The sequence below is a fragment of the Pseudomonas sp. FG98 genome (assembly GCF_057808595.1).
The window spans coordinates 1-55,941 of sequence record NZ_JBMDIJ010000034.1 but is presented as its reverse complement, the minus strand read 5'-3'; the positions used below and the strand labels follow the sequence as shown (position 1 = coordinate 55,941).

The window sequence follows — 55,941 nt, the reverse complement described above, 5'->3', positions numbered from 1 at the left end:
GCGTTCGTTTACTGATCAGCGGACGCGGAATGCGCAGCTGATTTCGCCTTGCGCCGGCGCCACTGCCTGCCGACCCACCAGCGCCAATAAAGCATGGTCAGGCAGTAGGCGAGGGCGCCGAGCAGCAGCCCGCACACCACCGAACCGAGCAGGAACGGCTGCCACAGGGTCGACAGCTGCTCGGTGATCCAGTCGAAGGTGATTTCCTCGGGCAAAGTGCGCGGCGGAATCTGCATCAGCCAGGCACCCACCTGGTAGGTGCAGTAGAACACCGGCGGCATGGTGATGGGGTTGGTCAGCCAGACCAGGCTGACGGCGATCGGCATGTTGCCACGGACCAGCACTGCCAGGCTGGCGGCCAGCAGCATCTGCAGCGGGATGGGAATGAACGCGGCGAATAGCCCCACGGCCATGGCCCTGGCCACCGAATGCCGGTTCAGGTGCCACAGGTTGGCGTCATGCAGCAGCCGACCGAGAAATCGTAAGGACTTGTGTTCCCGGATGCTCGTCGGATCGGGCATGTAGCGTTTGAAAAGTCGACGCGGCATGTGGGGTCTCGGCGTTCGGAAGGGGGCAAGTATGCACGTATTACAAACTGTGCCCATTCAGACTTTGTGACAATTAATAAGCGGGCCCTGCTTCGTCATGGTCTAAGCCTGCGGAGTCGTTTGGTTTTTCGGGGTTTCACCGATGCGCACAGGGATGTTGGCGCTCTCGTTCGGGCTTTTGTGTCCGATCTTCCTGGCCGCGTTGCCGTCTGTCGGCGCGCAGGTTCTTTTGGCGTTGTCGGGGCTGGCTTGTCTCTGGCGGCGCCTCTTTCCTCTGGCTTTTTTCCTGCTCGGACTGTGCTGGGCCAGCCTGTCGGCGCAAAACGCGCTGGACGACCGGCTCAATCCCGCTCTCGACGGTCGTACCTTGTGGATCGAAGGGCGGGTAGTCGGTTTGCCGGAGCAGACTGAGCAGCGGGTGCGCTTCGAGCTGGACGATGTGCAATCGCGGCGTGCGGCATTGCCGCAGCGCCTGCGTCTGACCTGGCAGGGCGGGCCGGCGGTCAATAGTGGCGAGCGTTGGCGCCTGGCGGTGAACCTGAAACGTCCTCGAGGCCTGCTCAATCCTCATGCTCTGGATAGTGAGGCAGCGTTGTTGGCCCGGGGTATCGGGGCGCTGGGCTCGGTCAAGGATGGCCAGCGCCTGGCTGCCGCCACGGGGGCCTGGCGCGACAGTGTGCGGCAGCGCTTGCTGGCGACCGATGGCAATGGCCGCGAGGCGGCGCTCGCTGCCTTGGTTCTCGGCGATGGCGCCGGCTTGGCCAGGGCAGACTGGGAGGTGCTGCAGGCCACCGGCACCGTGCATCTGCTGGTGATTTCCGGGCAGCACATCGGGCTGCTGGCCGGGCTGGTCTACGGTCTGGTAGTCATGCTGTTTCGCCTTGGCTGGTGGCCCCGGCATCAGCCCTGGCTGCCCTGGGCCTGTGGCCTGGCCTTCGCGTCGGCGCTTGGCTACGGTTTGCTCGCCGGTTTCCAGGTGCCGGTGCAGCGCGCGTGCATCATGCTGGCGGTGGTTCTGCTCTGGCGCTTGCGCTTTCGCCACCTCGGCGTCTCCGTGCCGCTACTGATCGCCCTCAACGGCGTGTTGCTGTGGCAGCCGCTGGCGGCGTTGTTGCCGGGGTTCTGGCTTTCGTTCGCTGCGGTGGCGGTGCTGGTGCTGGTCCTCGGCGGGCGGCTTGGGGCCTGGCCGGTGTGGCTGGCATGGGGGCGGGTGCAGTGGTTCATCGCCATCGGCTTGCTGCCGGTGCTGCTGGCGCTGGGGTTGCCGGTCAGTCTCAGTGCACCGTTGGCCAATCTGTTCGCCGTGCCCTGGCTGAGCATGCTGGTGTTGCCGCTGGCGCTGGCCGGCACCTTGCTGTTGCCGCTGCCGTTTCTCGGTGAGGGCCTGCTCTGGCTGGCGGGAGGTCTGCTCGGGCTATGGTTCGATCTGCTGGGCTGGCTGGCACTGTGGCGACCGGCCTGGATACCTGCGGCGCTGCCGCTCTGGAGTTGGCTGCTGGTGTGCATCGGGGCCTTTCTGCTGTTGCTGCCGGCAGGCTTGCCAATGCGCGTGCTGGGCTGGCCCTTGCTGCTGTTGGCCGGGTTCACCCCTCGCGAGGCGCTGCCGCCGGGACAGGTGGATGTCTGGCAACTGGATGTAGGGCAGGGCCAGGCCTTCGTCCTGCGTACCCGGCACCATGCGTTGCTCTACGATGCAGGCCCGGTGCGGGCCGAGGTGGATCTGGGCGAGCGGGTGGTGCTGCCGAGCCTGCTGAAACTGGGGATCCGCGAACTGGACCTGATGCTGATCAGCCATGCCCACGCCGACCATGCCGGCGGTGCTCTGGCGGTACAGCGCGGCGTGCCGGTGGGGCGTGTGATTGCGGGCGAGGTCAGCGAGTCCCTGCCAGCGGATCGCTGCAATAGCGGCGAGACCTGGGAGTGGGACGATGTGCGGTTTTCCCTGTGGCAATGGGCCGAGGCCGATGACAGCAACCAGCATTCCTGTGTCTTGCGCGTGGAAGCCTCGGGAGAAACCTTGCTCCTCGCCGGGGATATCGACCGTTTCGCCGAGGCCGCCTGGCTGCAAGGTCCGCAAGCGGGAGCGGTGGACTGGCTGCAGGCTCCGCACCATGGCAGCCGCACTTCTTCAAGCGCCCGTTTCCTGGATGCCCTGGCGCCTCGCGGCGTGTTTGTTTCCCGTGGTCGGCATAACGGTTTCGGGCATCCTTCACCGCAGGTCATGGCCCGCTACGCAGCGCGGCAAATCGCCACCTACGACAGTGCACTGCTGGGCGCCGTGCATCTGCGCCTGGGCAGTTCCGGCGTGCCGCGCGGCTTGCGCGAGCAGCGCAGATTCTGGCGCGAACCGACATGACAGCCTTCGGCAGTCACGGCCCCTATGGTAGAGTGCAGAACTTTTTCCGAGGGGGTCGTTACTGTGTGGGAATTGGTCAAGTCCGGTGGTTGGATGATGCTGCCGATCATTCTGAGTTCCATCGCTGCCATGGCTATCGTCGCCGAGCGCCTGTGGACCCTGCGCGCCGCCCGCGTGACGCCGCCACACCTGCTGGGCCAGGTCTGGCGCTGGATCAAGGACAAGCAGCTCACCACCGACAAGCTCAAGGCGTTGCGCGCCGACTCTCCGCTGGGCGAGATCCTCGCCGCGGGCCTGGCCAACTCCCGTCATGGTCGCGAGATCATGAAGGAGTGCATCGAGGAAGCCGCAGCCCGGGTCATCCATGAGCTGGAGCGCTATATCAACGCCCTCGGCACCATCGCTGCAATGGCGCCGCTGCTGGGCCTGCTCGGCACCGTGCTGGGCATGATCGATATCTTCAGTTCGTTCATGGGCTCGGGCATGACCGCCAACGCTGCCGTGCTCGCCGGTGGTATCTCCAAGGCGTTGATCACCACGGCCGCAGGTCTGATGGTGGGTATACCGGCGGTGTTCTTCCACCGTTTCCTGCAGCGCCGCATCGATGAGCTGGTAGTGGGCATGGAGCAGGAGGCGATCAAGCTGGTCGAAGTGGTCCAGGGTGACCGTGATGTCGATCTGTCCGAGGGCAAGGCGTGAAATTCCGGCGCAAGCAACGCGAGAATGTTGATATCAACCTCGCGTCGTTGATCGATGTGGTGTTCATCCTGTTGCTGTTCTTCGTGGTCACCACCACCTTCACCCGCGAGACCCAGTTGCGCGTCGAGCTGCCGGAAGCGTCCAGCGGCGCGCCGATGCCGGAGTCCGAGCAGAAGCTGGTGGAAATCACCATCAGCGCCGAAGGCGTCTATTCGGTGAACAACCACCTGTTGCCCAAGAGCGACCTGGCGACCCTGACCGAGGCCCTGCAGAAGGAATCCGGTGGTGACACCAAGCTGCCGCTGGCGATCAGCGCTGACGGCAAGACCCCACACCAGGCCGTGGTGACGGCGATGGATGCGGCCGGCAAGCTCGGCTTCAGCCATCTGCGCATGACCACGGTCGAGGCGGCGCCGGGGACGCCCTGATGGCCTTCTCCGATCGTTTGCTGGAGGCCTGGTACCAGGGCCATCCGCTGCTGGCCTTGCTGTCTCCCCTCGAAGCCCTGTACCGCAAGGTCGTGCGTGGCAAGCGCCAGCGCTTCCTGGCAGGCGAGGGGACTATCTACCGTGCTCCGGTGCCGGTGCTGGTGGTGGGCAACATCACCATCGGTGGCACCGGCAAGACCCCGCTGATCCTCTTTCTTATCGAGCATTGTCGGCAGCGCGGTCTGCGCGTCGGTGTGGTCAGTCGTGGGTATGGCGCGAAGCCGCCGCAACTGCCCTGGCGGGTGCGGGCCGACCAGCCAGCTTCCCATGCCGGCGACGAACCGCTGCTGATCGTGCAGCGCAGCGGCGTCCCGCTGATGATCGATCCCGACCGCTCGCAAGCGGTGCGTGCCCTGCTCGACGCCGAGCCACTGGACCTCATTCTCTGCGATGACGGCCTGCAACATTACGGCCTGGCCCGTGATCTGGAACTGGTGCTGATCGATGCCGCCCGCGGCCTCGGCAATCGCCGCTGCCTGCCGGCCGGGCCACTGCGCGAGCCGGTGGAGCGCCTGGCCGAGGTCGATGCCCTGCTGTACAACGGCGCTGTCGCCGATCGTGATGACGGTTTCGCCTTTACCTTGCAACCCACTGCACTGGTCAACCTGCGCAGTGGCGAGCGCCTCCCGCTGGATCATTTCCCCGCTGGCCAGGCTGTGCATGCGGTGGCCGGTATCGGCAACCCGCAGCGCTTCTTCAATACCCTGCGCGGACTAGACTGGAACCCGATAGAGCATCCCTTCGCCGATCATGCCGAATTCAGCGCCGAAGCCTTGGGTTTCAGCCCGTCGCTGCCGTTGGTGATGACCGAGAAGGATGCCGTGAAGTGCCGCGCCTTTGCTGCGGATGACTGGTGGTACCTTGCCGTCGATGCGCAACCGTCGCCGGCTTTCGTGCGCTGGCTCGACGAGCAACTCGCACGCCTGCTGCCGAATGCCCGGCAGCCCTGACTCTTTTCTGTTTTCGGCCATAGGCCTGAGGAACACCCCATGGACACCAAACTGCTCGATATCCTCGCTTGCCCGATCACCAAGGGCCCGCTCAAGCTCAGCGCCGACAAGACCGAGCTGATCAGCAAGGGCGCCGGCCTGGCCTACCCGATCCGCGACGGTATCCCGGTGATGCTGGAAAGCGAAGCCCGTACCCTGAACGACGACGAGCGCCTGGACAAATGAGCCTGGCCTTTACCGTGGTGATCCCGGCGCGCCTGCGTTCGACGCGCCTGCCTAACAAGCCGCTGTTGGCAATCGCTGGCAAGCCGATGATCCAGCATGTCTGGGAACAGGCGCTCAAGAGCAGCGCCGAGCGTGTGGTCATTGCCACCGATGACGCCAGCATTGTCGAAGCCTGCAAGGCGTTCGGCGCCGAGGTGCTGCTGACCCGGGCCGATCATGAGTCCGGCACCGACCGCCTGGCTGAAGTGGCGGCGGCGCTGGCGCTGCCCGCCGATGCCATCGTGGTCAATGTGCAGGGTGACGAGCCGTTGATTCCGCCTTCGATCATCGACCAGGTGGCGGCCAACCTTGCCGCCCACCCTGAAGCCGGTATCGCCACCCTCGGCGAGCCGCTGGAGTCGGTCGAGGCGCTGTTCAATCCCAACGTGGTCAAGGTGGTGGCCGACTGCAACGGCCTGGCCCTGACCTTCAGCCGCGCGCCCTTGCCCTGGGCCCGCGATGCGCTGGCGCAGAACCGCGAGCAGTTGCCGGAAGGCGTGCCGTATCGTCGGCACATCGGCATGTACGCCTACCGTGCCGGTTTCCTCCAGGACTTCGTCGGCTGGGGCCCGTGCTGGCTGGAAAAGACCGAGGCGCTGGAGCAGTTGCGCGCCCTTTGGCATGGCGTACGCATTCATGTCGCCGATGCCCTGGAAGCGCCGCCCGTCGGCGTCGATACCCCGGAAGATCTCGAGCGCGTACGGCGCTTGCTGGAGGCCTGATGCGCGTCCTGTTCGTTTGCCTGGGCAATATCTGCCGGTCGCCGACTGCGGAAGGCGTGCTGCGTCATCAACTGGTCGAGGCCGGCCTGGCCGACGTGATCGATGTGGCGTCGGCGGGTACTGGCGACTGGCATGTCGGCGAGCCGCCGGATAGCCGGACCCTGAGTGCTGCGCAAAAGCGTGGCTATGACTTCTCGGCGCAGCGGGCGCAGCATGTCAGCGTTGAGGACTTCGGTCGCTACGATCTGATCCTGGCCATGGACAAGAGCAATCTGTCCCATTTGCAGGCCATGCGTCCGGGCCATGCCCGCGCCGAGCTGGACCTGTTCCTGCGCCGCTACGAGGGCGAGCGGGATGAGGTGCCGGATCCGTATTACGGCGGCGAGCAGGGCTTCGAGCAGGTGCTCGACCTGATCGAGACAGCCTGTCGTGGCCTGGTCATCGAACTGAAGGGGCGGCTATGAGCGCCAAGGTCGAGTCGCAGGTTTCCCTCAAGCCCTACAACAGCTTCGGTATCGAGGCTGAAGCGCGTTATTTCGCCCAGGCCCGCAGCGACGCCGATGTACGCCAGTTGCTGGCCTATGCCGGCAGCGAAGACTTGCCGGTGCTGGTGATCGGCGGCGGCAGCAACCTGCTGCTGACTCGTGATGTCGAGGCGTTGGTGGTGCGCATGAGCAGCAGCGGGATCCGCGTGCTGTCCGATGATGGTCAGCGCGTGGTGGTCGAGGCCGAAGCCGGGGAAACCTGGCATCCGTTCGTGCAGTGGACCCTGGAGCATGGCCTGGGTGGCCTGGAAAACCTCAGTCTGATCCCCGGTACCGTGGGGGCTGCGCCGATGCAGAACATCGGTGCCTATGGTGTCGAGATCAAGGACGTATTCGCCGGCCTGACCGCGCTGGATCGCCAGACCGGCGACCTGCGCGATTTCACTCTGGAAGAGTGCGATTTCGCCTATCGCGACAGCTATTTCAAGCGCAATCCGGGGCGCTGGATCATCCTGCGGGTGCGTTTTGCCCTCAGTCGGATTGCGCCGTTGCACCTGGATTATGGTCCGGTACGCCAGCGTCTGGCCGAACAGGGCATTGCCCAGCCAACGGCCAGGGATGTCAGCGAGGCGATCTGCAGCATTCGTCGGGAAAAACTGCCTGACCCCGCTGAACTGGGCAATGCCGGCAGCTTCTTCAAGAACCCGGTGGTGAGTGCTGAATTGGCCGGTCGCATTCGTGGCGAGCATCCGGCAGTGGTGGCTTATCCACAGGCCGATGGCGAGGTGAAGCTGGCGGCGGGGTGGCTGATCGAGCAGGCGGGCTGGAAGGGTCATCGTGATGGCGATGCCGGCGTTCACCGGATGCAGGCGTTGGTGCTGGTGAATTATGGCCAGGCCACCGGCGAGCAGTTGCACGAGCTGGCGCAGAAGATCCAGGACGATGTTCTTGACAAGTTCGGGGTCGAGCTGGAGATGGAGCCGAATCTCTATTGAAGGTGGCGGCAAGATGAAGTGGCTATGACCACGGCTTGAATCTTGCGGCTCAAGAAGCAAAAAGCCCCGCCAGTTTTCACTGGCGGGGCTTTTTTCAGCCTATTGATCAGGCGTTGGGTTTGCGCTCGTCGACACCCAGGTCAGCAGGTGTCGGGACGTCTGCCAGACCCGCGTCGGCGGCTTGCATGGCTGCCTCGGCGGCCTGCTGGGAGGCCTCGATTGCAGCGGCCTGTGCTTGCTCCGCTTGGCGAATTGCAGCTTCTGTTGCCTGCAGATCGGCATTGGCCGATGGGTCCTGGGGGGGCTCTACCGCTGTTACTGCCGGTTGGCCTTCAGCCTTTGCTGCGGCTGCAGCAGCTTCAGCTTCACGCTTGCGACGGCGCACTTCACGCGGGTCGTTTGGCGCACGGCCGTTCGACAGCGTTACGGCAGGTGCTTCAACAGGCGCTGGCTCGGCGGCAGGCGCTTCGACTACGGGTGCTGGTGCCTCCACAGCGACTGGTGCAGGTGCTTCAACCACTGGCTGGGCTTCTGGCTGTGCTTCCGGCTGGGCGGCGGCTTCGACCACTGGTGCGACGACTTCAGCAGGCTGTTCGACAGGTTGCGGAGCGACTTCGACCACCGGCTCGATGCTCGGCTCGACGGCCTCGACGACGCTGGCCGGTTGCTCGACCACTGGCGCGATGTTCACTTCAGCCACTTCCTCGGCCGGTTTCACGGCTTCGGCGACTTCAGCGATCTCGGCAGCCTGGGACTGCACTGGTGCAGCTTCGACCTGCGGGGCGCTTTCCTCGACCACGGCGGTAGCGCGTTCGGCCTGGGCGTGGGCTTCGGCTTCGGCGTTTGCACTGATTGCGCTGGTGGCGACTGCGGCGGTTACTGCCAGGCCGGCAGCCAGTTCGGCACCGCTTGCTTCCTGACCTTCTTCGCCGGCTTCTTCGCCGCCTTCGATCAGCTCGCCGTTGGCATCACGTTGACGCTCACGACGGTTGCTGCGACGACGCTGGCCGCGGGAGCGACGACGTGGACGTTCGCCTTCGGCGCCTTCCTGGTTGTCATCCTGCAGCAGTTCTTCGTTCGGCAGTTGTTCCTCGGCCGCTTCGGCTGCCTGCTCGGCAGGGCGTGGCTGGCGCTCTTCGCGCGGTGGACGCGGTTGGCGGTCTTCGCGAGGGGCGCGCTCTTCACGAGGCTGGCGCTCTTCGCGTGGTGCACGTTCTTCACGAGGCTGGCGTTCTTCACGTGGAGCACGCTCAGGACGCTCTTCGCGAACAGCCGGAGCTGCCGGGGCAGCATCCAGTGGCTCGCGCAGTTCGCGGACCGGACGCTCTTCACGAGGGCGACGTTCTTCGCGCGGAGCACGTGGCTGGCGCTCTTCACGCGGCGCACGCTCTTCGCGAGGTTGACGCTCTTCACGCGGGGCACGTTCTTCACGAGACTGGCGCTCTTCACGCGGAGCGCGTTCTTCGCGAGGCTGACGCTCTTCGCGTGGGGCGCGCTCGGCACGTTCTTCGCGCGGCTTGCGGTCTTCTTCGCGGCGGCCGTTGCGGTTGCGGCTCTGCTGGCGACCGTTGCGGCGCTCTTCGTTGCGCTGCGGACGTTCAGTGGCGGCAGGCTTCTCGGCGGCGGCCGGAGCGACAGGCTCTTCCTTGCTACCGGCGAACAGGCTGACCAGCGATTTGACCAGGCCCTTGAACAGGCTTGGCTCTGGCGCGACGTGCACCGGGGCAGCAGGGGCGGGTTGTTCGGCTTGCTCGGAAACCGGAGCGTTGGCGCGGGCCGGAGCAGTCTTCACCGCAGCTTCCTGGCGAACCAGGGTGCGGGTGGCAGCGGCTTGTGGCGCTTCCTCGACTTCGGCTGCGGCGATTTCGTAGCTGGACTGGCCGCTCAGCGCTTCCGGATTGTCGTCGCGCAAGCGCTGGACTTCGAAGTGCGGGGTTTCCAGGTGGTCGTTCGGCAGGATGACGATGCGTGCACGGGTACGCAGTTCGATCTTGGTGATCGAGTTGCGCTTCTCGTTGAGCAGGAAGGCGGCGACCGGGATCGGCACCTGGGCGCGGACTTCGGCGGTGCGGTCCTTCAGGGCTTCTTCTTCGATCAGGCGCAGGATCGCCAGGGACAGCGACTCGACGTCACGGATGATGCCGGTGCCGCTGCAGCGCGGGCAGACGATGCCGCTGCTTTCGCCGAGCGATGGACGCAGGCGCTGGCGGGACATTTCCAGCAGGCCGAAGCGCGAGATACGGCCAACCTGAACACGGGCACGGTCGGCTTCCAGGCATTCGCGGACTTTCTCTTCCACGGCGCGCTGGTTCTTGGCTGGGGTCATGTCGATGAAGTCGATGACGATCAGGCCGCCGATGTCGCGCAGACGCAGTTGGCGGGCGATTTCCTCGGCCGCTTCCAGGTTGGTCTGCAGGGCGGTTTCCTCGATGTCGCTGCCCTTGGTGGCGCGCGCCGAGTTGATGTCGATGGAGACCAGGGCCTCGGTCGGGTCGATCACGATCGAGCCACCGGATGGCAGGTCGACCACGCGCTGGAAGGCGGTTTCGATCTGGCTTTCGATCTGGAAGCGGTTGAACAGCGGAACGCTGTCTTCGTACAGCTTGATCTTGCTGGCGTACTGCGGCATCACCTGGCGGATGAAGGTCAGGGCTTCTTCCTGGGCATCGATGCTGTCGATCAGCACTTCGCCGATGTCCTGGCGCAGGTAGTCGCGGATGGCGCGGATGATGACGTTGCTTTCCTGGTAGATCAGGAATGGTGCGGCGCGGTCCTGGGAGGCTTCCTTGATCGCGGTCCAGAGTTGCAGGAGGTAATCCAGGTCCCACTGCATTTCTTCGCTGCTGCGGCCAAGGCCGGCAGTGCGCACGATCAGGCCCATGTCGGCAGGGGCGACCAGGCCGTTCAGGGCCTCGCGCAGTTCGTTGCGCTCTTCGCCTTCGATGCGGCGGGAGATGCCACCGGCACGCGGGTTGTTCGGCATCAGCACCAGGTAGCGACCGGCCAGGCTGATGAAGGTGGTCAGGGCGGCGCCCTTGTTACCGCGCTCTTCCTTCTCGACCTGGACGATGACTTCCTGGCCTTCGCTCAGTACTTCCTTGATGTTGACCCGACCTTCCGGGTTCTTCTTGAAGTATTCGCGGGAGATTTCCTTGAGTGGCAGGAAGCCATGACGTTCGGAGCCGAAGTCGACGAAGGCGGCTTCGAGGCTGGGTTCGATACGGGTGATCCGGCCTTTGTAGATATTGGCCTTCTTCTGCTCGCGCGCACCGGACTCGATGTCCAGGTCGTAGAGGCGCTGGCCGTCTACCAGAGCAACACGCAACTCTTCGGGTTGAGTCGCGTTAATCAGCATTCTTTTCATGTAATACCGTCGGTTTCCGGGCTGCCGGAAACGGCGTTCGGCACACACGACTTCTCACGGTCGGTGTCAGGGTGCGTCAGGGGTGGCGGGCCATCCCGTGTCCAGCGACATCCGGTTGACTGGTGACCAGTGCTGCCGAAGCCGCGACGACGCGTCCTGCTTGCTGTTGTGTCTTATGCACGTCAGTCAGGAGGAGGAATCAGCCTTCGTCCGTGGACGCCCTGGGGCATCCTGTTTCGAGACCAGGTCCGGCGTTGAAGCCTGGACGCGGTACTACACGGTCCGATGGTTGTGCATCTCCACCCTACACGTATCCCTGATAATCGGGTGCTGCCGCGCGCTGAATCCGCAACGGGTTGCATTTATCGCCGGCTCCATACGGGAGCCCGCGCAGTTTATGGCTAAGGCAGGTATTTCCGAAGCATCCGCCATGACTGCGTGAAAGCGTTGGCACTGAGAAGAGTGGCATCGAAAAAAACGGGAAGGGAGGGTCAAAAAGCCGCTCTTGTTGTTTTTTATCGGTCTTCTCTCATCGGCGCTGGTGGCGATTCCAGGCATTTCTGTAAACTGGCGAAAGCCCCGTCGGACGGCCTCGCGTCCTCGAGAATTGCGTAGGTCAGGGCCGGCTTGAAGCCATTGGTCCGCTGGCCAGCCGCTTTTGGCGGCGTTCGCGACTATAGCAGCAATGATTAAGTGCTTCAATTCCATAAAAAATTGTTATGATCCGCCAATGACGACCAATACCCCTCCGACTTCCAGTGTCCAACTGCTCGAAGTCCCGCCGGAACTTGCCGGCCAGCGTATCGACAACTTCCTTGTCAATGTCCTCAAGGGCGTTCCCAAGACCTTGATTTACCGCATTTTGCGTAAAGGCGAAGTGCGGGTTAACAAGGGTCGTATCAAACCCGAATACAAGATTCAGGCAGGTGATGTCGTGCGTGTCCCGCCCGTTCGTCTGCCCGAGCGCGACGAGCCGGTTCCGGTGGCCCAGGGCCTGTTGCAGCGTCTGGAGGCAGCCATTGTCTACGAGGACAAGGCGCTGATCGTGCTGAACAAGCCGGCCGGCATCGCCGTGCATGGCGGCAGTGGCCTGAGCTTCGGCGTGATCGAGGCGTTTCGCCAGTTGCGCCCGGACGCCAAGGAGCTGGAGCTGGTGCACCGGCTCGATCGGGATACCTCTGGTCTGCTGATGATCGCGAAGAAGCGCAGCATGCTGCGCCACCTGCATACTGCCTTGCGCGGTGATGGTGTCGACAAGCGCTACATGGCGCTGGTCCGCGGCCATTGGGCAGCCAGCAAGAAACAGGTCAATGCCCCGCTGCTGAAAAGCAACCTGCGCTCCGGCGAGCGCATGGTCGAGGTCAACGACGAGGGCAAGGAGGCGCTCACCGTGTTCCGCGTGCTGCGGCGCTTCGGTGACTTCGCCACCATGGTCGAAGCGCGCCCGATCACCGGTCGTACCCATCAGATTCGCGTGCATGCCCTGCATGCCGGGCATTCGATCGCTGGCGACAGCAAATACGGTGACGAAGACTTCACTCGGGAAATTCGCGAGCTGGGCGGCAAGCGCCTGTTCCTGCACGCCTATGCGCTGACCGTGCCGCTGCCGGATGGCGGTGAACTGAAGCTCGAGGCCCCGGTCGACGAGATGTGGGCCCAGACCGTGGAGCGCCTGAGTGCAACGTGACTATGACCTGCTGATCTTCGACTGGGACGGCACTCTTGCCGACTCCATCGGTCGCATCATCGAGGCGATGCATGCTTCGGCCGAGCGTGCCGGTTATCCGCTGTGCAGTGACGAGGCGGTCAAGGGCATCATCGGTCTCGCCCTGCCCGAGGCGATCAGTACCTTGTACCCGGAGCTGACGGATGCCGAAGTCATGGCCTTCCGTCAGCACTATGCCGATATCTACATGGCCCTGGACGAGCGGCCTTCGCTGCTGTTCCCGGGGGTGGTCGAGGCGCTGGAGCAGTTTCGTGCCGAGGGCTATCGTCTCGCAGTGGCAACCGGCAAGGCCCGGCGCGGGCTGGATCGGGTGCTCAGGGCCAACGGCTGGGAAGGCTTCTTCGATATCACCCGTGCCGCCGACGAAACCCGTGGCAAGCCGCACCCGTTGATGCTTGAAGAAATCCTTGCCCATTGCCAGGTGCCGGCTTCGCGGGCGCTGATGATCGGTGATTCGTCCTTTGACCTGGTCATGGCGAACAATGCCGGGATGCATTCTGTGGCGGTGGGGTATGGTGCGATGTCGCTGGAGGCGTTGAGCGTTCACCGGCCGCAGTTGTCTATCGAGCACTTCTCACAGTTGCCGGTCTGGCTTGCCCGGGCGGCGACACCAGTATTTCCAGGGTAGGTAGATCATGGTCGACGAGTGGAAAGCGCCTCGCGAAGAAGATGGCGAGGAGCGCAAGAGCTGGCAGTTGCTGGAAAAGACCCTTCTGGCCAGTGTTCAGGAGCAGCGTAGGGCGCGGCGCTGGGGAATTTTCTTCAAGCTGCTGACCTTCCTGTATCTGTTCGGCATCCTGTTCCTGTTCTCGCCCCTGGCGAAAATGGAGAAGAATGCCGTGGGTGGTAACGGGCATACCGCGTTGATCGAAGTGCGTGGAGTGATTGCCGACAAGGAAGAGGCCAGTGCCGACAACATCATCGGCAGCCTGCGTGCGGCGTTCAAGGATCCCAAGACCAAGGCAGTGGTGCTGCGCATCAACAGCCCGGGTGGCAGTCCGGTGCAGGCAGGTTATGTGTATGACGAAATCCGTCGCCTGCGTGGCGAGTATCCGGATATCAAGCTGTACGCGGTGATCACCGATCTCGGTGCGTCCGGTGCCTATTACATCGCCAGCGCGGCGGACAAGATCTATGCCGACAAGGCCAGTCTGGTCGGCTCGATCGGCGTGACAGCGGCGGGCTATGGCTTCGTCGGTGCCATGGAGAAGCTTGGCGTCGAGCGGCGTACCTATACCTCGGGCGAGCACAAGGCCTTCCTTGATCCGTTCCAGCCGCAAAAGCCTGAGGAAACCGCGTTCTGGCAGGGTGTGCTGGATACCACTCACAAGCAGTTCATCGCCAGCGTCAAGCAGGGGCGGGGCGAGCGCTTGAAGGACAAGGAGCATCCCGAGCTGTTCAGTGGCCTGATCTGGTCCGGCGAGCAGGCTGTGGATCTCGGGCTGGTGGATGCCCTGGGCAGTGCTGGCTATGTTGCGCGGGAAGTGGTGGGCGAGAAGGATCTGGTGGATTTCACCATCGAGGAGTCGCCATTCGATCGCTTCTCCAAGCGTCTGGGTGCGAGTGTCGCCGAGCACCTGGCGATGTGGATGGGCTTCCAGGGGCCTAGCCTGCGCTGATCCCGTGCTTGTGATGCAGAAAGCCGACCCGGTGGGGTCGGCTTTTTTATTGCTCAGGGAACGCTGATGCCTTCCTTTATTAGCATGTCTACCAGGCGGATCAGTGGCAGGCCGATCAGGCTGGTGGCGTCGCAGCCGTGGGTTCCTTGGAACAGGCTGACGCCGAGGCCTTCGCATTTGAAGCTGCCGGCGCAGTCGTAGGGTTGCTCGATGCGCAGGTAGCGTTCGATGCGCGCCAGGTCGAGCTCGCGCATGTGCACGCTGAAGGGGACGCAGTCCACCTGGCATTCGCCGCTGGCGCTGTTGAACAGGGCCAATCCGGTGAGGAAGGTGACGTGATTGCCGCTGGCGGCCAGCAGTTGTTCGCAGGCCTTGTCGAAGGTGTGCGGCTTGCCGAGGATCTGCTCGCCGAGCACGGCAACCTGATCCGAGCCGATGATCAGGTGGGCGGGGTGGCGCTCGGCCAGGGCCAGGGCTTTTTCCCTGGCCAGGCGCTTGACCAGATCGACTGCGGGCTCGTCATCGAGGCGCCGTTCGTCGATATCTGGCGCGGACCAATCGAATGGCAAGTGCAGGCGCGCCAGCAATTCGCGCCGGTAGGGTGAGCTGGAAGCCAGTATCAGCGGTAGCATGAAGTACTCCAGTGCAGGTTCGCCGATTCTAACATGTTGGGCCGGGACGGAATTTCCTTTGACAGGGGCGGGGGGCATCCCTAGAATGCTGCGCCTATGTTGAATGACCCGATTCCACCTCACGTTGACCCGCGCAAATTGGCCGATCGTGGCGTTTCCATCGAAGGAAGCGTACCGCTCGCCGATTTGGAGAGACTCTGCGACCCGCTTTCCGACAATGTCGGTACGGTGCAGGCCAAATTCGATTTTGAGCGAGACGAGCAGGGTACGGTGGTTTTCCACACCGACCTGAACGTTGCGGTCAAGATGGTTTGCCAGCGTTGTCTTGAGCTGGTCACCCTGCCGATCCACAGCGAATGTACTTACGCCGTGGTGAAGGAGGGTGCGAATACCCAGTCGTTGCCGAAAGGTTATGACGTGCTGGAACTGGGCGAGGATCCTTTGGATCTGCGGGCATTGGTCGAGGAAGAGCTGTTGCTCGCCTTGCCCATCGTGCCTGCTCATCATCCGGAAGAATGCCAGCAGCCGGCGGGCGCCGATGAGCCCGAACCGAGCGAGGACGAGGTAAAGCGGTCCAACCCGTTCAGTGTATTGGCGCAGTTAAAGCGTGACCCAAACGTTTAGGAGTTAATCAATTATGGCTGTTCAGCAGAACAAAAAATCCCGCTCTGCCCGTGACATGCGCCGTTCGCACGATGCCCTCGAAGCCAACGCCCTGTCCGTAGAGAAAACCACCGGTGAAGTTCACCTGCGTCACCACGTTTCGCCAGAAGGCGTATACCGTGGCCGTAAAGTGATCGACAAGGGCGCTGACGAGTAATCCTTGTCCGCTCAGATCATTGCGATCGACGCAATGGGCGGGGACTTCGGTCCCCGCAGCATTGTCCAGGCAAGCCTTGCTTGTCTCTCGGCTACTCCCTCGCTTCACCTGACCCTCGTCGGTCAACCCTCCCTTCTTGAAGACCTGATCGCTGGCCAGTCGGCAGCGGATCGCGCGCGCCTGCAAATCGTTGCGGCGAGTGAAGTGATCGGCATGGACGAGCGGCCATCCCAGGCGTTGCGTGGCAAGCCCGACTCGTCGATGCGCGTCGCTCTCGAATTATTGCGTGATGGCAAGGTCCAGGCCTGCGTCAGCGCCGGGAATACCGGTGCCTTGATGGCGTTGTCCCGCTATGTCCTGAAGACCTTGCCCGGCATCGATCGCCCGGCGATGGTGGCGGCGATCCCGACTCGTACCGGTTACTGCCAGTTGCTTGATCTGGGTGCCAATGTCGACTGCAGTGCCGAGCACCTGTATCAGTTCGCCGTGATGGGTTCGGTGGCGGCGCAGGCCCTGGGGATTTCCCGGCCGAGGGTGGCGCTGCTGAACGTCGGTACCGAGGAGATCAAGGGCAACCAGCAGGTCAAGCTGGCGGCGAGTCTGCTACAGCAGGCCCGTGGTCTCAACTACATCGGTTTCATCGAGGGCGACGGCCTGTACCGCGGCGAGGCCGACGTGGTGGTGTGCGATGGCTTCGTCGGCAATATCCTGCTCAAGTCCAGCGAAGGCCTGGCCACCATGATCGGTGCACGGATCGAGGCGCTGTTCCGCAGCAGCATGGCCTCGCGCCTGGTCGGAGCGATGGCGATGCCGCTACTCAAGCGCCTGCAGGCCGATCTGGCCCCGGCGCGACATAATGGCGCAAGCTTCCTCGGGCTTCAGGGCATTGTCATCAAAAGCCATGGTTCTGCCGGTGTGCAGGGCTTCCAGAGCGCTATCCAGCGGGCCCTGATCGAGATCCAGGAAAACCTGCCCGAGCGCCTGCATGGCCGACTTGAGGATCTGTTGCTTTAGGCATATTCGCCAGGAAGTGGTTAAATGTGACCGCTTGGTTCTCGTTACCATCCAACTTTCGGTTTTCTTGTGTCCAGCTTCGGCTGGACACTCATTTTCGACGACAAGATCACTAGGGGCTTGTTCAATGTCTGCATCCCTCGCATTCGTCTTTCCCGGTCAAGGTTCGCAGTCCCTCGGCATGCTCGCCGAGCTTGGCGCCCAGCATCCGCTGGTCATCGATACCTTCCGCGAGGCCTCCGAGGCTCTGGGCTACGATCTCTGGGCGCTGGTCCAGAACGGTCCGGAAGAGCAACTCAACCAAACCGACAAAACCCAGCCGGCCATCCTGACCGCCTCGATCGCCCTGTGGCGCCTGTGGCTGGCCGAGGGTGGCGCGCGTCCGGCATTCGTCGCCGGTCATAGCCTGGGTGAATACAGTGCACTGGTCGCTGCCGGCAGCCTGAGCCTGGCCGATGCGGTCAAGCTGGTCGAGCGCCGCGGCCAACTGATGCAGGAAGCCGTGCCTGCCGGGCAGGGCGCCATGGCTGCCATCCTGGGTCTGGATGACGCCGATGTCGTGGCCATCTGTGCCGAGGCGGCCCAGGGTGAAGTGGTCAGCGCGGTCAACTTCAACTCGCCCGGCCAGGTGGTCATTGCCGGTGCCAAGGCTGCGGTCGATCGTGCCATCGAAGGCTGCAAGGCCCGTGGCGCCAAGCGCGCCTTGCCACTGCCGGTCAGCGTGCCATCGCACTGCGAGCTGATGCGTCCGGCTGCCGAGCGTTTCGCCGAGTCGGTCAATGCCGTCGAGTGGAGCGCCCCGCAAACCCCGCTGGTGCAGAATGTCAGCGCGGCAGTTCCGGCTGACCTGGAAATCCTCAAGCGCGATCTGCTGGAGCAGTTGTACAAGCCGGTTCGCTGGGTCGAGTGCGTCCAGACCCTGGCTGCCCAGGGTGCGCTGCAACTGGTCGAGTGCGGCCCGGGTAAAGTGCTGGCCGGTCTCAACAAGCGTTGCGCCGACGGCGTGACCACCTACAACCTCAATACCCCGGATGCCTTCGCCGCCGCCCGCGCGGCGCTGGCCTGATTAGGAGAGCTTGCATGAGTCTGCAAGGTAAAGTTGCACTGGTCACTGGCGCGAGCCGTGGCATCGGTCAGGCCATTGCCCTGGAGCTGGGTCGCCTGGGCGCTACCGTGATCGGTACCGCCACCTCCGCTTCCGGTGCCGAGCGCATCGCTGCGACCCTCAAGGAGCATGGCATCACCGGTACCGGTCTGGAACTGAACGTCACCAGCGAGGAGTCGGTCACTGCGGTCCTGGCCAGCATTCAGGAGCAGTTCGGTGCGCCGGCGATCCTGGTCAACAACGCCGGCATCACCCGTGACAACCTGATGATGCGGATGAAGGATGACGAGTGGTTCGACGTCATCGATACCAACCTGAACAGTCTCTACCGTCTGTCCAAGGGCGTCCTGCGTGGCATGACCAAGGCGCGCTGGGGTCGTATCATCAGCATCGGTTCGGTGGTGGGGGCCATGGGTAACGCCGGTCAGGCCAACTACGCGGCCGCCAAGGCCGGTCTGGAAGGCTTCAGCCGTGCACTGGCGCGTGAAGTCGGTTCCCGCTCCATTACCGTGAACTCGGTCACTCCGGGCTTTATCGACACCGATATGACCCGCGAGCTGCCGGAAGCGCAGCGCGAAGCGCTGCAGACGCAAATTCCGCTGGGCCGTCTGGGTCAGGCCGATGAGATCGCCAAGGTGGTCGCATTCCTGGCTTCCGACGGTGCGGCTTACGTGACCGGTGCAACCATTCCGGTCAACGGCGGGATGTACATGTAGTCAAATGTGACGGATTGTTTTAAAAAAATGTCATACGAGCTGACTAAAATCCGTTATAAAGCTGCAATCAAATTCCAGGGGAGTCGGCAGGTGTGAGGCGTGAGGTGCGTTGAGCTTGAAAAGCAGGCGCCTTTCTATAAACTTACACACCGGCCAGCTGCCTGACATATGTCCATTAGGAGTGAAAACAAGGTATGAGCACCATCGAAGAACGCGTCAAGAAAATCGTTGCCGAGCAACTGGGCGTCAAGGAAGAAGAAGTGAAGAACGAGTCTTCCTTCGTTGACGATCTGGGTGCCGATTCCCTTGACACCGTTGAGCTGGTGATGGCTCTGGAAGAGGAATTCGAAACCGAGATTCCTGACGAAGAAGCCGAGAAGATCACTACTGTTCAAGCTGCTATCGACTACGTCAACAGCCACCAAGGCTAAGACTGTTGTAGTCGTTACTTCTTGTCAGGGAAAAACCGCACTGCCTTTGCCGGCGTGCGGTTTTTTCTTTGCAAGAGATGTAGACATATAGAAAAAGGAGAGCGCTGTGTCGCGTAGACGCGTCGTGGTCACCGGTATGGGTATGCTGTCGCCACTGGGTACCGATGTGCCGAGCAGTTGGCAGGGCATTCTGGCTGGCCGCAGTGGCATCGGTCTGATCGAGCATACGGACCTTTCTGCCTACTCCACCCGTTTTGGCGGCTCGGTGAAGGGCTTTGATGTCGAGCAGTACCTGTCGCTCAAGGAAGCTCGCAAGCTCGACCTGTTCATCCAGTACGGCCTGGCGGCCGGTTTCCAGGCGGTGCGCAATGCCGGTCTGGAGGTCACCGATGCCAACCGTGAGCGCATTGGCGTGGCCATGGGCTCGGGCATTGGCGGCCTGACCAATATCGAAGACACCAGTCGTACCCTGCACGAGCAAGGTCCGCGGCGCATTTCGCCGTTCTTCGTACCTGGCTCGATCATCAACATGATTTCCGGTTTCCTGTCCATCCACCTGGGTGTGCAGGGGCCAAACTATGCCATTGCCACTGCGTGTACCACGGGTACCCACTGCATTGGCATGGCTGCCCGCAACATCGCCTTCGGCGAGGCTGACGTGATGATTGCCGGCGGTGCCGAAATGGCCGCCTGTGGCCTGGGCATGGGCGGCTTCGGCGCCTCGCGCGCGCTGTCCACCCGCAATGACGATCCCACCCGTGCCAGCCGTCCGTGGGACAAGGGCCGTGACGGTTTTGTCCTGTCCGATGGTTCCGGTGCGCTGGTTCTGGAAGAGCTGGAGCACGCCAAGGCCCGCGGCGCGACCATTCATGCCGAGCTGGTCGGCTTTGGCATGAGTGGCGATGCCTATCACATGACCTCGCCACCGGAAGACGGTGCCGGCGCTGCACGCTGCATGGCCAACGCCCTGCGTGATGCGCAGATCGATCCGTCCCAGGTCAACTACATCAACGCCCACGGTACCTCGACCCCGGCAGGCGACCTGGCGGAAGTCGCGGCGGTCAAGTCGGTATTCGGCGAGCATGCGTACAACCTGGCGGTCAGCTCCACCAAGTCCATGACTGGCCACCTGCTGGGTGCGGCGGGCGCGGTGGAGGCAATCTTCAGTGTCCTGGCGATCAACAGCCAGGTGGCGCCGCCGACCATCAACCTCGACGAGCCGGATGTCGGTTGCGATCTCAACTTCGTGCCTCACGAAGCGCGCAATATGGCCATCGACGTCGTACTGTCCAACTCGTTCGGTTTTGGCGGTACCAACGGTTCGCTGGTGTTCCGTCGGTTCGCCGGTTGATGCAGGCCTGGGTCGATGGGCAGAGCGCCGATACCCTGGCGCTGCAAAGCCGCGGCCTGGCCTATGGTGATGGTCTGTTCGAGACCATCGCCGTCAAGGCGGGGATACCCTCGCTGTTTGACTATCACCTCGATCGCCTGGCGTCCGGTTGCCGGCGTCTCGCGATCGAGGCCGATTTCCAGCTGATTCGCGATGAGTCCTGCCGCTACGCCGCCCTGCTCGGCGATGGCGTGCTCAAGCTGATCCTCACCCGTGGCGACAGCCAGCGTGGCTATGCCGCCGCAGCCGACGCCATGCCACGACGCATCCTCCAGGGCAATCCCGCGCCGCGTTATCCCGCTGAAAACGCCGAGCAGGGTGTGGTGCTGTTCCCCTGTCGTACCCGTTTGGCCGAGCAACCGCTGCTGGCTGGCCTGAAGCATCTCAATCGTCTCGAACAGGTCCTGGCGCGCGCCGAGTGGCAGGGGACCGAGTACGCCGAAGGTTTGATGCTGGATATGTCAGGCAGGGTCATCGAAGGGGTGTACAGCAATCTGTTCCTCGTCCGTGATGGCCAGTTGCTCACCGCCGATCTGGCTCGCTGTGGCGTGGCCGGGGTCATGCGCGCCGCACTGCTGGATGCGGCGGTCGGCGAGGGTATCCCGGTTCAGGTGCGTGATCTGTCCATGGTCGACCTCGAGCAGGCTGATGAATTGTTTCTCTGCAACAGTGTCTATGGTGTCTGGCCGGTGCGCTCATTTGCCTCGCTGAACTGGTCGCCGGGGCCTCTCACCCGTAAACTGCAGGCCATTGCCCGTACGCTACTGGATGCCTGATTTTGAGACGTAAATTGTTGCTGCTGCTGGAGATCGCGCTGATCCTGGGCGGCCTGGTACTTGGGTATTCCGCCTGGAAAGTCTCCTCGTCGGTGGAGCAGTCGCTGCATCTGAGCGGCGAAGAACTGCTGGACGTTCCCACCGGTACCAACCCCAACCGCATGTTCTATCGCATGGAAGGCGAGGGCCTGATCAAGGATGCCTTCTGGCTGCGTCTCTACTGGCGTTTCAACATGGCCGGCACCGCGCTGCATACCGGCGAATACCGCATGACTCCCGGTATGACCGTGCGCGATCTGTTCGACGCCTGGCGCCGTGGCGATGTGGTGCAGTACAACCTGACCCTGGTCGAAGGCTGGACCTTCCGCCAGGTGCGTGCGGCGCTCGCCAAGCATGAAAAGATCAAGCACACCCTGGAAGGCATGAGCGATGCCGAGGTCATGGATGAGCTGGGTCACCCGACCGTCTTCCCCGAAGGTCGTTTCTTCCCCGATACCTACAAGTTCGTGCGCGGCATGAGCGACGTCGAGTTGCTGCAGCAGGCCTATGCCCGGCTGGAGGAAGTGCTGGCGAAGGAGTGGGCCGATCGTCCTGCCAACCTGCCGTATCGTGACCCCTACCAGGCGTTGATCATGGCGTCCCTGGTGGAGAAGGAAACCGGGGTTCCCCAGGAGCGCGGGCAGATTGCCGGGGTCTTTGTCCGCCGCATGCAGACCGGCATGCTCCTGCAAACCGACCCGACAGTGATCTACGGCATGGGTGAGCGCTACAACGGCAAGATCACCCGCGCCGACCTGCGCGAGCCTACGCCCTATAACACCTATGTGATCAGTGGCCTGCCGCCGACGCCGATTGCCATGGTCGGTCGCGAGGCGATTCATGCCGCCCTCAATCCCGTGCCGGGCAGCAGCCTGTATTTTGTGGCTCGCGGCGATGGCAGCCACGTCTTCTCCGATGACCTGGATGCGCACAACTCGGCGGTGCGCGAGTATCAGTTGAAGCGTCGAGCCGATTACCGCTCCAGCCCTGCACCGTCCAATGGCAATGGCAATGGCAATGGCAATGGCAATGGCCCAGCCGCATCCGAGGTGCCGCCACAACAGGACGCCCCCGTGGTGCCACCGGCCATCGGCCCGAGCGAAGCCCCTGCCGAGTCCGTCGAGGCGCCGGCTCAGGGCGATTCCACCCAGCAATGATTATTTTCGAGGACGCCGAGTGAGCGGTTTGTTTATTACCCTGGAAGGCCCGGAAGGCGCCGGCAAGAGCACCAACCGCGACTACCTGGCTGAGCACTTGCGCAGCCACGGTCTGGATGTACTGCTGACCCGCGAGCCCGGCGGCACGCCCCTGGCCGAGCGCATTCGTGAACTCCTGCTGGCTCCCAGCGATGAAAAGATGGATGCCGATACCGAGTTGCTGCTGGTGTTCGCCGCCCGCGCCCAGCACTTGGCCGAGGTGATTCGTCCGGCCCTGGCTCGTGGCGCCGTGGTGCTGTGCGACCGTTTTACCAGAGCTCTGTTTTTCCTCGGCTTCCAACGTAAACAGCCAAGACTTTCTTCCGGATTCAGCCTGAGCTTCTGATCATTTGATGAAATCCCCATACTACGGGGCTTTCTGAGGGTGTGATCATGTGCTTTGGATTTCAGTATAGCACCTGCCCCGATCAAAATGTAAACCCCCAATCCTCGTCCCTCCCTCGATTCAAAAACGTAAACCCCTTTCCCTCGGAAATTTCGTTTTCCCCGCTAATCTTCGCCTGAGAATGGGCTGAGCGCCTCTCAAACCCCATGAATACTGGGCTGTAAGGGTTTACGTTTTTTATCCCAGCTTCCAGCCTAAGCTCGCTTTCAGGACACCCACTCCCCGCGCAACCCCTTACCAACCTCCAACCTTGAACGTCATCCGCAAGGCGCCGTTGACCCAATCCCACCCGAGCGCCCAAGACCAAGCTCAAGTTCGGTTCAGCGACTTCAAATGCCAGTGCCAGCTCCAAATCCGAGAACCCAGGCACACCTACCCACGCACGAGACCCGGAGAACGACATTTCCGGCAGAAGATTCCGAGCACAAGTCCTGCCGTTTTGGGTAGCATATGGCCATCAAAAAGACCTGTAGCTACGGACGCAGTTCATGGACGATCAAGCGGTGAATCCAGCGGTAGACCAAGCTCCTCTCTATTGCCTGGCACTCCTGGGAAACCTCCCTGAGGAGTTTGCAGCAGCACTCAGAGAGCAAATCTCTGTCCGCCTGGCAGACCTGGGCCTGAGGCTTGGCAAGGACGTGAGCTTGTTCGAAGGACGGCTCAGCGATTTCCGCCCGTCTATCGACCGTTGCTGTGCCGCGCTCTGTTTCGAGATTGGCGCAGACCAGGAAGCCTCGGTAGAGCAGCTCATCAAGCGCCGCATCCCCCTGATCCCCGTAGCGACCTGCAAGACTCGGCTGCCCCAGGAGTTTCCGGGCAAGCTTGGCGGCCTTAACGGCCTCGACATGAAGGCGGGCCCTGCAAGCCTCGCAGTGGCTCTGCTGGAGGCGGCTTCGCTTGTTCCGAAGCAGCGCCGAGTCTTCCTCAGCTACCGCCGCGTCGAGTCCACAAATGCCGCCCTGCAACTGTACGCGGCCTTGTCTGCCCGTCAGTACGACGTCTTCCTCGATACCCACGACATCCTCCCGGGCGAGCACTTCCAAGAGGTGCTCTGGCAGCGCCTGTGCGATTCGGACGTGATCGTCTATTTGGATACGGAGAACTACTTCGATAGCCGTTGGACAGTCCAGGAGTTCGCGAGGGCCACGTTGCGCGGTCTGTGTGTGCTGCGGGTAGGTTGGCCAGGTGTGGAGTCCAAGGCGAAGCAAACCGCCTGCGGTGAGATCCAGCTAACCCCGGAATCCTTGAATGCTCTGGAGCAGCTCCAGGAAACCGAGCTGAAAAGCGTCATTGATATGGTCGAGATACTGCGTACCAAGAGCGTCGCGCAGCGTTACTCGCGGCTTGTGGGTAAGCTGCGCAATTCGATTGCGGAATGCGGCGGAATCATCGAGGGATATTCTGTGCGTCGGAGCCTAATCGTATCAATTAACGACAAGCGGATCGTCGTATACCCCGAGATGGCGGTGCCAACGAGCTATTCGTTGCATGAGGCGACCCTTGATTTGCACCATCCGCCCGTGGCGGTCGTTTACAACCAAGTGGGCATTAAAGAGCGCAAATGGCGTGCTCACATGGACTGGCTTCAGGACTGTGTGACCCAGCAGGTTCGTTTGATATCGACGGATGATGCGGGCTGGGAGTTTATTGATTGGCCTGAATCACGTGCGGTGTCTTGACTAGCTGTTCTCCGGCTGTTGAGCCAGGGTGTTCTCCACAGCTCACGATGATTCATTGTCTATCACTACTTTCGGTACAAAAAATGAGCAGCATTTTCCTATCCGCCAGCGTTCCCAACATCGAGAGTCCATTTTATAAAAAGTGCGATCCGGTGTTGATCCAGGCCGCGCTGCGCTCATTCCTGTTTACCGTATTGGGCCGTAAACATTTGGTTTTTGGTGGGCATCCATCTATCTCGCCCTTGATCCTGGCAGCGTGTGAGGACTTGGGCATTGAGAACCAAAATGCCGTAACAATCTTCCAGAGCGAGCATTTCTCAGCGAGCTTTCCTGAAGACAGCCTGCAGTTTGCTAATTTCATAACAACTCCGGTTGGGGAAAGCTTGCAAGGCAGCCTTGATATCATGAGGAACCAGATGTTCAGCACCTATCACTATGATGGTGCAGTCTTCATTGGAGGCAAGGAGGGTATCGTGGCGGAATACGAACTCTTCAAGCAGCTGTGCCCAGAGGCAGCCGTTCTCGCTTTGAAGAGTCCAGGGGGAGCGGCGGCGGGGATTCAGGGTTTGATTGCAAATGAAGACGACGAATTGCTTGATTATGTAGGTTTGTTTTCGTCGGGGCTTGGCATTCATCACAAGCTTGATCGAAATCCTACCGCCCCTAAATTTCGTGGATCTGAGTGATCCGAAAAATGGAATTTTAAACATGCATTATGGTTTCAATCTGAGTTTGGATCGAACCCACTTACCGGTTTCCAAGGCAGTGGTTGATGCGCACAAAAATAATGTAAAAAAGAAGGTTGTAAATCTTAAGTCATACCTTATGGCGGATGGCAATAGCATCGATGCTGAGTTAATTGCGGAGCACCTCTTTCCGGAGGTGAACTGTGATGTTTTTATCTCTCATTCATTCAATGATCAGGACTTGGCTATTCAGCTGGCTCATGAGTTGCAAAAGAAAGGCGTTCAAGCTTTCGTGGACTCTGTTGTTTGGGGGTCATCTTATGACCTGCTAAGAGTGATCAATGATAAGTACTCTAAGGCATCCTCAGGGTCGGGCTATGATTACGAGTGCGCTAATCGATCCGCTGCTCATGTTCATATGGTGCTGGCCGGCGCACTGCAGAGAATGATCATGCAGTCGTCTACCCTTATCTTTTTAAATACAGATAGATCTATTTCTACAAGGAAATCTGTTCAAGGGCAGAATATGACCCATTCGCCTTGGATTCATATGGAGCTGATGTTTAGTCATATGCTGTGGAAGTTGAGTCGTGGTGACGGCATGTATGATTCGGCGATGGAGTCTATAGCTTCGTCAGTCCCAGTTTTCCACTCGGCGCCTGTCGAGCATTTGCAGTCTGTCTCGTCTTCAAGATTTGTGAATTGGTTGAAGTCTCGTCCAAACTCTCTGGATGCTACAGATTTTAACTCGGCAGTTGGCCGGTTCCATGCTAACCCAAATCGAGCTTATTATATTGGATAGAAAGTTAAAGCACTTGGAGTTCGTCCAAGGTGTTGTGAATCGGTTGTCCACGAACTCCTTCCTGCTTAAAGGTTGGTCGGTGTTGCTGATCTCTGGTCTGTTTGCGCTGGCAGCTGCTTCAGACAGTAAGGGCTTCGCCCAGTATGCTCTCGTGCCAGCGATCGCGTTGTGGGGGTTAGATGGTTATTTCCTGGCCTTAGAACGCAACTACCGACGTCTCTACGACAAGATCAGGATACTGGAACCGGATAACGTCGACTTTGCCATGGCGCTGGACGTCAAAAATGGAAATATGGACTTTTTCAAGGCTGTCTTCTCCAAGACGCTGATCATTTTCCATGGCTCTGTGTTTGCTTCGATCATAGCTGCGATGCGCATCCTAGGAGCACCGGCAGCTTAACAATCGGGATGGCTAAGCAATAAGACAGCCTAGCCATCCGGATAGCTTAGCAATGCCACAATTTTAAAAAGCGAGTAGATACCGCTGGCCCGTTTCGGCAACATTACAGGATAGATAGCAATGCCCCTTGATCTTGGTACTTTACGATCTGCAGGTTCGCGCAGTCGTTACTATACAACTGCCTCGAACTCTCAGAATGCCCGTGCGCTTGGCTACAGGACAGCGTTCCTTTGCCACAGCCATAAGGATCGCATAGCAGTTGAAGGGTTGCTTAAATTCTTCAAAGATCAAGGCCTTCATCTCTACGTTGATTGGATGGACAGTGAGATGCCAGAGCGCACCAACGGCAACACTGCCAGGATGATCAAAAGCAGGATTCTGGAGGCTGACCTGTTTCTGTTTCTGGCTACACCAAATGCGTTGGCCTCACGCTGGTGCCCATGGGAGATTGGTTACGCTGATGGTATAAAAAGTTATGACAGCATATTCGTGATCCCTACCAAGGAACACGGGATAACGTATGGGAATGAGTACGTCGATATCTACCGGCACATCGATGAATCTCAACAGGGTAGCCTGGCTGCCTGGTATCCGGGAAGGACAAGCGGTGGTGTCGTCGCGCGGTCACTCTAAAGCCGTGGCATAACACTAACTAAGATAGGGACTATCCATGACGCCTAACATCTCCGAGTTTTCCTATGGCTATGCAGTGACCAACGAGGTAGTGAAGCTACTGGGAACCACGATCGCCGCTGCTCCGCAATTCCCGACGCTATACGCTGAAGGTCAGGCAGGGGGAGGGTATGATGTTAAGATTGTCGGTGGTATTCCGATTTTCTTGCAGTTTAAGCTGAGCCACTACATGGCGCGGACGAACTGTAAGGAACATGATTTGATGAGTGGGCCGTACTATCGCTGGCATCTGCATTCTCTCCAGCGGTCAGATCAACATAATTTGCTCCTTGAGCTTGAAAGCAAAGGGAAATTTGTTGCTTATGCGGCCCCTCTTTTTCATGAGTGTGCTGAGCTAAATGCCCACTATCTCAGTGACGCGATCCTCGATAATTCCATGGCATTTAGTCCTTCGGATATCGGAGAGCTTCCAGATGAAGAAAGTCATTATGTCGTATTTAACCGACGTGGCTTGGCTTATCGCTGCTCAGACGATCCAGTCCCAGTAAAATTCGGGAAGTTGAGCCGCTTCCTCACTAGCAAGATCAATATGCCTGCACCGGAGCCATTGGATAACGAGGGCGTGGTCAGGCTGGGTGAAGAAATTGTTGAGGCGGTGGAGGGCGCGAAGTTACGTCGGCTCAAGACCCTGTCAAGGCTGAAGGAGATCGATACCCAGGAGCTCAGCAGGGTGATCCGGGCACGCCCTTCGCTCGAAACCCTGTCGTTGATTTCTCGGACAGTCCTAGATTCTGAACTGTTGATTGCCAATCCCCAGTGGGGAAAATCCCGCTAAGCAGTGAATTAAATGATGCTCATGCTTGAGGGGATCCGCTTAGCAGCTCACGGCGGGGCTCATCGAAACGCTTGATATAGAGCGTTTCGTACCTTGATGCATCCATTTTTAGATCGCCAGAACGGCCTATTGCCGTTTGGCCATTGAATAGGAGTAAGCCATTGTCATCGTCAAACGAAGTTCCGCCGCTGTCTGCGCTTGATGAAACGGATGTATTGCTCGCTTCTTTGTACCCAGATCCAGCCAGAGTTCCGCCCTATGTATCTGCTGTGGAAGCCTACTCATCCTCTGGCAAACCGCTGGGTCACGTCGAAGTAGCGCTTGTCCCGATGACTGCTGATCACGCTTCTTGGTGGCATGGCCACGTTCAACCCATCATCAAGGAGAATTATCGTACTGCGTCTCAAGCCGGAAGCCAGCATATCCGCGCTGATCGGAATTGGAACTGGAATAGGAGTTTCCGGTTGCTGGACGTGCACAATTTTGGACATTTCAGTACCAGGAGTGCGCATCCGGCGTATGGCCTGACGATGATTACGCGTAACGAGCTGGGTGAGCAGGTAGTGATCGGCATGATGACTGTGGTGCCGCGTTACCTATGCAAGTCTGACAGATTCGGTTCCAAGACCTACGCCTGGTATATCTCTACGGCTCCAAGTGAGTTTTACAGGGAATATTTCTCCAGCATAAAGCTAGCTGGAGTTGGCAAAGCGCTTTTTGATGCAGCCATTATCGCCTCGTATAGGGCTGGGCTGAATGGGGCGGTGCTCCTGCATGCAGCACCTGAGGGTGGGGAGGAGTTGAAGGCTCTTTACGAGGGTATGGGCTTCAGGGGGATCGGAAAGAAAATCCTGCCCATTACTTTTTATCGTTGGGTAGACCGGAAAGGGTACATGCTCCTTCAGCCTTCAGCAGCGGCGAGCATCATCAAGCGTAATGACCCGTATCGACGGAAGGGCTACGTTGCTGACGAGATGTGTGCTGATGGATTCGATTCTGACCTCTTTACGACGGTCTGATCGCACATGCTAGGCTGAAAGCAACACTGGAGAAGAATTAATGAATATCGCTGACGAAACCATGCTCTCCCTCGCCAAGGCTGCGATGAGCGTGTTTGGGCGGGACTTTGACATTGGGAGTGACTCGGGGCGGGAGGAGCTGCGTGAGTTTGCGCGTGAGCTCGCAGCCTCTCCGGATGATCCTAAAACTCAACGCATTTTGAGGTCTATGGAGGCTGTACAGCCGCCTTATAGGTCTCGGCTGCATGTTACGAAAGGCGTACCTCCAACGATCATCCAGCTTGATATTCCCGAAGCGGATCGGGTGCTACAGAAAGGCAGGGGCTATTTCCGGGCACCCAATCGCGATTCTGATTTCACACCTGGGTTGTAGTGGTATCCACCCTCGGGGGCTTGTGTCGTAATGATCACGGCATTACTGGCAACAAATAGCAGTGTAACGCGCGCGAGGGCATGCTCTGTTCATCCTGGAATCAGTGGATGAGGCCTTTGCCGTGCCCTTGCAGTCAGGCTGTCGTGAACCAAGCTTGGCCCTTCGGGCGTCCATCCTTCACGGCTGCGCGCTCCGCTTGCTGATAGTTACTGCTCATCAGTGGCGGGGTGGTGTGGGGAGGTGGTGGATTTGGCACCGTGAGGCGCTGTCTTTGGCACCCCAGTAAACATGCGGGCTACTTTGCATGCCAAATAGCCCGCAAAAATGTGATCGCCACTCGACTTTTCATGTGAATCCTTAAGACCTGCCGGAAGCGGCGGTCTTCGACTCAACATGGCCAGCTTCTCAACCAATCAACCTGGCATCTCAGGACGCTGGTCGTCTGGCCTGGAAATCAATGGTGCCATACGCTGTGGGTAGTGTTGCCAGGTGATCAGCGCCTGAGGTTGTTTGATTAGTGGAGGCCATGACAGGCCTCCGTGAAAATCATTTGCCGCGATTGAACGGAACCACTATCCCCGGCTCCAGTGCTTTATGCGGAACGGTCAGGGGAGTCATGGAGCTGCTGTTGCTCTTGAGCTTGGCCAAGTGAACAACTTCAGCATTACCGCTCAGGTAGCGGTTGGGCAGGCCCGTCAGCATCTCGATATCCGTTGCGGCAAGGCCGATGTAAGCAGCGACCCCGTTCACAGGCAGGACGCCGGAAGAGGCCAGCAACTCAATGGTGCGTTTGAGAAGGCGAGGTTGCTCGGGTGCACGTCCTTCATCGCCCGGTTCTGCTTTGACGCCCCAGCGAGCTGAGCGACGCTTAAACAGCAGGCCCTTTGCGTCATCATCGATCACCTTCAATGCCCAAAGGCGCATGACCATTGCAGCCACAGAAACGCCCCAACGCTGCTTGAGCAGCAAAAGACTGTCCAGGGTGACTGGACTTCTGACTTCTGCAGCGAACGTTTCTGCTGGGAGCAAGAAGGCCCCTGCGAAACGGTGGGCCTGGTCTTCCATCATTTTGTGGCGAACGGGGTCAGTCGACCGCTCAATGCCTTTGTGTAGGATCAGGTGGCCGAGTTCGTGAGCAAGGTCGAAGCGGCTGCGGAACCCATTTTGCTTGTCAGCGGAAAGCAGCACGAGCGGACGATTCAACACCTGACTCCAGGCAGACAGTCCCTCAATGGTCGCTACGCCTGTTTCTTCGCGCACCAAAATCACACCAGCGCCTTCAACCGCCATGGCTAGGTCAGGTATCGCGCGTCGACCGAGCCCCCAGAGTTCGCGGCATTCGTCAGCGGCGTCCTCGATATCGGAGCTGGTGATCTGTTCTGGATCCGTGAACGAGCGTTTCGGCAGGTTTACCTCGGGGAAATCGACAAACTCACCCAGGGCTAATGCGATGTCTTGAGCCCATTCGAGACGTGCTTCGAGCATCGTACGGGCGCTGGCATGCGCCGAGGCATTGCTTCGGAACAGAGGGAGAGAGCACTTTTCGGGTATTGGCCGGGTGAACCACTCTGGGGCCACATTGATGACTTGAGAGAGGTTGGCCAATGCTTCTGCTTCAGGGGATTGCTGGCCGCTTTTCCACTTACTGATTGTGGCAGGGGATACCCCCACCATGCTTGCCAGTGCGACTTGAGAAAGGCCGCGAGCCGCGAGCGCCTGTACTAGCCGCCCCGGCTCAAACCCTGTAATTCCGCGACTCATGATTCTGTATCTTGTCCTGTTTCGAGTAGGCCCGTTTCGAGCACACCTGTTTTGAGCTTCGGCATCGCCAAGTCGACTTGCTGAGGTGCTTCGTCGTAGCGAGCGAGGAACTTACTCAAGGGCTCTCGGAAAAGCCAACCTTTCATTTCAGCATCCGGTACCGCGATGTGGATCTCCACCGGGCGTTCTGGCTGATTGGTGAGTGATCCGGTGAAGCACGCAACGAAAAAGAACGTACCGGAGGTGATAGGTTCCGGAGCAAACAGCGATGGTTGAACCAGCTGAGTCATGGCCTGGTTCGCCTCCGCCAGCTGGCGACGGGTGGCGCCTCGCTTGACGTTGTTCCACAGGGTGGAGGACATATTGACCCGACCGAACTTGAAGATGCCGGCATGGCCCAGTACGACCCCATTGCCTTTGAGGGGGGTATGGACAGCGTCGGCGGCACGCAGCATCTCCTCGAAAGACTCGTTCATCCGGAAAGCCCGCATCTGCCCAAGCGCATTCTTCCGATGATTTTTGTCCATGTCCTTTGTGTCCAAATAGGCACGGAGCGCACCTGCTTCAAAGGCATCCTCCGCACCCATCACAATGTTTCGAGGGACGTGGCGGATCAACAATTCGGGAATGGAAGGCTGACGGGTTTTGCTCATGTAGAGGATTCTCGGATTTCGGATGGCGGGATTATACCTTGAAAAAATTTCGTGTGAATAGGGAGGCTGCGCCATCTATGACTTTCTGACGCCGCAAAGTCAGGTGAGCGAGTGAAGCAATGGCTTGAAGTGTTGGGCCACGGGTCACTCCCAAGCTGGAGACTCGACTGAGGTCAGGGTTATCTGCTTTTGGAGGGGAGGGCGGCTTCGAGACCTACTTGGCTCTGACTCTGAGATCTGCAAAGGTCTTAGGTATCGCAAGCTTTCAGTCAACACTCGGCTTGCGGTTTCGATGCTAGGTGCAGATGTAGTACACGTTGCGACGTTGACTCACAACATGTGGTGGGCTTAACATTGTCGTACGGCTTCCTGATCATCATGATTTTCAGGAAGGGCTACTACGAGATCGATAGCTCCATTTTTGGAACGACGGAATCGCTTCTCAAGGGCTGTAGCAACGCCCAAGCGCTGATTGGTATGGAGTTCTACCCTTCAGACGACGTTGCCAACAGTTTGGAACCCAGAGCATATGATAGACACCAAGATACCCGCCACACTCTGTGGCGGGTTATCGTTTTCAGCCTGGGATTTTTATGGACGAATTGCAACTCATCACTCGAATCATCATCGAGCTGATCTCGAATTCTTCTGGCGAGCTCGGTGCTCGTCTCAAGCAACACCTCAATGCCTCGCTCATATCTCAAGGCCACCCGGCTCTTGATGAGAAGAAGTACGGCTGCCGTAAATTCGCTGATTTCCTGAAGGGCCCGCTTGGCGACTACGTAAAGCTCGAATGGCCTGAAGGCTCTGGCGACGTACGCGTTACGCTAAAGCGCGAGATGGCACCAGTTCGGCAGAAGCCTGCCAGTCGGGAAAGCCGCACGAAGGTTGACCGCCCCACTGCCTTGCGCAGTGATGTCTGGCAAGCCTTTACGAACCCGGACATCAACCGCAAGCGGTTCTACAACCTGATTACCAATCGGGTCATTCACTTCGTGGAAGGCGTCGACCACGACTATCATCGGCTCGTGGACAACAAACCCGCAGACTTCGTTGAAATTGTGCAGATTCCGGTCGATGCACATCGAGCGTGGATGCGCGAGTTTCTGGAGCTAGCAGCAGTTACTCCGGGTGAACTGGTGCCCCTGCAGGCACTGGTGGAGTCGACGTATAGCAGCGACGTGAACGCGGCCTTCACCAAGGCTCTCGGTGACCGGGAACTGCAATGGCGCCAGATGCGCACGCTCAAAATCAGCGAAAAGATTCAAGCGTGGGCCGTTGAACACAACATCAATCCTGACAACCTGAGCATTCAGTCGGCAGCCACCAATGTGCCTGCTCCTGAGCGCCCAGCGACCCCTTCAGGCAACATCCTCAGTCCTCGTCAACAGGCCATTCGCCTACTGGAGCTGATGAGCGACGAAGACATCCTGAAATCAGCCATTCCCGTACTGCTTAACAGCGTGCTGAGCAAATCCAAGTTCTGACGCATGTGAGCAGTCATGAGACAGGTCTTCCTAATCGGCGTGCCGAAGCAGTTGCGAAGAAGGGTCGAAAGCGCCCTGGAAGGTCGTGGTGTCTCACCAAGCACGATCATCACTGACCTGGATCGAACGGGTCGGCTCCAGTTAATGCCGAAGCCTGAGGTAGCTGTCACGTTGCTGAGGCAGTATTACGAACCCCTGGACGGTGGATTCGAGAACGCTGAAGTCTACGTTCTGCCATACGCGCCCGTGCCTGGTGATGTGGAGGCTGAGCTAGAAACAATGTATGAGATGGGCGCGCAGGTGTACGACCTCGAAATGGAAGTCGACGGTTGGCCATACCTCCACATTCCTCGGCCCAAGGTAACCGAGCAGTTCCTGGATGCAGTGTTTGACGCGCTCATGCACGCGGTCGTAGACGAAGTTGCTCCAGACCCACCGCTCTCGCAGCACATCGCCAGGGCGGTAGCATCCAGCCCGCGACTTGTCCTGATTGGTGACGCGATTGAGCTTTGCGATGGATTGCCCGACTACCGCCAAGGGTTTGTCACTTCGGCGATGGAGGCTTTCGTCGAGCTGGTGGCGGGCAACGGATGCGGCGTCGGGCTTGACGAGTTTTTCAGAACCCGAAACCTCCACTTCGCCAAAACCGGCGGGATCCAGACTAAGCTCAAAATTAGCGTGAACGGCAGGGTCATCCGGGATGAGGTGCATAATCTTCACCTGAAAAGTGGTGACCGGACATCGCCGCAGGGGGCGGCCAGGATCTATTTTCAGATGCTCAATCATGAGCAATTACTTTGGGTCTTCCTTCTCTATGTCGGCCCGCACCCCGACACGAACATCACTCGCACCATTGACCTGGTGATAGAGCCCGCTTGAGAGCGCCGACCTGACTGGCTGCTCAAATCGCCTCTCTTGGGCAGCCATGCCGGATGCGGGCTGCTTGGTCGCAATGTGCGGTTACTACCAGGGGGAGGGCTGTCCCCGCAATGCGCCCTGGTCGTTCTCGACATTCGTGCAGATGCCAGTCTTGCTCGGCGGGGCTTCAATGTGCCGCTCCATGTGCCTACAAGAACCCTGCTCTGCGCCCTTATAATGCGAGCATCCCCACTTGTTGACTTTGTCGCGGAAGACCATCTTCCCACCCGTTTTGGGGCAGACAGCGACCCAGCCATTGCAGCCTGGTGACACGCAGAGACGATAACGTCCTGATCGGATCATGGGAGCCGTACAAGACGGGCAGCCGCTCTCTCTGTGGGTGCATTGCGGGAAGTTCGAGCAGCCAATGAACGGCGCTTTGTCAGATTTTCTCGCCCGGTTGACCAGGTTACCCTGGGTGCATACAGGACAATTGGCCGCGAGCGCGTTCACCTGCTCGGGAGCGGTTTCGAACTCTTCGTATTCCAGGGGGTATTTGCCCTCAACCAGCTCTCGTACGAAGGGCGAGCAGCGCGTCATGTCGCACAGTAGGTAGACACGGTGTTTTGCGCGCGTCAACGCCACATAGAACAGTCGGCGCTCCTCCGCGTGGGGGTAGGGTTCTGCTGGTGGCTGCAGAGCTTCGATTAGGGGATGAGTCACGATCTCTGAGGGCAGGCCGTATTTCCCCTTTGCTAGGCCCAGGATAATGACGTAGTCCGCCTCTTTGCCTTTTGAACTGTGGATTGAGTCATTTTTGAAGGAGAGGTTGGGGTACTGGCTTGCTAGGACTGCGAGGTCGGGCAAGTCAAATATGAATCTCGCGAGGAAGTAAACCGAGGAGCCTGGCTTCGCGGTTTGGCTGATGCGTTCTACTGTACGTTCAATCGTCTCAGCTTTGGCGGAGTCTTCTCCCAGAGAAGCTCTAACCAAGGACACCGTCGGTGTATCCACGATGGTGTGGGACTGTATGTCCTTGGTGATCTGCCGATCATTTTGCATGACGAAGCGGCTGGCCACTGCACCAATCATGCTGTTGAAACGGAACGTTTTCTTGAGCTCACTGGCCTTGGTGGCGCCGAAGATTCTCTCGAAATCGGCTGTGAAACTGATGTCGCTGCCAGTGAACCTGAAGATCGACTGCCAATCGTCACCCACACAGAAAAGCGAAACGTCCTCTTGGCCTTTGCGCAGGGCTCTGACCAGATCCGCGCGAGACTTTGCGATGTCCTGGAATTCATCGACGATGATGAATTTCCATGGGCTCTTGAAGCTGCCGTCGAGGACGTACTGATTGGCTTTGTTGATCATGTCATCAAAGTCCATCTTCTTCTCGTCGTCGAGCGCTTTCACGTAGGCATCAACAATAGGTGTGAGAAGGTCTAATGCCGCACTGATCTGAGCGGGATCAGCAGATCGAGCGATCAAGTCCTTTAGCTCCTGATCGTTCAAATTCGCAGCACGAAGCAACCCAAGCATGTCCGTGAGAATTTCTGCGAATCGAGAAATGGCACCGAACTCACGAAGGGTTTCCAGAACTGCTTCTGGGGGCAACGGATCCAGTAGCACGCCTGCGTTAATTAGGCGCTTCTTCAATGCATCGAGTAACACGCCTTCCTGCTTTTCATAATGGAACGTCTCAATCAGCTTCGTGGCGCCCTGCTTGTGAACCTCGCGTTTCCACTCCATGTCGGCGTGGTATTGGTCTCGGTCAATGTAGGGAGCGGTTTCGCCATTACGATCCGTGCCAAAATGTTCGATGTAGATACCGTACTCTGGGAGGTAGAAATCAGGGCAGTAGGCGCCGCGAGCCTGCATTCGTATCGCCGTGTTGTAGACGGCCTCGTACTTGTATTCGATGCCATTTTTGAACAGGAAATTGGCAATGTCGCACTCTCCGAAACCTTTCACGGCTTCGCCCTTGAGCGTGCGAATCTCGTTGTCCTGGAGGTATCGGTAGTACTCGCCGAGGGTGTTGAAGTCGAAGGGGTTACGAACAGGGTATAGCCACTGCTCGAAATAGCTCAGCAGCAGTTCTCGGTACCCAGACTCTCGCTGTTTGGCCTCAAAGACGGTGTTGATGAAATGGGCTTTCAGGGCTTTGTCGGTAGCCATGGGACTGGTACCAGCGGGATTCGTTTCTGACTTGTGAACGATGCATTTGCCCAGCCGGTGAAAGGTTTCGGCGGTGATGCCCTTGATGCCTAGCTTGCTTTCAAGGCGTTCCCTCAACTCTTCGGCGGCTTTATTGCCGTACGCTAGGAGCAGGATCTCTTCGGGCTTGGCTTGTCCACTTTCGACGAGAAAGGCCACTCGGCCAATGACGGTGCTCGTTTTACCGGTACCCGCGCCGGCGAGGATGAGGTTGTTGTCCTCATCAATGACGCACGCCTTGCGTTGGTCAGTCGTCAGCGGGCTACTCTCGACGCTCTCAAACAGGTAGTGATAGTCGATCAGTGCTTGTCTGACGTAGCTGTCACGAGAGTCTGTGAGCTGGGGATCAGGATTGCGAATGAGTTGCCACATTTGGTCGATGACGCTCTTGTGCTTGGGCATCAAGACGTCTTCAGGTGGGACAGGAGGAGTAGTGTGCTGCCAAGCGATTACCTGGCGCTTGAGGGGCTCCCACTTGGAAGTTCGGACATAGCGTGAGTCCTTGAGCCACTGCTCAAATGTGTCCAGCCGGCTCTGTGCCTCAGTAACTCTGGGCGCATACCAAGCCCTGACGATTGCCTTCCAGGCATCATCTCGTTGCTGGGCAGTACGGAAGTAAAGGCGACAGGAGCCAAGGGGCGTGGTAATAGTCGCAGCGTGCAGGAACCAAATAGCCAATTTTTTTGGGGGGTGGCTGATCGCACTCCAATCGACGCTTTCGGTGCCCGTACGCGTTCGAATTGTGATCCCTGTGCTGAAAATTCCAAGTGCGAGCGCTGATGATGGAAGCCAGCGAGACCACCATGGAGGAGTGAGTTCTTTGAACATCTGGTACCAGCACCGGCATCACTATTGAGTGCTCGATGCGCTTCCTTCTAATTGAGTAGGTCTGGGCAGTGATCTGCGCGACCTCAGAGCTTGCTTCAGAGGTGAGATGCAAGCGGGGAGGGCGCCACACTAGGTGGCATTGTGATATGACTCGATTGGGCTCACAACCATTGGGTGGCAATTAGATGGTCTCCTGACCCGCCACCAATCAACGGCCTATTCATCATGACTAGGATTATGCTGTCCTACCCAAAGGCCGTGTGGGTTCGAGATCAGTCTTCGGTTGACACCGAACGTTCCCAGAGAAACCCAACGGTTGAGCGGGTCAAACCTAGTCGCCGCGCAGTCTCGGCCTTGGTTAGGCCGGCCTCTTTGCACTCAAGCACCTTCTGCAGCTTGGCAATGTTTACCGGTCGCGCGGCGGGCCGTTTCAAAACCTCCACTCCTGCAAGATGCGTTTTGATCTCGTCGGCGCTGACCTTTGCTCCGAGGGCATCCAGCTCGGCGATGGCCTGTGTCAGGACAGCGCGAGCGTCGGTGTTGTCGCGTGTCGAGACAACCAGTGCCATCAATGCTGAAGGGCTCAGGCGAAGCGCGTCTGCGAGCTGCGCGAACTTTTCCAGCGTTGGGCTGCTCTCGGCGTTCTCGATCTTGCTCAAATACGTACGGGACGCAGCGTTAGCCAGGCTCTCCTGTGTGACCCCCAGGTTTCCTCGAACCGCTCGAACGACTGCCGCTAGCGCTTGCTTCAACAAGACCATGCCCTCAAAAACGAGGATATAGCCATGTTGGCGTGTACAGTTACACATCATATGCTGTATAAAACTGTCCATTCCGATGCCTCTGGGCCGCTTGCGGTTGCTTGGGCCATTGTCGGTGATGCTTGATGGGGCGAAAGGGTTGGCTTGTGCGGTTGAGGGTCGGGCTCTGGCATCTGAGGCGTGATGGTGGTTGGGGGCGGACTGCAGCTTTTCAATTATTCGCTAAATCGAATCTCACTCTGCCTGCCAGATGCGCGCCTGCCGAACAGGCCCCGCGTAACTCGCCATTCATGCGCGCTGTTTTACCCAATTTCAGGAATGAAGTAGATGTCAAATCGTGTGCTGACACGAGATTTACCAGATTCACGAGATCGACAGAATCAAGGGCAAACGTTGCCCGCAGAGATCGTTAAGGCCAGGGGCATTGGCTGGGCAGTACATATCGACGCGTACCTGTACCAAGCTGCGAAGGTCGGCGACCGGTACGTGGCGCTGGTGTACGGCGACCAGTCGGGAGTTTCCCTAGATGGGATGACAGTTGCCACTCCCCCCCTGGAATGCGTTCAGGTCAGAGGCGGCTTCAAGCTGATGCGCAGCGTCGGCGGAGATCACTATGTGCTAGCGAGTGAGCAAGGCACATGACGACCTGCAGCCTCGCAAGGGGCTGGCAAGCTATTCCACCATGATGTGCCTGAGAGCTCATACATACAAGTCCGATGAGTACTAAAGCCTATAAGGATGAATAATGGCCGACCTTGAAAAAATTACGGTGACCATCAAAAACTATGACGTTCAGGAACGAGGGGATCTTGATGCTATTTATAGCCGTGTAAGGTTGGAAGATGAGCAGGGTAACACCTTTTATTTCAAGAACGTTGTAGTTCCGAAGTACCTCAGGACTCATGGCGCAATGGCTACTGAGGTTCCGAGAACCTGGTACTTTAAGCGAACTTCGAAAAAGTCCATCGTCGTTTTGGCATTTGAAAACGGAGATGGAAAAGTCGAATTTGATCTAGATGACATTCGATTGATCGCTAGGGCCACCGTGCTTAAGGGGATTGTGTTTTCGATAGGTTCGATTCCAGCCGCAATTATTGCCGCCACCGCGACATTTGGCCTGGGGCTTATCATCCTCCCAATGGGCATTTGGTATGGATACAGAAATATATTCAAGCTCCCCAGCATGCTGAGCCGGAAGAGGTTGTTGAGCGATTTCGCGCAGCATGGGATTGTTGTTCGATAACTCTGCTGGCACCCGGTGCCTCGTGGAGTTGGATGGTGGTATTAAAACGGTCGATTGAGATGTGCCGGGTTCAAGCCAGGCTCAGAGTTGTCTTCGGGCCACATAGAGAGCGCCAGTAGGTTTAGAGACCTGGCATTGCGCGCGCATCGGGGGAGGGTACTCATCGGGAACAGGGCAGGCCATCTCGGTGCCGTTGAGCGCTTTGTGGCTGTAGCGGGGGAGGCGCCTGAAGGTGGCACCGCCCGAGATGGGAAGCTCAACATCAACGCTCTCAGATGCGCTCACTCTTCATCAATCGCCATGCGGTGCTGCTCAAGGTGTGCGAGGTCTCTTTCCCAGGCCTGCAGAAAGTCAATCCAGTCGTGCCAGTAAAGCCCTTCCGAGACCCTACCTGCGGGGCCTAAAGCAATCGCAAAGCGAGTCATCCACGGCTGTGGAATATCCCGATCACGGATAATCCAGCAGCCAATTGGGTGAGGCTCCCTGGGCAGTTCGGCAAGTTTCGTGAAATCCAGTTGGCACGCGCCCAGTGGAGTTTCACGGTCAAGCCGCTCAAGGTCATCCAGGCGCTTAAGGATTGGCCGTGCACTGCGATCGCCGGGTTGCATGTCAGCGAGCTGCCCTATTGCTTGTCTTCGTTCTCGTTCTCGCAACCACAGGTCGTTCATGGCTATTCCGTTGGAGTACAAAAGTACTCCTGCTAATTTAGGGGGGAGGGGACGCTGCTCAACGTGCGGTGGCGTTATCCGTGCTTGGAGCTGTGAATCCGGTTGCGTAGTCCAGTCGAAGGTCAGACGGGAACGGTGGTAGGTCGCGCGAACTCATGATGTGTCCTTTCAAGGTCGTAGATCTAACCCGGATCGTCAACGCGGTATGATCGATTCGGGCTCAGCTGAAACGCGGTTCACGACGCAGTCCGCATTATCCCACGCTCATGCCGGCGTGAAACACTGCCCAGGCTTGGTGAGGCAAAAATTGACGAGGCCGATGGTTATGGAGAAGCATGTAATTGGATTGGAGCGTCGTAACCTGGCTGAGCTCGAAGCTGTCGAGCGCTTGGCCGCGACAGTCGGCGCCGAGGTGTTCGAAGCTGACGTGATGCGGTTGTCGCGCTTGCACACCATCGACCCCGTGGGCGCGATTCAATCCATCAGGCGTCTTACTCATCCCTCGATCATCGGTATGAGTGATACACCTTTCCAAATCTTCCAGCGACTGGCTGATGAATTGGTCGAGCGGGAGCCCTCACTGCTGGGACGTCCAAGCTATCGGTGCAGAGGCAGCCAGCATACAGCGCTTCCCTATGAACTCTGGCTATCCATCGTCAGGCATTCCCGAGATTTTTTTGATCCAGCTGCAGCAGATGCAGAGTTTTTGGTCTCACGTTTGAGGGAGGGTCTCACAAGGGAGGAGGCCTTTTTTGCTCTGATCGCGTCGAAGCGATCCAAGTAATTTGAATGCCTAGACCCAGGGTGGGAAGGTCAGGTGTGGAAGGTCTACTGAGTAATCTCAATGCATCCGATGCCCTGCCACGTTTTAGTGCCGGGCTGCGAGGGGGTAGTGGAAATACCCTGATTTCGGCCTCGGCTGCGCGCCTTTGAGCCACTACAAAGCATTATGAAAACTCCGGAGGTGAAGAGGAAAGATGGTGTCCGTTTTTCGCTAAATCAGCCAAAATGTCGAGAAAGCGTTGATGATTTGCCAATTTTCTTACCGTCTGTCTGGTTTTCGCATTTTTCTTCCCCCCCCCTCTTGAAAATTTTTAAGCGAGACGGAGTTCTTATATTTGAGAACAATGAAAAAGCTGCGGTGCTGTTGCCAGCGACGATGGCCAGGTCAAGCACTGTGATAGGGCTACGCTTTCCGCTTTTGATCTGTGAGCTTTTCACTCCCTTGGAGCCGGAAATTTACCCTGCGCAAGAAATTGGTAAGGGCAATCGGAATTTTGCGCACTTGGAACGGCTCGCAATCGAAGAGCTGACGATCAGGGGTTGGGACGCAGAATACGTGGCCGTTCGACTTGCGACAGACCTGAAGCTGCCGGATTCAATGGAAGATAGGGAGCAGCCCCTTGTTGTGTTGGCTGCGGCAAGGTTGGGTAAAACTCGCCCTCTGGATCGAGCTCAGCCTGCCACCGATGATTTTGTTCCTCTCAGGTGCATCTGTGATCGTCCTGCGAGGGAAATGCCATGAACAAGATCTTTCCTAGCAAAAGTGGGGTTCCACTGCAGGGCGCACCTGCGCGTGAGGAATCTTCAGGCCGCGCCTCGGCTCTCAAGCGCTTCAGAGTACTCGTCGCAGGTCTTTGTGCACTTGTCTTGAGTGTTGGCCTGGCTCGGTTTTGCCGCTGGTACGGCGGCGAGCTCTCTGTTCTTCAAGGCCATTCCCTGGATTGTCCTCGCCAGTTTCGGGGTTAGAGGCGGCATAGCCCTGTACTTCCGACTTTATGATCGACGCAAGTATCAGATCATCGGCTCCATCGTCATGGATGACGAGCGCAGTACCGCCTCAGCTTGAATCAGCAGCTGCCCCGCATGTGGGGCAGCTGAGTTCACTAGCACGACATTTGGGTTGGATGATTCATCCGATCATCTGACCCGGCCAGCACGAATATCGTCAATCAGTTGTAACTGGAAGTCATACTCCCGTCGCTTATCTTCTGAATAACCAGAGCGGAAGGGTGCGAGCGCGGCCATTTCCTTGTCAGCACCCTGTAGATCTCCACAGTAGGCCAGGATCACGGCGTAGAAGCTTCGGGCACTGGTGAGTTCGCCCAGAAGTTGGGCATGCATGATGAGAGGGATGATGGTAGAGCCAACCATCTCCCGGGCGGCCTCAAAGGTACGTTTGTCCAACATGTCCTGCGCGGCATCAAGCCCCGTTTTGATCATTGAGCTGAATGCTTGGGTGCACCAGAAGAATTTAAAAGCAAAGAGACGGTACGTTAACGGGTTAATGCCACGTAGCTTCAGCAGCATGGCTTTGACTTCGTAAGCACCCGCGAGATGGTTCACAGCCTGCCAATCTGCAGATGATTCATTCAGGAAGGCTGATACATCCCGCATTGGCCTACCCATGATCCAGCTTTCGCTAATTTTCAGAACGTTGAGGTAGTCTCCAATGGCCTTGTCAACGTATGTCTCTGCGAACTGATACTGACCTACTCGCCACAGCGCGACGGCGGCGTTGTAGTGGAACGGCGGGATGCGTTCGGGAGTAAGTCCAGGCAGTCGACTCACAACGTCGATGGCCCGATGGACGCCGGGCGCGTCACCCTGCATTCCCATCCAATCCATACTCTTCAGATGGTAGGAGATGACTGCGCGGTCGGTTAGTGCGTTGTCACGAACCAATTGAGCCATCAATGCAAGGTGCTCTGGCTTGTCACGCTCATCTTCCGATTGGTGGAGGAGGAAAAACAGAGAGTCGACGGCCCAGTACCGGGTCTCGGGATCAAGATCTGGTGCGGTGGAGGTGGCCTCCAAATAGTCGATGAGCATGGCTCCCAGCCCGGTTTCCTTGAACATTTCTTCGCCGGCCAGCTCGATCAGGAACTCTTGCTCCTTTAGATCTAGCAGGGTACGGACAAAAAGTCTCAGTCGGTGATGGCTTCGCGTTTGCTGCAACGACGTGAGCAAGAGGTCTTTGAGCAATCTTTTCGTCGCGAGCAGGTGCTCTTCGTCTATCGCGTGCGATTGGCTTGACCCAATCAGCCGCATGGCATCGTGGAGTTTGATCTCGCGGTTACCTTGAATCTCCAGGACTCCGTGTGCACGCAGTGTCCTCACTGCCGCGTTGATCGCAGCAGTTGGCAATTGGGCGTAGCAGTGCATCAATCGCAGCAACTCGTCCTGGGTGATAGCGACATCGACCATGCTCAAGAGCATGACGATTTGCTGACTGGGTTGCGCGAGCCCCTGGTAAACCCTGGTCAGGATGAGTTCCTGAGCGGTTGTTTCCAGGGTGGCCTGCTGCTCAAGTGCCTCGCACAGCTCTGCCAGGTCTCCTGCGTAATCCTCAGCTGCAAGCCGGGCTGCGTTTTGCAGATACAGTGGCATTCCAGCCGTTATGGCGCGCACTTTCTCCAGGGTTTTGACGTCACCTTTTGCCCCTAGGCGAGACGTTTCGGCGGCTACGGAATCGAGGCTCCACCCCTGGAGTGTCTCTCGACGCAGGCCACACAGTTGTTCCAGTTCCTGGATCGACTCCACCGGCTGGCACAGAAGAATGAAGCGCATATGCGGGGTGCAGCCGAAAACTGCTTGCAGGTCTGCTGCGGAGATCTCGTGAGCGTTATCAATCACCACCAAAGGCCTTATACCTTTGGCCTCCAGGTGGCGATCAAGCGCGCTCAAGGAGTCGATGCCCGAAGCGCTGCTTGCGAATATTTCGTTAATCTCATAGGGGTTCTCAACTACAGCTCCCGCAATCTCCCTTGTCAGTGACCGAGCGAGGGCCGAGCCTGCGGTTTCGCGAGCGTTGAAGTAAACGGAGGGCTCAAGGCTACGTATCGCAGCTTGGGCGCACCATGACGTCTTGCCCGCCCCGGAAAATCCGCAAATGACACGAATACGTTCGCCATTGACGAGCTCAGGTTCATCAATCTGTGGGAGGTAGTTAGCTTGAAGCGCAGGCAGACGTTGGAGCTGCGTCAGGATCTGTTCGAAGAGCGCGGGCAGCGCTTTTGTGTGAAACGTGTAGCCTCCCAGATCTTCACGACCGGTAGCGGCGGCTTGCACCTTACCCGCCAGCTTCCATACCAATGACTCCGGTACCAGTACGCCATGGGGTACCGTTTCTGCCAGCTTCACGCAGTCCGCGATCGCACGTCCCAAGTCAGGCTGACATGCCGGAAGGCAGGCGATTTCCGTCGGAATAGCCTTGCCCGGATAGATGAAATGAACATCATCCGCCATCTCCTTGCGCTCGATGCTCGCGCTGAGCTTTGGGCCTGGAGGCTGGTTCGAGGCAACCACGAAAACAGCTTTGCCGTGGCGTTGGCCGTGGGTGTGCTGATCGCGAAGTTGTTGGAAGCGGTCAAAGGCAGAGTTGAGGTCGCTAGGCACGAGTGGCTCGACCCGCGTTTTGACCTGGACGTAGATGCGGGTATCAGCCAGAGCGACTTCGACGTCCTCGTCACGCTCGATCACCACATGTGAGACGTTCGAGCCGTTAGCCTTCAGCAGACAACCGACGGCAAACAGATGTTGATACAGGAAGCCGCCGTGAACAGCGGCAATACGCTTTTCCTGTGCCTCATCAAGGGTTGGGTAATCGACTAACATGGTGTTGTCTCAGCTGTCCGGGGCGTTAGTGGCATGGCATGCGTGGGCCAAGCTCACCTCGTACACACCACATCAACACCGTTGAACAGCGAGGAGTGATGCCGGCCTATCGGGCGAACATGGCAGGATCTCATCCTGCCGTATCAGCCGTTGGCTGGCTAGCTAGAGTATTAGATCGGCACCCCGCAATGCTTGATGCAAAGGAGGGCCGAACTCAGTGAAGATCACGCGGCTGCGGCGGATTTCCACGGTGGCGAGGCGGTGTTCTGGGGGAGGCGTTTCTTTCTTGAATTAGCCAGGTTCATGATTGAAGCACCACGCCGCTATCGTCGTCCCAGCTAATCAAGACCGTTTGCTCCCAGGATGGGCGACTTCCATGCCGGTCTGTATTCGCCATGTGCGCCTGGTCGTTGCTCAGATCGACTCCACGACTTCTAGCAAGTACGAAGTCTGGTGTGACTCGCTACGAGGTATGGCGGTTGCCCGCAGTTGTCGGTCAGCCGGGGATCTTGAGTGTCGCCCTGACCGCTGACATTGATGGCAGAGGAGACCTGATTGACCGGATCCAACGGCACGTGAAGGAAGCCACCAATCGTGAGGAGAGGAGCAGGTGGTGAAAGTGGTGCGCGTTTAGCTCACACAGCTTTCGTCGGTAGTACGAAGCTGCCCCGCAGTTATTAACTAGCCCGATTACCTGATCACATCGATATCAACTAGTTGACTTCGCCCCCCCCCACCGCGTGTGTGGAGGCCTCTTTGAGCATGGGGGCTTAAGGCGTGTTTTGTTTGCCTATCTCACTCCCAAGTGTTGCGGAGCCTCCAATGGACAAGCTCATCTGCCAGGCGACGCATCTCCCGCGCGGCGTGAGAGCGCGGAGCGAAATCCACGAATGCGCTGAAATATCCATACTCCTGTCCCGGGGGAGGGGACTCCTCTAGCATCTCGATGGCGATGCGGTAAGCGCCGCTCAACTCGGTATGCAGAGGAGGAAATGCCAGTGAGTCGACCATCTCCAGCACTCGCTCGCGGCGCCGGCATATTGAGTATTTCGATTCCAGGATGTCCTGGTACTGTTCATCACTCAGACTCACGAAATCGCCAACAAACTCTTCAAGCTCCCTGCTGACGCCTCCTACATCGCAGTTGGTCAGCAAACCGAAGTAACTTGGCTTTGTTTCGCGACATTTTATTTTCTGCAGTGCAGAGACGAATTTTCCAGCGCTACGCACAGCCATCCAGCAGTTGGTGTCCACCACCACGGCAACTAGGTCTGCGAAGCGCCGTACTAGCTCAAGTTCAGCATTCACATCGAGCAACACGTAATCATGTCGTGCGATCAGTTGGCTGAGTTTTTCGGTAGCCCGCTGTTTCCGCTCCAGTCCTTCAAGGTCATCGGCATGGACGAGTCGGTATTTCGCTTGTGCATCCGGGGGCAAAGCCGCCAGATGATCGCGTATTTGCTTACGCCGCTGCTTCACCGCTGATGGGAAGGTGATGAGGTCGCGCTCATCGAAAAACCCGACCCGACCTACCCAACTGTCCGGAGCCGGCTGCTCGCCTTCCTCGCGTGCGTAGCGGTGGCTATAGTCATTGGTCACCACTGCCACCCGGAGCCCCATTTCCGCGAGGGTGGCCGCAAGGTTCACAGTGATAGAGGTCTTTCCAACTCCCCCCTTATAGCAGGCGATAGACATGGCAAGCCCGCGTGGTTTCACGTCATTCCCGCGACCCAACTTCCGCATGTCAATCCCTGATCGAGCCAGGAAACTCCACAGTGCAGCAGGGGAAGGCGAGCGTGCGGTGACGTTGCTGCTTTCGGTCTCCCAGGCTCTCCAGGTTCTTTCGGCAACGTTGGCCCACATCGCGGCCAGATTGACGCTCACGTCGGCAGCCTCGCGGAGTTCTTTGACCTGTTTTCTTAGTTGGTTGTCCATGATCGTCCACCAGTTTTGTCGGTGTCTGAAGATTAACCAAATCTGAGATGTCGAAAAATTATGAGCAATGCTCCGGGCAATTTTCACTATGAGCATTGCTCCGCAAAAGGCCTAGGCATGAGGGCGGATGAAGGGCTTTCCAGTGATAGCGTACCTTGCCCCTCTAGGCGGCAATGGCTGGGGCACTTCCAGCACGGTCATATGGTCGACCGGGGCGGAGGTCACGTATCCCAAAGGACGAGCAGTCATCGTCGGCGTTAGGTAGCACTGCACAGTGCTGGATGTGACCATGCCTGCCGGTTTCCCATATCTGCGTGAGCAACCCCTAGAGGTCTTCAGTCGATACATCCAAGAGGGATAGGCTCGAAAGAGGCAGGCGGGATCTTGCTTGGTCATGTGCGCGGTGAGCACTTGGAGATTATCAGTGGCCACTGAGCCCTCGTTTTGGGACAGACGCTTCAGATTTCTCTTTGAACGCATGCCTTATTTTCACCACGAGCTCGCCATGAAGCGTTGGAAAGAAAGCAATGGCCTTGTACGCGACATCAGAGAATGGCATATCCATCCTCAGAACCTTCCCTCGCCATCCTCAACCGACCTGAACGAATGGAAGATTTTGGCTGCCGACCGGCACGATGGTCGTCCTTTACTGGCACTGATCGTGGGATGCGAGGGGCTGCATGTTGAATATATGTTCGGTACTGGGAAGCGGCATGTCCTCGACCCGCTTAGCACTGTGACAGTGACTGAGTAACCAACAGGCTCACCTCATCGCGCGATTCTGCTGCCGGCAGATGCTTGTAGCTTGTGGATTTTTCCACCTGGATAACCCGAAATTTATGAACGAAAATTTGACTGAAGAAGAGATGAGGAAAGCGCTCTTCGGTGGCGGTGAAGCCTCCGACCGCGCTAGGCCCGTTGCTGAACCGGACATCCAGTGTGATGTGGTCTCCGTGCCACCTGTGGCGTCGTCGACGAAGAAAAAGCCAAGGAATGCTTTCACACCTCGATTGAGAGTAGTGCTGGAAGTGGGCAACGAGTTTGAGGGCACAACTCAGGAGTTTGTGTATGAGGCGAATACGTTGAGTACTCTCCTGGCTGAGCAAGAGGCTGTTAAATCAGCTAGGAAAAAATACAGATACGTCACTGTGATCTCTGTCAAGCCGATGTGAGGAGGTATCGACTTCAGCGTCGGCACTGCTGCAAAAGGCAAGTGGTCATTCAGGGAACCCCCTAAATCTTGATGTGGGCACCTCAGGTTGCAACACTCACTCAGCTGATCAAGGGTAAGCATCCGACGAACTCACCTTCCGATCTCCAGCATTAAGGGCGATGGTGTCCGCGTACTTTTAAGCGGACGCGATCACCCTTCCGCCAGGATTTCCACGCGCCAAACTGAACTGGATCAACTGATCCCGGACACACTGGCGATGAAGCAGGTCATGGAGCACGAAAAACTAAACTATAGTTTCGATTTTCCTGCCAGTGCCCCCCATCACTCGCAGAATCTAAGAAATAGTTTAGCTTTCGGACTCCATCAGGTGCTGAGCCTGAAGCTCTCAGCGCCCACCCTGCATTCTGGATGCCCCCTCCATGATCCACCTCATCGTCAGGTAACCACCGAGCGTGCGAGCCAATCTGATGCGTCAACTCAGCCAGGTGAGGCTTGCTTTCACTCGCGAGGAAGTAGGCGGCTGATGTGGCCGCAGTCGGTGCGCCATTCGACGTTCTGTAGTACCTGCTGAATGGGCTTGCGGCAGAGATGGCGCGGTGGTTCAGAGCAAGCTCGCATTGGCGTTGCTTACCTCTGCACCCACAATCTCGAAGCTGCGGCCAATGGTCGGATCGAAGGAGGGTAGGGTGGAACCTCTGCAGTTGCTCCTGGAGGGCCCATCGTGGTGTCAAGCCCGGCTGACTGTAGTCGATGCGAAGTGCACTCACGTGCTCTAATCAACTGCTCGCAGCGCTAAGTGATAGCGGAAGGCAAAATGACATTAGGCAGTGGTAGAATCCTGCCCCAATGCAGTCCGGCACCTGGCGCTACCGTTTAGGTGGTCAGCTGGCGCGGTAGAGAACCAGCAGCGGTGCGTGGTTCACAGTCCCTAGACATTCGAGTAAGGAAGATCGATGTACGTAGGTTTTGAGCTGAACGATTACGAACGCCTTCGCGAAGTTGACCCCTCAGAAATCGAGGACTTCAAAGCCCAGGAGAAGGGGGCATTTGAGAAACTGTCTGACTACATGGTTGGCCAATTCAAAGGTCAAGATGTCATTGATGCTCAAAAGCTTGCTGATCATCTATTTCCCGCCAAGAAGGCGCATGTGTTCCTTTCCCACTCGCATCGAGATGCTGATCAGGCGATCGAGTTGGCGGTTGCCCTGAGGGATAAGGGGCTAGATGTCTTTGTTGACTCCTGCGTATGGGGTTATTTTGATAATCTACTTGACGCTCTAAATGAGGTTTATGCTGAGCCTAAGAAAAAACCTGAAGGTGGGGTTATCTATAACTACAGAAAAGCTACCGAGCTGACCGCAGGCGTCCACATGATGCTGATGGGGGCTCTGCACGCGATGATCGATCGCTCAGAGTTGTTCGTGTTCCTCAATACCGATAATTCGCTCCCGATCACCACCATTGCAGGGGTGGAGCGAACGTTGTCCCCGTGGATCTATTCCGAGCTTCAGTTCAGCGCAACTGCTCGTAGTCGAATTCCGCTTCGATATTGCGTGGGCATGGAGTCGATTCTGAACGAAGTTCAGCGTAGCGACAAGACGATTACAAGTAAAAGCGCCGTATTTGCCTTCAAAGTTTTCAATGATCACTTGCCTAAGGTCGGCGGTGGCCAATTGAGAGAGTGGTTTGTAAGTTCGAATCAGCGGAAAGATCAAGCGCTCCATAGTATTTATGAAGACTCAAACATTGCTCAGGAGTTTTTTAGGTTACGCCAGAAGCTTGAATGGCGTGAACTAATGGATACTGAGAAGGGCGAAGCTAAGTGAGCAAGTGCTGGCTAGCTCTATTTCTGCTATTAGCATCGGCTTATAGCCAGGGTGACGATTGGGAGTCGTTTGGCGATTGGCGTGTAAAGGCGTTGCATGATGATATGGACACCGTTACACAGGTCGCGATAAGGACTGACTTTCAAGACACTCCGAAGCCTGGGTCTCCATTTGGCCCGAAGGCTGACCTTAGCATCGGGTTTACCATTTTCGGTGGGCGACTCGTAACGCTGAGCCCGTCCGTTGGATTTGTCGGCGAGATGTATTGGCCATCCTGTGACTACGACCTCAGCAGCGTGTCAGTGGACGGAAAGAAAGCCGTGCGCCTTACACCTGTAGATGATCCTGGGTCATGCAACAACGTAGCGAAAAATGGAGAAGCTCTTCGGCAAATGATGAGCGGGAAAACGGCTCGAATGCGGGTTGGTTATACAGATGGAATAGTGTCCCTCAAAGGCTTCAAAGAGGCCTGGGCTAAGGCCTTGAAGCTGAGCCGACGGTGAGATGGAGGTATTAGGGCGATCCTTGTGATCTACCGCAGTTCCACTGTTTCCTTCATGCGTGGAGCGGTGAGTCTAGCGAATACTGGGCAAGAGGGTGCTGTAGAGGTCTTGTGCTCAGGATGGGGCTCGCCAAGCGCTTTTCGAGCGAGTCCAGCGATCCGCTCTCGCTGCAGCTGTGAGAAAGGCTTCAGGTTGAGCATACCTGACGCTGAAGCCTTGCTTTAGATATCGCAATGCCAGGGTGGCTTCTGGCAACTGGCCGGCTGCTGATCAACGTAGTCGGCGCCGGCAGCACGTCGTTAAAAATAGCTTGCCGTGAGATGCCCATCTCGATGTGCCTGGCCACGGAAAGATCATGAGAAGCGCAGTGGGCCTAGGCGTTGCGTTTGCGAATGGCTGTCTCGATCCAGCGCTCCATGTTCGCATGGATGTCGGCGTATACAGCCTTGCTGTCGAAGCCTTGGGGGGTTATCAGATCGACGCGGCTTGAGAGCTTTCCGGCTCCGCAGTCAATCATGTCGAACGGATTCTGGCCGGGCCGTGATGGTTTGCTTTCAGAGTCGAGAAGCTTGTCGATGCGGATACCAAGAATACCCTTGCCGCCATTCCAGCCTTTGACAATCTCTTTGAGCACCCAAGGGCGCAGAGCTGTTTCGGAGCCGACCAGCACTACGACGCAGCTTTTGCCTTTCATATTTTCATCGATCCAGGCCTCGATCGATGCTGCACCCTTGCGCTTGACCTCTTCCCACTCGTTAGGTCGACAGACGGCCTGCCCTTGCAACGAGCCCATCTGACGGATCTGGTGGGTACGCCAGTAATCGTTGCCGAAGTGAAAGCTGAAAAATACGTTCCTCGCCATCTTGCTCGTCCCTTGCAGGTCAGTGGTCAGCAAATTTACCCCGCTGTCTGAGTGCTGGCAATTGGACATTCTCATGGGCGATTTAGCCCCTGGCGGGCGGCCTGATCGTTGAGCAAGGGCATTGTGTCGCACTTCGAGCGTACGTAGCTGGCAGCAGAAAAGCAGGTGGACGTGATGTCCGATTGGCAGGCAAAGTCCGTATCGTTTTATCGGATACCTACTTAAAGGCAGGAGCCTGGATCATGGCATTTTTTCACTCAGGCCGAGGCGCGCGCTGCTGCTAAGCGCGCACAAGGTAATCGGAGCATCAGGGCGGTTGTCACGGAGTCGCTGGAGTCCTACAAGACGGCAACCAGTTTCGATATTTTCCTTTCTCATGCCAGCAGCGACGCTGAGTTGGTAACCGGTATCAAGAAATTGCTGGAGGAAAGAGGGAAGAGGGTATATGTGGACTGGGTGGACGACCCAGGGCTCGATCGTAGCCACGTTACCAAGGAAACGGCAGGCAGGCTGCGCCATCGCATGATGCAATCGGAATCGCTGTACTATGTCGCCACAGACAACGCCACGAATTCCAAATGGATGCCCTGGGAACTGGGGTTCTTTGATGGCTTGAAAAGCGACAAGGTTCGGATACTTCCAGTGCTGGTTAGGCCTGATGAGCGTTTTGAAGGGCAGGAGTACCTGGGGCTTTACCCTGTGGTCTCAAAGGAGGATCTGGAGGAGCCCTCGGAAGCTACAAAGGCAATGGATCGGGCAACGGATCTTCGGCGAGCAATGCGTTTGCTGCATGATTCCAGCCGGTTCCCGTTGGGCGGTATCGGTAGGCCGCGTTTCTGAGTTTAGGGCCTGCACTATAGAGGCCTTCCGCAAAATAGTGAGAGCGGAGGGCCTTCAATGGGCGCCAATCGCAGGAGGAAACAGCCGTCTGCTCGCACGGCGTTTCTGACCTCGCAGTGCTTTCAGGCGCCCATGCCATGCTCAAGTCGACGGATCAACGCCAGGGCCTCTTCGATTGGGATATCCCTCGGGCTTTTATGGCCCAGCGCTCTCAAAGGTCTCGATAGCCAGCTCATGGCGTTCGCCTTGTCACCAAACAGCGCCTCCGCAGCAGCCAACAGCTGTGGATCAATCGTTTTCGAAGATTCGACGCTTTCGTGATTTGGGCTCATTGCCTCATCTAGCGCGTCTGCGAGCGTTTCTAGCGCTTCCCTGAGCCGAGCATTTTCCCGAAAGTCTCCGCAGTCTGGCTGATGCTCGGTGCAGTGGCGCAAAAGCGCTTGTGCGTCATTCATGTTCAAATCGAACTGGATCAGCATGTTGAAATCCGTCAGGTAGGTGGTGGCCAAGGATCAGTACCGGCACTAGTCGCCAAAATTGAAGAGTGCAGCGTTTCATGACCGATGTGTTGAACAACGAAATTTTAGCCCGAGCCGCCCTGGCTTATGGTTCTGACCTCACAGAGATGATCCATTCAGCGCTTCTGACGTACAGACGTAGGCCAGGCTTGAGCGACCTCGTGCGTATCCATGAAAGCGCTGTGGGGTGCTCAGCGTACCTGGCGCTGACCAATGCGCTGGAGGTGAGCTCAGTCGAAAGGTTGTATCTCTCGCCAGGCTGTCTGCAAATACGAGTAGAGTTGCATTGGCACATCCAACGGTGCCTGCAGATGGCATTGGTTCACGACGGGCATGCCAGCGGGGCGATACGCGACTTAGCGTTTGGAAGCGATCTGGGGCTCTAGGTGTAAAGCATCATCATCGATAGAGTTCCAGGTGTCATGGAGCTCGACTCACTGTTTGAAGTTAACTGATTGTTCGTGATGCTCCAGACTCAAGGGGCGATCACGCATACGCCCTCTTTTGGGGGACGTATCGGTATGGGGGGCTAACCGGTGGGAGAAGGAACTGTGATTGGCGACTCTTTCAATTTTGGCGAGATTTCTGCTCACCTGGATCACCTGACAGACACTGATCCCGAGGAGGCGTTGAGGCAAGCAAGAGCGCTGAGTCTTGATGGGCCGAATCGTCTCAACAGTATGCAGTTGCGTGCAGCAACATTGGTGAATGCTGGGGTGCAATGCCAGCAGCAGGATGCGATCAATGAGGGGCTTGCCCTATACCGTGAACTCCATAGTCAGTACCCCACTCCGGATATCGTCTTCAACCTAGGCACTGCGATAGTCAGCGCTATTGGCTATTCACCCGATGGGGATGGGTGGCTGGATCATAAGGAAAACACCAGGCACACACGCTCGGAGGCCAGAGCATGCTTTTGGAGTGTGGCTCAAGATACTGAGGCGAGCATTTCAGCCCGTAGTCAGAGCTGGACGAATCTCGCGAATCAACTGGCAGATAGCCAACGCTTGAGCGAATGTCACGATGCGCGACTTGCAGCCTTAGCGCTAGATCCAAAAAACGGTGTTGCTGCTCATGCAGCAGCTAGGTACCTGATTTACTGCTACCAAATGGGCCTTTGTTCGGATCTGGCCGTTCTAGAGGCCGCTGCGCATGCCAAGGTTGGACGGGAAAACCGGGATCGGATCATTAAGTATGCGGGGCTGCAGGCAGCGGATGGCATGCTTGGCTTCCTCAATCGCTTTCAGGAGCCGCCGTCCAGGGCGCCGCATAGTGACCCCTTTGTTGCCTGGGTTGAGAAAGAGCGGCTGACTCTTGGCCCGACCGTTGAGCTTGTAGACCCCGAAATGGGCAAGCTTGATTGGTTGCGGTTGCCGGGCATTCTGGAGCGAGAGACTGGTGCTGGAGCAACGCCTCCGCCGATATTCGCGATGTTCAACCAAATTAAAGCCGACTTCATCCTTGCCCGCGACCTGGCATGGCGCTCTCGCGATGAAGCGGGGTGGCCTACGTCGGGAAACTTCGATGACACCTTGGACTACGCCGTATATGGCCCGGCTACGTCTGCATTGATTCTTGCTCATCGCACAGCCATAGACCTTCTGGACAAGGTCGCTGCCGCCGCGAATCATTACTTCGAACTCGGTCTGGAACCGCATCAGATCTTTTTTGGAAAGATCTGGCGCCTGCGTTCAAAGGAAAGCGGAAACTCACTGACCCCTGAGGTCGAATCAATCGTTCGAGATGGTGTGCACGCCCTGTACGGGTTAGTCGAATTGGCCGATGACTATGAGGCCCGAACCGGCATTCTGCGCCCCCTGAAAAACCTACGTAATGCGGGCACGCACCGCTTCGTGGTCTTGCATGATCTAGGCGATATAACCCAGTGCCGAGAGGCTGCTGAAGTCGAGCATCACGACTTTGACGGATTTACGGCAACCGCCTTGGCTGCGCTTCGCGTAGCTCGGTCAGCTATCCAGATGCTTGCACTGGCAATCGGTGAGCAAGAGGAGCTCTTGAGTAAATCCAAGGAGGGACTGATTGGTACCCTTGAGGTGTTTGACCATGACTGGATTAGAGGGCGGGATGATGATTTCGAGTCGGATGATTCTGATGTGATCGATGAGATTGATGAGCCTCCTAGCCCTCGGTGAGGTGGGGTCATCTCGACGGCAATCGAGGACGAGCATACCTTCGAGGGGCTGACTTCAGTGGCGCAAATTTGGAGGGTACAGATTTGCGCAATGCCAACGTTTATGAACGCTGCATGCAAAACGTCACGGGCGCTCTTGGCGGTGGTGAGGTGGATTCAACGCACTGGTTGCTACACGAGGTCTGAGGGGCAGCGTTTAGACGGTGAAGCATGCGCAGCCGGCGTGAGACCAGCTGCGCCATGCCCTTTAAGCTACGTCACCGATGCGCTTGCCACTTGCCTGGAGTGTCAGCTGCGTATTCCCTTGTGGGGAGCCCTGCAGGGAGAAGACGCCTTTCTCGTAATCGACAGTGCCATGAGCTTCAAGCACGAAGCCGCCAGTACCACCGAAAACATGGGTGTTGCCGGCTTGCCATTGCTGAACGGTGATCTGGGTTTTGAATTCGCCAGATTGAGCGGGAAGTTTTCCTTGGTACAGGAAATTGGCATCGCTGCCATTCACGCTGCCGTCCTTGACGAATACGAGACCAGATCCGAAATCCTGGATGTTGGAGCGGAAGTGAACCTCAAACACACCTTGCGACATGGGAGTCTCCACGGATGCTGAAATTAAGCGCCCAGCATAATGGGATCCAATGCGGTGTGGCCTAATGCTGTTTTGTTACCAGCTGTTTCCAGTCTGCTTGTTTGATGAAGCTGACTGTCCTGAGCGTCTAGAAAAGCAAATTCTGTCTGCCCATTCAGGGTCGCTTGGCAGCGCTGTCTTCTTTGAGGAGCGCGTGTCGTCATTTCACAGGTCGCAGGTTGCAATCCCGGTATCACCCCGTCACGGGCCAGCGTTTCTATCTCGCCACGGAGGTGCTCGATGAGTTCTGCTGCCGGCTTGCCGCGTTCCAGGCTCAAACTGAGCGTCAGCAATGTGAGTGGGCTCAGCTCAAGGCGTTGGCTAATCTGTTCAAGCTTGTCGAGTGTGGGGCTTGATTTAGCACTTTCGAGCTTTGACAGAAAGGTGCGGCTGGTGTCTATAAAGTCTCTCTGCGAAATGTTTCGCTTGGCCCTGATCGACCTGAGCACTTGGGCGAACGACGTCTTCAGTGTCATGGGCAACTCCCCTTGTTTGCTTATCGCCAGTGACGTCCGCGTTTAGCCCAGAGTTCGGGGGCGTGTCCCTGTCTTGACCGAGAGGGGAAGTCTACCACTGTGATTTGGTGGTGAGCCGCGTCTGCGGCCTCGGAAAGCTGGCAAACTCGATGTGTTGGTCTACTGGTGGTGTGCTGAGGGTATTCTGCTATCTGCGTATGGAGAACATTTGTACTCTTTGCCGCCAGGCACGCGTCAGGGCTCATTCAAACAGTTGGCGATGTAGTGCGGACGGAACGGTTTGGGCACTCATGATATGTCCTACATGGCAGCATCGACCGTTAGGCAAGCCCCTGGCTTGCTTTACTTGAGCGGATCCCCAGGAGTGGTTATGGCAGGTGTCTATCAGCATTTCATACCTCGCTTTTTGCAGAAGGGATTCAGAATCCCAAGCAATGCTAAGGACGTTAGGAGCTGGATGTACGACAGGCGTCGAGAGGCCAGGCCGACCAATCTCAAAGCGATTGGGATGGAAGGGCATTTCTATGCGGTTGAGACCGAGTCAGACCTTGATGACAAAATCACCATTGCCGAAGAGAAGGTGTATGCCCCATTGATCGATCGGCTTCGACGGCATCAGCTGGATGAGCAAGACATCAGCGGGATACCAGATCTACTAGCTCACTTTGAAATTCGCAGCCGACATGTTCGAAAGAACATCGAGTCGGCTGGTGATGCGTAACCGGCCAGCAAACACACCTTTCTGACCCCACCGCCAAAGGCGATGGTGTCC

The 55,941-nt window shown here is 58.0% G+C and carries 56 protein-coding genes and 2 pseudogenes (1 of these 58 only partly in view); 43 read left to right on the top strand and 15 right to left on the bottom strand.

Features of this window, described 5'->3' with window-relative positions; genetic code table 11:
- Positions 1-41 carry the end of an ABC transporter permease gene (locus tag ACODSK_RS19330; protein ID WP_489018302.1) on the top strand. 739 nt of this gene lie to the left of the window's left edge, so only the last 41 of its 780 coding nucleotides appear in the window; the start codon falls outside the window, past its left edge; it ends in the stop codon at positions 39-41.
- On the opposite strand, the gene ACODSK_RS19325 is transcribed toward ACODSK_RS19330, so the two are convergent.
- Positions 9-548: a DUF2062 domain-containing protein gene (locus ACODSK_RS19325; RefSeq protein WP_489018301.1), complete on the bottom strand. Its 540-nt coding sequence runs from the start codon at positions 546-548 to the stop codon at positions 9-11. The two genes, ACODSK_RS19330 and ACODSK_RS19325, sit on opposite strands and share 33 nt — an antisense overlap.
- A gap of 142 nt (positions 549-690) precedes the next feature.
- Between ACODSK_RS19325 and ACODSK_RS19320 the strand changes: the two genes are divergently transcribed.
- From ACODSK_RS19320 to murB, 8 genes are all read left to right on the top strand, one after another.
- Positions 691-2,904: a DNA internalization-related competence protein ComEC/Rec2 gene (locus ACODSK_RS19320; protein ID WP_489018300.1), complete on the top strand. Its 2,214-nt coding sequence runs from the start codon at positions 691-693 to the stop codon at positions 2,902-2,904.
- A gap of 63 nt (positions 2,905-2,967) precedes the next feature.
- A complete protein-coding gene (locus ACODSK_RS19315) occupies positions 2,968-3,603 on the top strand; it encodes a MotA/TolQ/ExbB proton channel family protein (RefSeq protein ID WP_489018298.1) in 636 nt (211 codons plus the stop codon).
- Positions 3,600-4,031: an ExbD/TolR family protein gene (locus ACODSK_RS19310; protein ID WP_009406888.1), complete on the top strand. Its 432-nt coding sequence runs from the start codon at positions 3,600-3,602 to the stop codon at positions 4,029-4,031. Before ACODSK_RS19315 ends, ACODSK_RS19310 begins: the two co-directional genes overlap by 4 nt.
- Positions 4,031-5,041 carry a tetraacyldisaccharide 4'-kinase gene (gene lpxK, locus ACODSK_RS19305; protein WP_489018296.1) on the top strand — a complete coding sequence of 337 codons (1,011 nt, stop codon included), beginning with the start codon at positions 4,031-4,033 and terminating at the stop codon, positions 5,039-5,041. The genes ACODSK_RS19310 and lpxK overlap by 1 nt, the downstream gene beginning before the upstream one ends.
- 39 nt (positions 5,042-5,080) lie before the next feature.
- Positions 5,081-5,266: a Trm112 family protein gene (locus ACODSK_RS19300; protein ID WP_489018294.1), complete on the top strand. Its 186-nt coding sequence runs from the start codon at positions 5,081-5,083 to the stop codon at positions 5,264-5,266.
- Positions 5,263-6,027, top strand: a complete 765-nt coding sequence (gene kdsB, locus ACODSK_RS19295) for a 3-deoxy-manno-octulosonate cytidylyltransferase (RefSeq protein ID WP_489018292.1) — start codon at positions 5,263-5,265, stop codon at positions 6,025-6,027. The genes ACODSK_RS19300 and kdsB overlap by 4 nt, the downstream gene beginning before the upstream one ends.
- Entirely contained in the window at positions 6,027-6,491 is a 465-nt protein-coding gene (locus ACODSK_RS19290) for a low molecular weight protein-tyrosine-phosphatase (protein WP_489018290.1), read from the top strand. The genes kdsB and ACODSK_RS19290 overlap by 1 nt, the downstream gene beginning before the upstream one ends.
- Positions 6,488-7,507, top strand: coding sequence for a UDP-N-acetylmuramate dehydrogenase (gene murB, locus ACODSK_RS19285; RefSeq protein WP_489018288.1), 1,020 nt, complete (start codon positions 6,488-6,490; stop codon positions 7,505-7,507). Before ACODSK_RS19290 ends, murB begins: the two co-directional genes overlap by 4 nt.
- A 106-nt stretch (positions 7,508-7,613) precedes the next feature.
- Here murB and rne read toward each other — a convergent pair whose 3' ends face one another.
- Positions 7,614-10,871, bottom strand: a complete 3,258-nt coding sequence (rne, locus tag ACODSK_RS19280) for a ribonuclease E (protein WP_489018286.1) — start codon at positions 10,869-10,871, stop codon at positions 7,614-7,616.
- 730 nt (positions 10,872-11,601) lie between these two features.
- Here rne and rluC point away from each other — a divergent pair.
- The 3 genes from rluC to ACODSK_RS19265 are packed head-to-tail and all read left to right on the top strand — an operon-like array spanning position 11,602 to position 14,216.
- A complete protein-coding gene (gene rluC / locus ACODSK_RS19275) occupies positions 11,602-12,558 on the top strand; it encodes a 23S rRNA pseudouridine(955/2504/2580) synthase RluC (RefSeq protein ID WP_489018284.1) in 957 nt (318 codons plus the stop codon).
- Entirely contained in the window at positions 12,548-13,225 is a 678-nt protein-coding gene (locus tag ACODSK_RS19270; RefSeq protein ID WP_489018282.1) for an HAD family hydrolase, read from the top strand. The genes rluC and ACODSK_RS19270 overlap by 11 nt, the downstream gene beginning before the upstream one ends.
- Before the next feature lie 7 nt (positions 13,226-13,232).
- Positions 13,233-14,216: a S49 family peptidase gene (locus ACODSK_RS19265; RefSeq protein WP_489018280.1), complete on the top strand. Its 984-nt coding sequence runs from the start codon at positions 13,233-13,235 to the stop codon at positions 14,214-14,216.
- A gap of 53 nt (positions 14,217-14,269) precedes the next feature.
- On the opposite strand, the gene ACODSK_RS19260 is transcribed toward ACODSK_RS19265, so the two are convergent.
- The gene (locus ACODSK_RS19260; protein WP_489018278.1) at positions 14,270-14,848 is read right to left on the bottom strand and encodes a Maf family protein; all 579 of its coding nucleotides are present in this window, start codon (positions 14,846-14,848) and stop codon (positions 14,270-14,272) included.
- Between the two features lie 96 nt (positions 14,849-14,944).
- Between ACODSK_RS19260 and ACODSK_RS19255 the strand changes: the two genes are divergently transcribed.
- The 18 genes and pseudogenes from ACODSK_RS19255 to ACODSK_RS19170 all read left to right on the top strand — a co-directional run bounded on the left by ACODSK_RS19255 (position 14,945) and on the right by ACODSK_RS19170 (position 29,168).
- On the top strand, positions 14,945-15,472 hold the full coding sequence (locus tag ACODSK_RS19255; RefSeq protein WP_489018276.1) for a YceD family protein: 528 nt from the start codon (positions 14,945-14,947) through the stop codon (positions 15,470-15,472).
- A gap of 13 nt (positions 15,473-15,485) precedes the next feature.
- On the top strand, positions 15,486-15,668 hold the full coding sequence (gene rpmF, locus ACODSK_RS19250) for a 50S ribosomal protein L32 (RefSeq protein WP_009406838.1): 183 nt from the start codon (positions 15,486-15,488) through the stop codon (positions 15,666-15,668).
- A gap of 3 nt (positions 15,669-15,671) precedes the next feature.
- A complete protein-coding gene (gene plsX / locus ACODSK_RS19245) occupies positions 15,672-16,682 on the top strand; it encodes a phosphate acyltransferase PlsX (RefSeq protein ID WP_489018274.1) in 1,011 nt (336 codons plus the stop codon).
- A gap of 127 nt (positions 16,683-16,809) precedes the next feature.
- On the top strand, positions 16,810-17,748 hold the full coding sequence (fabD, locus tag ACODSK_RS19240) for an ACP S-malonyltransferase (protein WP_489018273.1): 939 nt from the start codon (positions 16,810-16,812) through the stop codon (positions 17,746-17,748).
- Between the two features lie 14 nt (positions 17,749-17,762).
- Entirely contained in the window at positions 17,763-18,503 is a 741-nt protein-coding gene (fabG, locus tag ACODSK_RS19235; protein ID WP_489018271.1) for a 3-oxoacyl-ACP reductase FabG, read from the top strand.
- Between the two features lie 194 nt (positions 18,504-18,697).
- Positions 18,698-18,934, top strand: a complete 237-nt coding sequence (gene acpP / locus ACODSK_RS19230; RefSeq protein WP_213660158.1) for an acyl carrier protein — start codon at positions 18,698-18,700, stop codon at positions 18,932-18,934.
- Positions 18,935-19,040: 106 nt separating this feature from the next.
- Complete coding sequence (gene fabF, locus ACODSK_RS19225; RefSeq protein ID WP_489018270.1) at positions 19,041-20,285, top strand: beta-ketoacyl-ACP synthase II; 1,245 nt, start codon at positions 19,041-19,043, stop codon at positions 20,283-20,285.
- Positions 20,285-21,100, top strand: coding sequence for an aminodeoxychorismate lyase (gene pabC, locus ACODSK_RS19220; RefSeq protein WP_489018269.1), 816 nt, complete (start codon positions 20,285-20,287; stop codon positions 21,098-21,100). The genes fabF and pabC overlap by 1 nt, the downstream gene beginning before the upstream one ends.
- Before the next feature lie 2 nt (positions 21,101-21,102).
- Positions 21,103-22,296 carry an endolytic transglycosylase MltG gene (gene mltG / locus ACODSK_RS19215; protein WP_489018267.1) on the top strand — a complete coding sequence of 398 codons (1,194 nt, stop codon included), beginning with the start codon at positions 21,103-21,105 and terminating at the stop codon, positions 22,294-22,296.
- Between the two features lie 19 nt (positions 22,297-22,315).
- Positions 22,316-22,621 (top strand): annotated as a pseudogene (tmk, locus tag ACODSK_RS19210) (dTMP kinase); the annotation flags it as partial.
- A gap of 608 nt (positions 22,622-23,229) precedes the next feature.
- On the top strand, positions 23,230-24,420 hold the full coding sequence (gene thcB4, locus ACODSK_RS19205) for a Thoeris type III anti-phage system protein ThcB4 (RefSeq protein WP_489018266.1): 1,191 nt from the start codon (positions 23,230-23,232) through the stop codon (positions 24,418-24,420).
- 83 nt (positions 24,421-24,503) lie between these two features.
- A complete protein-coding gene (thcA, locus tag ACODSK_RS19200; RefSeq protein WP_489018264.1) occupies positions 24,504-25,106 on the top strand; it encodes a Thoeris type III anti-phage system protein ThcA in 603 nt (200 codons plus the stop codon).
- Between the two features lie 22 nt (positions 25,107-25,128).
- Positions 25,129-25,908 (top strand): hypothetical protein, encoded by a 780-nt coding sequence (locus ACODSK_RS19195; protein WP_489018263.1) that lies wholly within the window; start codon positions 25,129-25,131, stop codon positions 25,906-25,908.
- Positions 25,909-25,921: 13 nt separating this feature from the next.
- Positions 25,922-26,308, top strand: coding sequence for a hypothetical protein (locus tag ACODSK_RS19190; RefSeq protein ID WP_489018261.1), 387 nt, complete (start codon positions 25,922-25,924; stop codon positions 26,306-26,308).
- A gap of 120 nt (positions 26,309-26,428) precedes the next feature.
- Positions 26,429-26,941, top strand: a complete 513-nt coding sequence (locus ACODSK_RS19185; RefSeq protein WP_489018260.1) for a toll/interleukin-1 receptor domain-containing protein — start codon at positions 26,429-26,431, stop codon at positions 26,939-26,941.
- Positions 26,942-26,978: 37 nt separating this feature from the next.
- Positions 26,979-27,776, top strand: coding sequence for a hypothetical protein (locus tag ACODSK_RS19180; protein ID WP_489018258.1), 798 nt, complete (start codon positions 26,979-26,981; stop codon positions 27,774-27,776).
- A 161-nt stretch (positions 27,777-27,937) separates the two neighbouring features.
- Positions 27,938-28,795: a hypothetical protein gene (locus ACODSK_RS19175; RefSeq protein WP_489018257.1), complete on the top strand. Its 858-nt coding sequence runs from the start codon at positions 27,938-27,940 to the stop codon at positions 28,793-28,795.
- Positions 28,796-28,835: 40 nt separating this feature from the next.
- Positions 28,836-29,168, top strand: a complete 333-nt coding sequence (locus tag ACODSK_RS19170; protein WP_489018255.1) for a hypothetical protein — start codon at positions 28,836-28,838, stop codon at positions 29,166-29,168.
- 546 nt (positions 29,169-29,714) lie between these two features.
- On the opposite strand, the gene ACODSK_RS19165 is transcribed toward ACODSK_RS19170, so the two are convergent.
- Positions 29,715-30,929 carry an XRE family transcriptional regulator gene (locus ACODSK_RS19165; RefSeq protein ID WP_489018253.1) on the bottom strand — a complete coding sequence of 405 codons (1,215 nt, stop codon included), beginning with the start codon at positions 30,927-30,929 and terminating at the stop codon, positions 29,715-29,717.
- Positions 30,926-31,582 carry a hypothetical protein gene (locus ACODSK_RS19160; protein ID WP_489018251.1) on the bottom strand — a complete coding sequence of 219 codons (657 nt, stop codon included), beginning with the start codon at positions 31,580-31,582 and terminating at the stop codon, positions 30,926-30,928. Before ACODSK_RS19160 ends, ACODSK_RS19165 begins: the two co-directional genes overlap by 4 nt.
- Positions 31,583-32,175: 593 nt before the next feature.
- On the opposite strand from ACODSK_RS19160, the gene ACODSK_RS19155 reads away from it, so the two are divergent.
- Together ACODSK_RS19155 and ACODSK_RS19150 are read left to right on the top strand one after the other, a co-directional pair.
- On the top strand, positions 32,176-33,069 hold the full coding sequence (locus ACODSK_RS19155; RefSeq protein ID WP_489018249.1) for an OST-HTH/LOTUS domain-containing protein: 894 nt from the start codon (positions 32,176-32,178) through the stop codon (positions 33,067-33,069).
- 15 nt (positions 33,070-33,084) lie between these two features.
- Positions 33,085-33,948 (top strand): hypothetical protein, encoded by an 864-nt coding sequence (locus tag ACODSK_RS19150; RefSeq protein WP_489018247.1) that lies wholly within the window; start codon positions 33,085-33,087, stop codon positions 33,946-33,948.
- Between the two features lie 84 nt (positions 33,949-34,032).
- Here ACODSK_RS19150 and ACODSK_RS19145 read toward each other — a convergent pair whose 3' ends face one another.
- Positions 34,033-36,969, bottom strand: a complete 2,937-nt coding sequence (locus ACODSK_RS19145; RefSeq protein ID WP_489018246.1) for a UvrD-helicase domain-containing protein — start codon at positions 36,967-36,969, stop codon at positions 34,033-34,035.
- 272 nt (positions 36,970-37,241) lie between these two features.
- Positions 37,242-37,730 (bottom strand): helix-turn-helix domain-containing protein, encoded by a 489-nt coding sequence (locus tag ACODSK_RS19140; RefSeq protein WP_489018311.1) that lies wholly within the window; start codon positions 37,728-37,730, stop codon positions 37,242-37,244.
- A 327-nt stretch (positions 37,731-38,057) separates the two neighbouring features.
- On the opposite strand from ACODSK_RS19140, the gene ACODSK_RS19135 reads away from it, so the two are divergent.
- Together ACODSK_RS19135 and ACODSK_RS19130 are read left to right on the top strand one after the other, a co-directional pair.
- Positions 38,058-38,372 carry a hypothetical protein gene (locus ACODSK_RS19135; RefSeq protein ID WP_489018244.1) on the top strand — a complete coding sequence of 105 codons (315 nt, stop codon included), beginning with the start codon at positions 38,058-38,060 and terminating at the stop codon, positions 38,370-38,372.
- 103 nt (positions 38,373-38,475) lie between these two features.
- Complete coding sequence (locus tag ACODSK_RS19130) at positions 38,476-38,973, top strand: hypothetical protein (RefSeq protein ID WP_489018242.1); 498 nt, start codon at positions 38,476-38,478, stop codon at positions 38,971-38,973.
- A 281-nt stretch (positions 38,974-39,254) separates the two neighbouring features.
- On the opposite strand, the gene ACODSK_RS19125 is transcribed toward ACODSK_RS19130, so the two are convergent.
- Positions 39,255-39,641, bottom strand: a complete 387-nt coding sequence (locus ACODSK_RS19125; protein WP_489018241.1) for a hypothetical protein — start codon at positions 39,639-39,641, stop codon at positions 39,255-39,257.
- 325 nt (positions 39,642-39,966) lie between these two features.
- Here ACODSK_RS19125 and ACODSK_RS19120 point away from each other — a divergent pair, with 325 nt between their 5' ends.
- Positions 39,967-40,425: a hypothetical protein gene (locus tag ACODSK_RS19120; protein ID WP_489018240.1), complete on the top strand. Its 459-nt coding sequence runs from the start codon at positions 39,967-39,969 to the stop codon at positions 40,423-40,425.
- Between the two features lie 165 nt (positions 40,426-40,590).
- Entirely contained in the window at positions 40,591-41,166 is a 576-nt protein-coding gene (locus ACODSK_RS19115; RefSeq protein ID WP_489018239.1) for a hypothetical protein, read from the top strand.
- A gap of 395 nt (positions 41,167-41,561) precedes the next feature.
- Here the strand turns inward: ACODSK_RS19115 and ACODSK_RS19110 are convergent, their stop codons facing one another.
- The 3 genes and pseudogenes from ACODSK_RS19110 to ACODSK_RS19100 all read right to left on the bottom strand — a co-directional run bounded on the left by ACODSK_RS19110 (position 41,562) and on the right by ACODSK_RS19100 (position 46,193).
- Complete coding sequence (locus ACODSK_RS19110; RefSeq protein WP_489018237.1) at positions 41,562-44,258, bottom strand: ATP-binding protein; 2,697 nt, start codon at positions 44,256-44,258, stop codon at positions 41,562-41,564.
- A gap of 301 nt (positions 44,259-44,559) precedes the next feature.
- A pseudogene (locus tag ACODSK_RS19105) lies at positions 44,560-44,664 on the bottom strand (hypothetical protein); the annotation flags it as partial.
- A gap of 389 nt (positions 44,665-45,053) precedes the next feature.
- Positions 45,054-46,193 carry a ParA family protein gene (locus ACODSK_RS19100; RefSeq protein WP_489018235.1) on the bottom strand — a complete coding sequence of 380 codons (1,140 nt, stop codon included), beginning with the start codon at positions 46,191-46,193 and terminating at the stop codon, positions 45,054-45,056.
- 505 nt (positions 46,194-46,698) lie between these two features.
- Here ACODSK_RS19100 and ACODSK_RS19095 point away from each other — a divergent pair.
- The 3 genes from ACODSK_RS19095 to ACODSK_RS19085 all read left to right on the top strand — a co-directional run bounded on the left by ACODSK_RS19095 (position 46,699) and on the right by ACODSK_RS19085 (position 49,193).
- Complete coding sequence (locus tag ACODSK_RS19095; protein WP_489018233.1) at positions 46,699-46,947, top strand: hypothetical protein; 249 nt, start codon at positions 46,699-46,701, stop codon at positions 46,945-46,947.
- A gap of 85 nt (positions 46,948-47,032) precedes the next feature.
- A complete protein-coding gene (locus ACODSK_RS19090) occupies positions 47,033-47,365 on the top strand; it encodes a hypothetical protein (RefSeq protein WP_489018231.1) in 333 nt (110 codons plus the stop codon).
- Between the two features lie 955 nt (positions 47,366-48,320).
- Complete coding sequence (locus ACODSK_RS19085; RefSeq protein WP_489018230.1) at positions 48,321-49,193, top strand: hypothetical protein; 873 nt, start codon at positions 48,321-48,323, stop codon at positions 49,191-49,193.
- Positions 49,194-50,069: 876 nt separating this feature from the next.
- Here the strand turns inward: ACODSK_RS19085 and ACODSK_RS19080 are convergent.
- Complete coding sequence (locus ACODSK_RS19080; RefSeq protein WP_489018228.1) at positions 50,070-50,558, bottom strand: TIR domain-containing protein; 489 nt, start codon at positions 50,556-50,558, stop codon at positions 50,070-50,072.
- Positions 50,559-50,954: 396 nt separating this feature from the next.
- On the opposite strand from ACODSK_RS19080, the gene ACODSK_RS19075 reads away from it, so the two are divergent.
- Positions 50,955-51,398, top strand: a complete 444-nt coding sequence (locus tag ACODSK_RS19075) for a toll-Interleukin receptor (protein ID WP_489018227.1) — start codon at positions 50,955-50,957, stop codon at positions 51,396-51,398.
- A gap of 122 nt (positions 51,399-51,520) precedes the next feature.
- Here the strand turns inward: ACODSK_RS19075 and ACODSK_RS19070 are convergent, their stop codons facing one another.
- Positions 51,521-51,907, bottom strand: coding sequence for an antitoxin Xre/MbcA/ParS toxin-binding domain-containing protein (locus tag ACODSK_RS19070; protein ID WP_489018226.1), 387 nt, complete (start codon positions 51,905-51,907; stop codon positions 51,521-51,523).
- A 560-nt stretch (positions 51,908-52,467) separates the two neighbouring features.
- Between ACODSK_RS19070 and ACODSK_RS19065 the strand changes: the two genes are divergently transcribed.
- On the top strand, positions 52,468-54,069 hold the full coding sequence (locus ACODSK_RS19065) for an LA2681 family HEPN domain-containing protein (protein WP_489018225.1): 1,602 nt from the start codon (positions 52,468-52,470) through the stop codon (positions 54,067-54,069).
- The gene (locus ACODSK_RS19060; RefSeq protein ID WP_489018224.1) at positions 54,066-54,254 is read left to right on the top strand and encodes a pentapeptide repeat-containing protein; all 189 of its coding nucleotides are present in this window, start codon (positions 54,066-54,068) and stop codon (positions 54,252-54,254) included. Before ACODSK_RS19065 ends, ACODSK_RS19060 begins: the two co-directional genes overlap by 4 nt.
- Positions 54,255-54,315: 61 nt before the next feature.
- On the opposite strand, the gene ACODSK_RS19055 is transcribed toward ACODSK_RS19060, so the two are convergent.
- Together ACODSK_RS19055 and ACODSK_RS19050 are read right to left on the bottom strand one after the other, a co-directional pair.
- Entirely contained in the window at positions 54,316-54,654 is a 339-nt protein-coding gene (locus ACODSK_RS19055; protein WP_489018223.1) for a GrlR family regulatory protein, read from the bottom strand.
- Between the two features lie 23 nt (positions 54,655-54,677).
- Positions 54,678-55,169 (bottom strand): helix-turn-helix domain-containing protein, encoded by a 492-nt coding sequence (locus ACODSK_RS19050; RefSeq protein WP_489018222.1) that lies wholly within the window; start codon positions 55,167-55,169, stop codon positions 54,678-54,680.
- 370 nt (positions 55,170-55,539) lie between these two features.
- Between ACODSK_RS19050 and ACODSK_RS19045 the strand changes: the two genes are divergently transcribed.
- On the top strand, positions 55,540-55,890 hold the full coding sequence (locus tag ACODSK_RS19045) for a DUF4238 domain-containing protein (RefSeq protein ID WP_489018221.1): 351 nt from the start codon (positions 55,540-55,542) through the stop codon (positions 55,888-55,890).
- Positions 55,891-55,941: the final 51 nt, after the last annotated feature.

Bases quoted from the DNA above. Each gene is read 5' to 3' on its own strand.
- ACODSK_RS19325 (WP_489018301.1), bottom strand. From the start codon at position 548: ATGCCGCGTCGACTTTTCAAACGCTACATGCCCGATCCGACGAGCATC.
- ACODSK_RS19320 (WP_489018300.1), top strand. From the start codon at position 691: ATGCGCACAGGGATGTTGGCGCTCTCGTTCGGGCTTTTGTGTCCGATC.
- lpxK (WP_489018296.1), top strand. From the start codon at position 4,031: ATGGCCTTCTCCGATCGTTTGCTGGAGGCCTGGTACCAGGGCCATCCG.
- ACODSK_RS19300 (WP_489018294.1), top strand. From the start codon at position 5,081: ATGGACACCAAACTGCTCGATATCCTCGCTTGCCCGATCACCAAGGGC.
- kdsB (WP_489018292.1), top strand. From the start codon at position 5,263: ATGAGCCTGGCCTTTACCGTGGTGATCCCGGCGCGCCTGCGTTCGACG.
- ACODSK_RS19290 (WP_489018290.1), top strand. From the start codon at position 6,027: ATGCGCGTCCTGTTCGTTTGCCTGGGCAATATCTGCCGGTCGCCGACT.
- murB (WP_489018288.1), top strand. From the start codon at position 6,488: ATGAGCGCCAAGGTCGAGTCGCAGGTTTCCCTCAAGCCCTACAACAGC.
- rne (WP_489018286.1), bottom strand. From the start codon at position 10,871: ATGAAAAGAATGCTGATTAACGCGACTCAACCCGAAGAGTTGCGTGTT.
- rluC (WP_489018284.1), top strand. From the start codon at position 11,602: ATGACGACCAATACCCCTCCGACTTCCAGTGTCCAACTGCTCGAAGTC.
- ACODSK_RS19265 (WP_489018280.1), top strand. From the start codon at position 13,233: ATGGTCGACGAGTGGAAAGCGCCTCGCGAAGAAGATGGCGAGGAGCGC.
- ACODSK_RS19260 (WP_489018278.1), bottom strand. From the start codon at position 14,848: ATGCTACCGCTGATACTGGCTTCCAGCTCACCCTACCGGCGCGAATTG.
- ACODSK_RS19255 (WP_489018276.1), top strand. From the start codon at position 14,945: ATGTTGAATGACCCGATTCCACCTCACGTTGACCCGCGCAAATTGGCC.
- rpmF (WP_009406838.1), top strand. From the start codon at position 15,486: ATGGCTGTTCAGCAGAACAAAAAATCCCGCTCTGCCCGTGACATGCGC.
- fabD (WP_489018273.1), top strand. From the start codon at position 16,810: ATGTCTGCATCCCTCGCATTCGTCTTTCCCGGTCAAGGTTCGCAGTCC.
- fabG (WP_489018271.1), top strand. From the start codon at position 17,763: ATGAGTCTGCAAGGTAAAGTTGCACTGGTCACTGGCGCGAGCCGTGGC.
- acpP (WP_213660158.1), top strand. From the start codon at position 18,698: ATGAGCACCATCGAAGAACGCGTCAAGAAAATCGTTGCCGAGCAACTG.
- pabC (WP_489018269.1), top strand. From the start codon at position 20,285: ATGCAGGCCTGGGTCGATGGGCAGAGCGCCGATACCCTGGCGCTGCAA.
- thcB4 (WP_489018266.1), top strand. From the start codon at position 23,230: ATGGACGATCAAGCGGTGAATCCAGCGGTAGACCAAGCTCCTCTCTAT.
- thcA (WP_489018264.1), top strand. From the start codon at position 24,504: ATGAGCAGCATTTTCCTATCCGCCAGCGTTCCCAACATCGAGAGTCCA.
- ACODSK_RS19195 (WP_489018263.1), top strand. From the start codon at position 25,129: ATGCATTATGGTTTCAATCTGAGTTTGGATCGAACCCACTTACCGGTT.
- ACODSK_RS19185 (WP_489018260.1), top strand. From the start codon at position 26,429: ATGCCCCTTGATCTTGGTACTTTACGATCTGCAGGTTCGCGCAGTCGT.
- ACODSK_RS19180 (WP_489018258.1), top strand. From the start codon at position 26,979: ATGACGCCTAACATCTCCGAGTTTTCCTATGGCTATGCAGTGACCAAC.
- ACODSK_RS19170 (WP_489018255.1), top strand. From the start codon at position 28,836: ATGAATATCGCTGACGAAACCATGCTCTCCCTCGCCAAGGCTGCGATG.
- ACODSK_RS19165 (WP_489018253.1), bottom strand. From the start codon at position 30,929: ATGAGTCGCGGAATTACAGGGTTTGAGCCGGGGCGGCTAGTACAGGCG.
- ACODSK_RS19160 (WP_489018251.1), bottom strand. From the start codon at position 31,582: ATGAGCAAAACCCGTCAGCCTTCCATTCCCGAATTGTTGATCCGCCAC.
- ACODSK_RS19155 (WP_489018249.1), top strand. From the start codon at position 32,176: ATGGACGAATTGCAACTCATCACTCGAATCATCATCGAGCTGATCTCG.
- ACODSK_RS19150 (WP_489018247.1), top strand. From the start codon at position 33,085: ATGAGACAGGTCTTCCTAATCGGCGTGCCGAAGCAGTTGCGAAGAAGG.
- ACODSK_RS19145 (WP_489018246.1), bottom strand. From the start codon at position 36,969: ATGTTCAAAGAACTCACTCCTCCATGGTGGTCTCGCTGGCTTCCATCA.
- ACODSK_RS19140 (WP_489018311.1), bottom strand. From the start codon at position 37,730: ATGGTCTTGTTGAAGCAAGCGCTAGCGGCAGTCGTTCGAGCGGTTCGA.
- ACODSK_RS19135 (WP_489018244.1), top strand. From the start codon at position 38,058: ATGTCAAATCGTGTGCTGACACGAGATTTACCAGATTCACGAGATCGA.
- ACODSK_RS19130 (WP_489018242.1), top strand. From the start codon at position 38,476: ATGGCCGACCTTGAAAAAATTACGGTGACCATCAAAAACTATGACGTT.
- ACODSK_RS19125 (WP_489018241.1), bottom strand. From the start codon at position 39,641: ATGAACGACCTGTGGTTGCGAGAACGAGAACGAAGACAAGCAATAGGG.
- ACODSK_RS19120 (WP_489018240.1), top strand. From the start codon at position 39,967: ATGGAGAAGCATGTAATTGGATTGGAGCGTCGTAACCTGGCTGAGCTC.
- ACODSK_RS19115 (WP_489018239.1), top strand. From the start codon at position 40,591: ATGAAAACTCCGGAGGTGAAGAGGAAAGATGGTGTCCGTTTTTCGCTA.
- ACODSK_RS19110 (WP_489018237.1), bottom strand. From the start codon at position 44,258: ATGTTAGTCGATTACCCAACCCTTGATGAGGCACAGGAAAAGCGTATT.
- ACODSK_RS19100 (WP_489018235.1), bottom strand. From the start codon at position 46,193: ATGGACAACCAACTAAGAAAACAGGTCAAAGAACTCCGCGAGGCTGCC.
- ACODSK_RS19095 (WP_489018233.1), top strand. From the start codon at position 46,699: ATGAAGCGTTGGAAAGAAAGCAATGGCCTTGTACGCGACATCAGAGAA.
- ACODSK_RS19090 (WP_489018231.1), top strand. From the start codon at position 47,033: ATGAACGAAAATTTGACTGAAGAAGAGATGAGGAAAGCGCTCTTCGGT.
- ACODSK_RS19085 (WP_489018230.1), top strand. From the start codon at position 48,321: ATGTACGTAGGTTTTGAGCTGAACGATTACGAACGCCTTCGCGAAGTT.
- ACODSK_RS19080 (WP_489018228.1), bottom strand. From the start codon at position 50,558: ATGGCGAGGAACGTATTTTTCAGCTTTCACTTCGGCAACGATTACTGG.
- ACODSK_RS19055 (WP_489018223.1), bottom strand. From the start codon at position 54,654: ATGTCGCAAGGTGTGTTTGAGGTTCACTTCCGCTCCAACATCCAGGAT.
- ACODSK_RS19050 (WP_489018222.1), bottom strand. From the start codon at position 55,169: ATGACACTGAAGACGTCGTTCGCCCAAGTGCTCAGGTCGATCAGGGCC.
- ACODSK_RS19045 (WP_489018221.1), top strand. From the start codon at position 55,540: ATGGCAGGTGTCTATCAGCATTTCATACCTCGCTTTTTGCAGAAGGGA.